The 57671-nt window shown below is 54.4% G+C and carries 52 protein-coding genes, 1 tRNA gene and 3 rRNA genes (2 of these 56 cut by a window edge); 30 read left to right on the forward strand and 26 right to left on the reverse strand.

Annotated features, from left to right (window positions below; all coding sequences use genetic code 11):
- Positions 1–170 carry the 5' portion of a DNA polymerase I gene (gene polA / locus ACMGGX_RS09555; protein ID WP_420298304.1) on the reverse strand. 2623 nt of this gene lie to the left of the window's left edge, so only the first 170 of its 2793 coding nucleotides appear in the window; it begins with the start codon at positions 168–170; the stop codon falls past the left edge of the window.
- A gap of 440 nt (positions 171–610) precedes the next feature.
- Here polA and ACMGGX_RS09560 point away from each other — a divergent pair, with 440 nt between their 5' ends.
- Complete coding sequence (locus ACMGGX_RS09560) at positions 611–1519, forward strand: acyltransferase (protein WP_348562297.1); 909 nt, start codon at positions 611–613, stop codon at positions 1517–1519.
- A gap of 23 nt (positions 1520–1542) precedes the next feature.
- Here the strand turns inward: ACMGGX_RS09560 and dsbA are convergent, their stop codons facing one another.
- From dsbA to ACMGGX_RS09575, 3 genes are all read right to left on the reverse strand, one after another.
- On the reverse strand, positions 1543–2166 hold the full coding sequence (gene dsbA, locus ACMGGX_RS09565; RefSeq protein WP_032662678.1) for a thiol:disulfide interchange protein DsbA: 624 nt from the start codon (positions 2164–2166) through the stop codon (positions 1543–1545).
- Between the two features lie 27 nt (positions 2167–2193).
- Positions 2194–3180 carry a serine/threonine protein kinase gene (locus ACMGGX_RS09570; protein ID WP_181594067.1) on the reverse strand — a complete coding sequence of 329 codons (987 nt, stop codon included), beginning with the start codon at positions 3178–3180 and terminating at the stop codon, positions 2194–2196.
- Positions 3181–3255: 75 nt separating this feature from the next.
- Complete coding sequence (locus ACMGGX_RS09575; RefSeq protein WP_003861904.1) at positions 3256–3525, reverse strand: YihD family protein; 270 nt, start codon at positions 3523–3525, stop codon at positions 3256–3258.
- 68 nt (positions 3526–3593) lie between these two features.
- On the opposite strand from ACMGGX_RS09575, the gene mobA reads away from it, so the two are divergent.
- Positions 3594–4178, forward strand: a complete 585-nt coding sequence (gene mobA, locus ACMGGX_RS09580; RefSeq protein ID WP_420298305.1) for a molybdenum cofactor guanylyltransferase MobA — start codon at positions 3594–3596, stop codon at positions 4176–4178.
- The gene (mobB, locus tag ACMGGX_RS09585) at positions 4175–4678 is read left to right on the forward strand and encodes a molybdopterin-guanine dinucleotide biosynthesis protein MobB (protein WP_420298306.1); all 504 of its coding nucleotides are present in this window, start codon (positions 4175–4177) and stop codon (positions 4676–4678) included. Before mobA ends, mobB begins: the two co-directional genes overlap by 4 nt.
- A 99-nt stretch (positions 4679–4777) precedes the next feature.
- Here the strand turns inward: mobB and rrf are convergent.
- From rrf to ACMGGX_RS09605, 4 genes are all read right to left on the reverse strand, one after another.
- Positions 4778–4893, reverse strand: a 5S ribosomal RNA gene (rrf, locus tag ACMGGX_RS09590).
- Between the two features lie 71 nt (positions 4894–4964).
- Positions 4965–7869 (reverse strand): 23S ribosomal RNA (locus ACMGGX_RS09595).
- Positions 7870–8062: 193 nt separating this feature from the next.
- Positions 8063–8138, reverse strand: a tRNA-Glu gene (locus ACMGGX_RS09600).
- Between the two features lie 84 nt (positions 8139–8222).
- Positions 8223–9762: ribosomal RNA gene (locus tag ACMGGX_RS09605) — 16S ribosomal RNA — on the reverse strand.
- The 16S, 23S and 5S rRNA genes sit together here with 1 tRNA gene alongside, the layout of an rRNA operon.
- Positions 9763–10216: 454 nt before the next feature.
- Between ACMGGX_RS09605 and ACMGGX_RS09610 the strand changes: the two genes are divergently transcribed.
- Complete coding sequence (locus ACMGGX_RS09610; RefSeq protein ID WP_023309775.1) at positions 10217–10924, forward strand: FadR/GntR family transcriptional regulator; 708 nt, start codon at positions 10217–10219, stop codon at positions 10922–10924.
- Entirely contained in the window at positions 10921–12354 is a 1434-nt protein-coding gene (mdtD, locus tag ACMGGX_RS09615; protein ID WP_420298307.1) for a multidrug transporter subunit MdtD, read from the forward strand. The genes ACMGGX_RS09610 and mdtD overlap by 4 nt, the downstream gene beginning before the upstream one ends.
- On the opposite strand, the gene rbsR is transcribed toward mdtD, so the two are convergent.
- The 7 genes from rbsR to kup all read right to left on the reverse strand — a co-directional run bounded on the left by rbsR (position 12320) and on the right by kup (position 20238).
- Complete coding sequence (gene rbsR, locus ACMGGX_RS09620; RefSeq protein WP_072162366.1) at positions 12320–13312, reverse strand: ribose operon transcriptional repressor RbsR; 993 nt, start codon at positions 13310–13312, stop codon at positions 12320–12322. The two genes, mdtD and rbsR, sit on opposite strands and share 35 nt — an antisense overlap.
- Before the next feature lie 3 nt (positions 13313–13315).
- The gene (gene rbsK / locus ACMGGX_RS09625) at positions 13316–14245 is read right to left on the reverse strand and encodes a ribokinase (protein WP_420298752.1); all 930 of its coding nucleotides are present in this window, start codon (positions 14243–14245) and stop codon (positions 13316–13318) included.
- A gap of 106 nt (positions 14246–14351) precedes the next feature.
- Entirely contained in the window at positions 14352–15242 is an 891-nt protein-coding gene (gene rbsB / locus ACMGGX_RS09630) for a ribose ABC transporter substrate-binding protein RbsB (RefSeq protein ID WP_023333911.1), read from the reverse strand.
- A 27-nt stretch (positions 15243–15269) separates the two neighbouring features.
- Positions 15270–16235 (reverse strand): ribose ABC transporter permease, encoded by a 966-nt coding sequence (gene rbsC / locus ACMGGX_RS09635; RefSeq protein WP_006808742.1) that lies wholly within the window; start codon positions 16233–16235, stop codon positions 15270–15272.
- 4 nt (positions 16236–16239) lie between these two features.
- Positions 16240–17745: a ribose ABC transporter ATP-binding protein RbsA gene (rbsA, locus tag ACMGGX_RS09640; protein ID WP_023309779.1), complete on the reverse strand. Its 1506-nt coding sequence runs from the start codon at positions 17743–17745 to the stop codon at positions 16240–16242.
- A 7-nt stretch (positions 17746–17752) separates the two neighbouring features.
- Positions 17753–18172: a D-ribose pyranase gene (gene rbsD, locus ACMGGX_RS09645; protein WP_003862392.1), complete on the reverse strand. Its 420-nt coding sequence runs from the start codon at positions 18170–18172 to the stop codon at positions 17753–17755.
- Positions 18173–18369: 197 nt separating this feature from the next.
- Entirely contained in the window at positions 18370–20238 is a 1869-nt protein-coding gene (gene kup / locus ACMGGX_RS09650; RefSeq protein ID WP_023309781.1) for a low affinity potassium transporter Kup, read from the reverse strand.
- Positions 20239–20460: 222 nt separating this feature from the next.
- Here kup and ravA point away from each other — a divergent pair, with 222 nt between their 5' ends.
- Both ravA and viaA read left to right on the forward strand, forming a co-directional pair.
- Positions 20461–21957: an ATPase RavA gene (gene ravA, locus ACMGGX_RS09655; protein WP_420298308.1), complete on the forward strand. Its 1497-nt coding sequence runs from the start codon at positions 20461–20463 to the stop codon at positions 21955–21957.
- The gene (gene viaA, locus ACMGGX_RS09660) at positions 21951–23402 is read left to right on the forward strand and encodes an ATPase RavA stimulator ViaA (RefSeq protein WP_420298309.1); all 1452 of its coding nucleotides are present in this window, start codon (positions 21951–21953) and stop codon (positions 23400–23402) included. Before ravA ends, viaA begins: the two co-directional genes overlap by 7 nt.
- Here the strand turns inward: viaA and asnA are convergent, their stop codons facing one another.
- On the reverse strand, positions 23403–24395 hold the full coding sequence (gene asnA / locus ACMGGX_RS09665) for an aspartate--ammonia ligase (protein ID WP_420298310.1): 993 nt from the start codon (positions 24393–24395) through the stop codon (positions 23403–23405).
- A gap of 151 nt (positions 24396–24546) precedes the next feature.
- Here asnA and asnC point away from each other — a divergent pair, with 151 nt between their 5' ends.
- The 20 genes from asnC (at position 24547) to phoU (ending at position 44640) form a co-directional block, all read left to right on the forward strand.
- Positions 24547–25005, forward strand: a complete 459-nt coding sequence (gene asnC / locus ACMGGX_RS09670) for a transcriptional regulator AsnC (protein WP_023333916.1) — start codon at positions 24547–24549, stop codon at positions 25003–25005.
- Positions 25006–25095: 90 nt separating this feature from the next.
- On the forward strand, positions 25096–25545 hold the full coding sequence (gene mioC / locus ACMGGX_RS09675) for an FMN-binding protein MioC (RefSeq protein WP_023309786.1): 450 nt from the start codon (positions 25096–25098) through the stop codon (positions 25543–25545).
- Positions 25546–25919: 374 nt separating this feature from the next.
- Positions 25920–27809 (forward strand): tRNA uridine-5-carboxymethylaminomethyl(34) synthesis enzyme MnmG, encoded by a 1890-nt coding sequence (gene mnmG, locus ACMGGX_RS09680; protein WP_014072433.1) that lies wholly within the window; start codon positions 25920–25922, stop codon positions 27807–27809.
- Between the two features lie 107 nt (positions 27810–27916).
- Entirely contained in the window at positions 27917–28540 is a 624-nt protein-coding gene (rsmG, locus tag ACMGGX_RS09685; protein ID WP_029741485.1) for a 16S rRNA (guanine(527)-N(7))-methyltransferase RsmG, read from the forward strand.
- A gap of 616 nt (positions 28541–29156) precedes the next feature.
- On the forward strand, positions 29157–29537 hold the full coding sequence (gene atpI, locus ACMGGX_RS09690) for a F0F1 ATP synthase subunit I (RefSeq protein WP_023333920.1): 381 nt from the start codon (positions 29157–29159) through the stop codon (positions 29535–29537).
- Positions 29538–29545: 8 nt separating this feature from the next.
- Positions 29546–30361, forward strand: a complete 816-nt coding sequence (atpB, locus tag ACMGGX_RS09695; protein WP_023309789.1) for a F0F1 ATP synthase subunit A — start codon at positions 29546–29548, stop codon at positions 30359–30361.
- 49 nt (positions 30362–30410) lie between these two features.
- Positions 30411–30650, forward strand: coding sequence for a F0F1 ATP synthase subunit C (gene atpE, locus ACMGGX_RS09700; protein WP_000429386.1), 240 nt, complete (start codon positions 30411–30413; stop codon positions 30648–30650).
- A 48-nt stretch (positions 30651–30698) separates the two neighbouring features.
- Positions 30699–31169 carry a F0F1 ATP synthase subunit B gene (atpF, locus tag ACMGGX_RS09705; protein ID WP_014072436.1) on the forward strand — a complete coding sequence of 157 codons (471 nt, stop codon included), beginning with the start codon at positions 30699–30701 and terminating at the stop codon, positions 31167–31169.
- A gap of 14 nt (positions 31170–31183) precedes the next feature.
- Positions 31184–31717 (forward strand): F0F1 ATP synthase subunit delta, encoded by a 534-nt coding sequence (gene atpH / locus ACMGGX_RS09710; RefSeq protein WP_023309790.1) that lies wholly within the window; start codon positions 31184–31186, stop codon positions 31715–31717.
- Positions 31718–31729: 12 nt separating this feature from the next.
- Complete coding sequence (atpA, locus tag ACMGGX_RS09715) at positions 31730–33271, forward strand: F0F1 ATP synthase subunit alpha (RefSeq protein WP_006808751.1); 1542 nt, start codon at positions 31730–31732, stop codon at positions 33269–33271.
- 51 nt (positions 33272–33322) lie between these two features.
- Positions 33323–34186, forward strand: a complete 864-nt coding sequence (gene atpG, locus ACMGGX_RS09720) for a F0F1 ATP synthase subunit gamma (protein ID WP_008500191.1) — start codon at positions 33323–33325, stop codon at positions 34184–34186.
- 31 nt (positions 34187–34217) lie between these two features.
- On the forward strand, positions 34218–35600 hold the full coding sequence (gene atpD, locus ACMGGX_RS09725) for a F0F1 ATP synthase subunit beta (RefSeq protein ID WP_006177559.1): 1383 nt from the start codon (positions 34218–34220) through the stop codon (positions 35598–35600).
- Positions 35601–35620: 20 nt separating this feature from the next.
- Entirely contained in the window at positions 35621–36040 is a 420-nt protein-coding gene (locus tag ACMGGX_RS09730) for a F0F1 ATP synthase subunit epsilon (protein WP_006177560.1), read from the forward strand.
- 138 nt (positions 36041–36178) lie between these two features.
- Positions 36179–37549, forward strand: coding sequence for a bifunctional UDP-N-acetylglucosamine diphosphorylase/glucosamine-1-phosphate N-acetyltransferase GlmU (gene glmU / locus ACMGGX_RS09735; RefSeq protein WP_420298311.1), 1371 nt, complete (start codon positions 36179–36181; stop codon positions 37547–37549).
- A 348-nt stretch (positions 37550–37897) separates the two neighbouring features.
- Positions 37898–39727, forward strand: a complete 1830-nt coding sequence (gene glmS, locus ACMGGX_RS09740; protein ID WP_205916095.1) for a glutamine--fructose-6-phosphate transaminase (isomerizing) — start codon at positions 37898–37900, stop codon at positions 39725–39727.
- A gap of 321 nt (positions 39728–40048) precedes the next feature.
- On the forward strand, positions 40049–41089 hold the full coding sequence (gene pstS / locus ACMGGX_RS09745) for a phosphate ABC transporter substrate-binding protein PstS (protein WP_008500186.1): 1041 nt from the start codon (positions 40049–40051) through the stop codon (positions 41087–41089).
- A 128-nt stretch (positions 41090–41217) separates the two neighbouring features.
- Entirely contained in the window at positions 41218–42177 is a 960-nt protein-coding gene (pstC, locus tag ACMGGX_RS09750) for a phosphate ABC transporter permease PstC (RefSeq protein ID WP_023309793.1), read from the forward strand.
- The gene (pstA, locus tag ACMGGX_RS09755) at positions 42177–43067 is read left to right on the forward strand and encodes a phosphate ABC transporter permease PstA (RefSeq protein WP_023309794.1); all 891 of its coding nucleotides are present in this window, start codon (positions 42177–42179) and stop codon (positions 43065–43067) included. The genes pstC and pstA overlap by 1 nt, the downstream gene beginning before the upstream one ends.
- 47 nt (positions 43068–43114) lie before the next feature.
- Entirely contained in the window at positions 43115–43888 is a 774-nt protein-coding gene (pstB, locus tag ACMGGX_RS09760) for a phosphate ABC transporter ATP-binding protein PstB (protein ID WP_420298312.1), read from the forward strand.
- A 26-nt stretch (positions 43889–43914) separates the two neighbouring features.
- Positions 43915–44640 carry a phosphate signaling complex protein PhoU gene (gene phoU, locus ACMGGX_RS09765; RefSeq protein WP_008500182.1) on the forward strand — a complete coding sequence of 242 codons (726 nt, stop codon included), beginning with the start codon at positions 43915–43917 and terminating at the stop codon, positions 44638–44640.
- Between the two features lie 85 nt (positions 44641–44725).
- Here phoU and yieH read toward each other — a convergent pair whose 3' ends face one another.
- Positions 44726–45391 (reverse strand): 6-phosphogluconate phosphatase, encoded by a 666-nt coding sequence (yieH, locus tag ACMGGX_RS09770; protein ID WP_194401461.1) that lies wholly within the window; start codon positions 45389–45391, stop codon positions 44726–44728.
- A gap of 164 nt (positions 45392–45555) precedes the next feature.
- Here yieH and adeP point away from each other — a divergent pair, with 164 nt between their 5' ends.
- Positions 45556–46893, forward strand: a complete 1338-nt coding sequence (adeP, locus tag ACMGGX_RS09775; protein WP_146198332.1) for an adenine permease AdeP — start codon at positions 45556–45558, stop codon at positions 46891–46893.
- A 91-nt stretch (positions 46894–46984) separates the two neighbouring features.
- On the opposite strand, the gene ACMGGX_RS09780 is transcribed toward adeP, so the two are convergent.
- The 9 genes from ACMGGX_RS09780 to rpmH form a co-directional block, all read right to left on the reverse strand.
- On the reverse strand, positions 46985–47551 hold the full coding sequence (locus ACMGGX_RS09780) for an NADPH-dependent FMN reductase (protein ID WP_023309798.1): 567 nt from the start codon (positions 47549–47551) through the stop codon (positions 46985–46987).
- Between the two features lie 36 nt (positions 47552–47587).
- Positions 47588–48334: a 4'-phosphopantetheinyl transferase family protein gene (locus ACMGGX_RS09785; RefSeq protein WP_045888257.1), complete on the reverse strand. Its 747-nt coding sequence runs from the start codon at positions 48332–48334 to the stop codon at positions 47588–47590.
- 122 nt (positions 48335–48456) lie between these two features.
- Positions 48457–49428 (reverse strand): HTH-type transcriptional regulator YidZ, encoded by a 972-nt coding sequence (yidZ, locus tag ACMGGX_RS09790; protein WP_029741480.1) that lies wholly within the window; start codon positions 49426–49428, stop codon positions 48457–48459.
- The gene (locus ACMGGX_RS09795; protein ID WP_420298313.1) at positions 49397–50572 is read right to left on the reverse strand and encodes an MFS transporter; all 1176 of its coding nucleotides are present in this window, start codon (positions 50570–50572) and stop codon (positions 49397–49399) included. The genes yidZ and ACMGGX_RS09795 overlap by 32 nt, the downstream gene beginning before the upstream one ends.
- Positions 50573–50683: 111 nt before the next feature.
- Positions 50684–52048, reverse strand: coding sequence for a tRNA uridine-5-carboxymethylaminomethyl(34) synthesis GTPase MnmE (mnmE, locus tag ACMGGX_RS09800; RefSeq protein ID WP_205916099.1), 1365 nt, complete (start codon positions 52046–52048; stop codon positions 50684–50686).
- 72 nt (positions 52049–52120) lie between these two features.
- Entirely contained in the window at positions 52121–53764 is a 1644-nt protein-coding gene (gene yidC / locus ACMGGX_RS09805; protein ID WP_126797249.1) for a membrane protein insertase YidC, read from the reverse strand.
- A gap of 2 nt (positions 53765–53766) precedes the next feature.
- Positions 53767–54024, reverse strand: coding sequence for a membrane protein insertion efficiency factor YidD (gene yidD / locus ACMGGX_RS09810; protein WP_001307474.1), 258 nt, complete (start codon positions 54022–54024; stop codon positions 53767–53769).
- Positions 53988–54347: a ribonuclease P protein component gene (gene rnpA, locus ACMGGX_RS09815; RefSeq protein ID WP_032640303.1), complete on the reverse strand. Its 360-nt coding sequence runs from the start codon at positions 54345–54347 to the stop codon at positions 53988–53990. The genes yidD and rnpA overlap by 37 nt, the downstream gene beginning before the upstream one ends.
- Positions 54348–54363: 16 nt before the next feature.
- The gene (gene rpmH, locus ACMGGX_RS09820; protein ID WP_000831330.1) at positions 54364–54504 is read right to left on the reverse strand and encodes a 50S ribosomal protein L34; all 141 of its coding nucleotides are present in this window, start codon (positions 54502–54504) and stop codon (positions 54364–54366) included.
- Positions 54505–55228: 724 nt separating this feature from the next.
- Between rpmH and dnaA the strand changes: the two genes are divergently transcribed.
- Both dnaA and dnaN read left to right on the forward strand, forming a co-directional pair.
- The gene (dnaA, locus tag ACMGGX_RS09825) at positions 55229–56623 is read left to right on the forward strand and encodes a chromosomal replication initiator protein DnaA (protein WP_010426558.1); all 1395 of its coding nucleotides are present in this window, start codon (positions 55229–55231) and stop codon (positions 56621–56623) included.
- A gap of 4 nt (positions 56624–56627) precedes the next feature.
- Positions 56628–57671, forward strand: the 5' portion of a protein-coding gene (dnaN, locus tag ACMGGX_RS09830) for a DNA polymerase III subunit beta (protein WP_063440113.1). It continues 57 nt past the right edge of the window; only the first 1044 of its 1101 coding nucleotides appear in the window; it begins with the start codon at positions 56628–56630; the stop codon falls past the right edge of the window.

A 57671-nucleotide genomic window follows, 5' to 3' on the forward strand; every position in this document is an offset into this window, starting at 1 on the left:
TGGGTTGGCTGATACTGAAGGATCAGGCTGCGCAGCATGTTCAGCACGCCGTACATTGCGCCGGTAGGTTCCCCTGCGCTATTGGTCAGAGGAGGAAACGCATGGTATGCCCGATACAGGTAAGAAGAGCCATCGACGAGAATAAGAGGGTTTTCTGGGATCTGAACCATAATGTCCGTGCCTTTAATCAATTTATGGGTAAAGGATGCCACAGAAGGATGAAAACATCAGGTATTAGCGCCAGATACAGGAAAAGATTTTGCGATCGTGAGGATCGCTCGCAAAAATCAAACTGTGGATAAGTTTGTGTATATTTTCACTTCATATGAATAACAGACGTAAAAAATACATATGAGTTAATTTTTAGATCTTAATTATCATACTGTTATCGCATTAGATCTTCTCTATATGGTCACCTGATGGCAATTTAGTCTATGTGGATATAAGCCTTGTTAAGCGTGGAATCACAGAGAAATCTTCTGCGACAGGGTAAAAGCGGCCAAATCATCACGTCAAATCGCCATTAATTTGTCTGTTTTCTGGTAAAATCAGCGCCCGGCGTTGCATAGCCGACCGCTCACTTACAGCTAACCATTTGAAAAAGCTCATTATGTCGAGATTGCTCGCTGCAATAACATTACTGTTAAGCATCATTTTAACTATCCTGGTGACTGTCGCCTGCTCTGTGCCAATCATTATCGCCGGGATCGTTAAACTGCTGCTGCCTGTCCCTGTGGTGTGGCGAGCCGTGTCCGCATTTTGTAACTTCATGATGTACTGCTGGTGCGAAGGACTGGCGATCCTGCTGTGCCTGAACCCGCATCTGAAGTGGGATATCAAAGGGCTGGAGAGTCTTAACAAGAAGAACTGGTATCTGCTGATTTGCAATCACCACAGCTGGGCGGACATCGTGGTGTTATGCGTACTTTTTCGCAAACACATCCCGATGAACAAATACTTTCTGAAACAGCAGCTCGCCTGGGTGCCTTTTATCGGGCTGGCCTGCTGGGCGCTTGATATGCCGTTTATGAAACGCTATTCGCGCAGCTATTTAATTCGTCATCCCGAGCGTCGCGGCAAAGATGTGGAGACCACACGCCGTTCCTGCGAAAAGTTTCGCGCGCATCCTACGACCATCGTGAACTTTGTTGAAGGCTCCCGATTTACGGAGGAGAAGCATCAACAAACCCGCTCTCCGTACCAGCACTTGCTGCCGCCAAAGGCTGCGGGTATTGCGATGGCGCTTAACGTGCTGGGATCGCAGTTCGATAAACTCCTGAACGTCACGCTCTGCTATCCGGAAAACGATAAGACGCCGTTCTACGATATGCTCAGCGGCAAACTGACGCGCATTGTTGTGCGTGTCGATCTGGTCCCGATAGATGCCGGGCTGCACGGTGATTACGTTAACGATAAGAGTTTCAAGCGTCGTTTCCAGCAGTGGCTTAATACGCTCTGGAAAGAGAAAGACGAACAGATAGACAATATTAAATCTTTATACAAAAACGCCGGTCAGTGACCGGCGTTTTTACATCAGCGAAATTACTTCTTCTCAACCAGGTATTTCACGGTATCAGCATACTGCTGTACGAAGATATCCATGCTACTGGTGTCCATGCCCTGCATGTTCAGCTGGTATTTGCCGTTAACAAACATCGCCGGAACGCCCTGAAGCTGGAGATCAGCAGCCGCTTTTTCCTGCTGAGCAACCAGAGATTTCACCACAAAGCTGTTCCATGCAGCGTCATACTCTTCCCCTTTCACGCCGGCATCAACGAACACTTTACGAATATCCGCAGTGGTCTGAACGGTCTGGGTTTTCTGTACGGCTTCAAACATTGGCGCAGTGATCTTATCTTCCACGCCCAGTGCCATCGCAACCGCCCACGCCTGGGTCAGGTCTTTACCCAATGGGCCCAGGAACTCGACGTGGTACTTGGTCATTTTGGTGCCTTCTGGCAGCTTTTTCTTCACGCTATCCGAAACATGCAGCACCTGCTCGAACTGATAGCAGTGTGGGCAGTAGAACGAGAAAAACTCCAGAACCTGTGGCTCGCCAGCGACCGGTTTGTCCAGCGTGGTGTACTGTTTGCCGTCGGTAAACTGCGCAGCAGAAGCGCTAAATGCCAGAATCATACCTGCCAGCGCCAGCCAAATTTTTTTCATGATTAACTCTCTCCTGGGTGTGTCCAATTAATACATCGGCGTTAATTGCAGAGGGGGTTCCTGAAGAACCTTGACCTGCTCAGTAAATGTAGATATCTGGCTACGCCAGTAATCCTCTCCGGTAAGCCACGGGAAATTCCGGGGAAATGCGGGATCGTCCCAACGCCTGATTAACCATGCGAGATAATAAACAAAACGCATCGCACGTAAAGGCTCAATCAGGGCAATTTCGTCTGAATTAAACGGGCTAAATTCTTCATAAGCTTCAATAATGGTTTCAAGCTGCATGCGTTGCTCGGCTTTGTCGCCATTGAGCAGCATCCACAGGTCCTGAACCGCGGGCCCCATACGCGCATCATCGAGATCGACAAACAGCGGGCCATCACGCCAGAGGATATTTCCTGCATGACAATCGCCATGCAGGCGCAGAACGGAAATATCGTCACGCCAGCAGGTTTTAACAGCAGCAATGAGCTTATCGGTGGCGTTGAGGAAATCATCCTTTAACGCAGTGGGGATCATGGCAGACGTTTCGAATATTTCGCGTGGCTCAAGAAGGTATTCCTGAATTCCGATAGTCGGGCGGGCAATAAAGGCTTTTTTGCGTCCCGTCTGGTGTATGCGCCCAAGATAGCGGGCAACCCACTCCATCTGATCGATATTATCCGCTTCAAACTGGCGGCCACCCAGGCTTGGGAATACAGCGTAGTAAAACCCTTCGTGCGTGAGGAGCGTTTGATTATTGAATTTTAGCGGCGCGGCAACGGGAACATCGTCATCCAGCAGATCGTGAGCAAACTGATGCTCTTCCTGAATTTGTTCTGCGGACCAGCGTTCAGGACGATAGAACTTTACGACGAAGCGCTGACGATCCTCGTCCTGAAATTGATAGACGCGGTTTTCGTAGCTGTTTAACGGTGTTAGCCCGGAATCCACCCGAATACCCTGTTCAAACAGGGCATCCATAATGGTGTCCGGGTGTAATGTCTGGAAAGTAAAAGCCTGGTCGTTCATCCGATCATCCGGAAATTATACGAATGATTCAGGATATCATCTTGTGGCGATTTCGGTGCCGCCGCTTACAAGCTTTTACTCTTTAATTACGCCTCGGGCGCGCAGTAATGCGGTCTTAAAATCTTCCTCATAATCCTTCTGGATACCAGGAATAACAGCATCTTTGGCAGAGTCACGCATTTTAAGATGGTAGATCAGGATGTCGTCAGAAAGGTCTGCCAGTTCGCCGTCAAAACCTGACTCTTTCGCCAGTTTCTGTAAAAATTGCATCAGATTTAGCTCTGGCTCTTTTTGCCAGGCGGGCTGGAGGAGTTCAATAACTTCATTCAGACGTTTACATTTCATGGTGGTGCTCCTTTCATTTAGAGTGACACGTTAGCAGGGTCAATCCCACAATAAAAGAGGCGATATTCGTGAATCTTAGGCAGGAAATCATTGGGGTCGTTCTGGCAGGTGGCAGAGCAACGCGTATGGGGGGAAAAGATAAGGGGCTTCAACGCCTGAATGGCAAACCCTTATGGCAATGTGTCGCTGATACGCTCGCAGGCCAGGTGTCGACAATGGTCATCAGTGCTAACCGGCATATCGACACTTACCAGCTCAGCGGGTACGCCGTTTACCAGGATATCCTTGAGGATTACCCGGGACCGCTGGCTGGTATGCTTTCGGTCATGCAACAGTCTCACGGAGAGTGGTTCATCTTCTGTCCCTGCGATACCCCGTTTATTCCGTCCTGTCTTGTCGAACGTTTGTTGCTGCTTCGGGGTACGGCTCCTGTGGTTTGGGTACATGACGGCGAGCGTGATCATCCTGCTATCGCATTGATGCACCGATCCCTGGCGCCATCCCTGCAGTCCTATCTGGCTGCGGGAGAGCGCAGGGTGATGGCTTTTATGCGCGAGTCTGGCGGTCATCCCGTTGATTTTAGCGATTTAAAATCAGCTTTTGTGAATGTGAATACGCCTGACGATTTGCAGATGATGCAGGAGAAAAGATGATACCTGTCGTAGCCATTTCCGCCTGGAGTGGGACCGGAAAAACCACGCTGCTGAAAAAGCTCATTCCTGCGCTTTGTGCCAGAGGTATCCATCCAGGATTGATTAAGCACACCCATCATCATATGGATGTCGATAGACCGGGAAAAGATAGCTATGCATTGCGTAAAGCGGGTGCAGCGCAAACGATGGTGGCAAGTACTCAACGCTGGGCGCTGATGACAGAAACGCCGGATGAGGCGCCGCTGGATCTCGCCTATCTGGTCAGCCGGATGGATCATGCCACGCTGGATCTGGTGCTGGTTGAGGGATTTAAACATGAGGCCGTGCCTAAGATCCTGCTGTTCAGAAGCGATGCCGGGCATGATTTCAGCGAATTAACGCTGGATGAGCATGTGATTGCGGTGGCCAGTGATGTTGTATTGCCGCTTGAAGTTCCGATGCTGGATTTAAATGATGTGGAAGGGATTGCGGAGTTTATAGTGGAGTGGAGTGCGCTCTGACTTACCGGGGGGCGGTTTCGCCCTACCCGGCCTACAAATTTCTGAGGTGCTTAAACGCAAAAAGGCCATCCTTTCGGATGGCCTCTTCACTTATTTGATGCCTGGCAGTTCCCTACTCTCACATGGGGAGACCCCACACTACCATCGGCGCTACGGCGTTTCACTTCTGAGTTCGGCATGGGGTCAGGTGGGACCACCGCGCTAAAGCCGCCAGGCAAATTCTGTTAATCTGTATCAGGCTGAAACTTGATTGTCTGTCTCTTCGCCGAAACAGCTTCGGCGTTGTAAGGTTAAGCCTCACGGTTCATTAGTATCGGTTAGCTCAACGCATCGCTGCGCTTACACACCCGACCTATCAACGTCGTAGTCTTCAACGTTCCTTCAGGACTCTCAGGGAGTCAGGGAGAACTCATCTCGGGGCAAGTTTCGTGCTTAGATGCTTTCAGCACTTATCTTTTCCGCATTTAGCTACCGGGCAGTGCCATTGGCATGACAACCCGAACACCAGTGATGCGTCCACTCCGGTCCTCTCGTACTAGGAGCAGCCCCCCTCAATTCTCCAGCGCCCACGGCAGATAGGGACCGAACTGTCTCACGACGTTCTAAACCCAGCTCGCGTACCACTTTAAATGGCGAACAGCCATACCCTTGGGACCTACTTCAGCCCCAGGATGTGATGAGCCGACATCGAGGTGCCAAACACCGCCGTCGATATGAACTCTTGGGCGGTATCAGCCTGTTATCCCCGGAGTACCTTTTATCCGTTGAGCGATGGCCCTTCCATTCAGAACCACCGGATCACTATGACCTGCTTTCGCACCTGCTCGAGCCGTCACTCTCGCAGTCAAGCTAGCTTATGCCATTGCACTAACCTCCTGATGTCCGACCAGGATTAGCTAACCTTCGTGCTCCTCCGTTACTCTTTGGGAGGAGACCGCCCCAGTCAAACTACCCACCAGACACTGTCCGCAACCCGGATTACGGGTCTACGTTAGAACACCAGCCATTAAAGGGTGGTATTTCAAGGTTGGCTCCACGCAGACTGGCGTCCACGCTTCAAAGCCTCCCACCTATCCTACACATCAAGGACCAGTGTTCAGTGTCAAGCTATAGTAAAGGTTCACGGGGTCTTTCCGTCTTGCCGCGGGTACACTGCATCTTCACAGCGAGTTCAATTTCACTGAGTCTCGGGTGGAGACAGCCTGGCCATCATTACGCCATTCGTGCAGGTCGGAACTTACCCGACAAGGAATTTCGCTACCTTAGGACCGTTATAGTTACGGCCGCCGTTTACCGGGGCTTCGATCAAGAGCTTCGCGTTGCCGCTAACCCCATCAATTAACCTTCCGGCACCGGGCAGGCGTCACACCGTATACGTCCACTTTCGTGTTTGCACAGTGCTGTGTTTTTAATAAACAGTTGCAGCCAGCTGGTATCTTCGACTGATTTCAGCTCCACCCGCAGGGGCTTCACCTACATATCAGCGTGCCTTCTCCCGAAGTTACGGCACCATTTTGCCTAGTTCCTTCACCCGAGTTCTCTCAAGCGCCTTGGTATTCTCTACCTGACCACCTGTGTCGGTTTGGGGTACGATTTCGTGTTACCTGATGCTTAGAGGCTTTTCCTGGAAGCAGGGCATTTGTTACTTCAGCACCGTAGTGCCTCGTCATCACACCTCAGCGTTAAAAGGTACCGGATTTACCTGGAACCTCCGCCTACATGCTTAAACCGGGACAACCGTCGCCCGGCTAACATAGCCTTCTCCGTCCCCCCTTCGCAGTAACACCAAGTACAGGAATATTAACCTGTTTCCCATCGACTACGCCTTTCGGCCTCGCCTTAGGGGTCGACTCACCCTGCCCCGATTAACGTTGGACAGGAACCCTTGGTCTTCCGGCGAGCGGGCTTTTCACCCGCTTTATCGTTACTTATGTCAGCATTCGCACTTCTGATACCTCCAGCATGCCTCACAGCACACCTTCAACGGCTTACAGAACGCTCCCCTACCCAACAACACTTAAGTGTCGCTGCCGCAGCTTCGGTGCATGGTTTAGCCCCGTTACATCTTCCGCGCAGGCCGACTCGACCAGTGAGCTATTACGCTTTCTTTAAATGATGGCTGCTTCTAAGCCAACATCCTGGCTGTCTGTGCCTTCCCACATCGTTTCCCACTTAACCATGACTTTGGGACCTTAGCTGGCGGTCTGGGTTGTTTCCCTCTTCACGACGGACGTTAGCACCCGCCGTGTGTCTCCCGTGATAACATTCTTCGGTATTCGTAGTTTGCATCGGGTTGGTAAGCCGGGATGGCCCCCTAGCCGAAACAGTGCTCTACCCCCGAAGATGAGTTCACGAGGCGCTACCTAAATAGCTTTCGGGGAGAACCAGCTATCTCCCGGTTTGATTGGCCTTTCACCCCCAGCCACAAGTCATCCGCTAATTTTTCAACATTAGTCGGTTCGGTCCTCCAGTTAGTGTTACCCAACCTTCAACCTGCCCATGGCTAGATCACCGGGTTTCGGGTCTATACCCTGCAACTTAACGCCCAGTTAAGACTCGGTTTCCCTTCGGCTCCCCTATACGGTTAACCTTGCTACAGAATATAAGTCGCTGACCCATTATACAAAAGGTACGCAGTCACACCACGAAGGTGCTCCCACTGCTTGTACGTACACGGTTTCAGGTTCTTTTTCACTCCCCTCGCCGGGGTTCTTTTCGCCTTTCCCTCACGGTACTGGTTCACTATCGGTCAGTCAGGAGTATTTAGCCTTGGAGGATGGTCCCCCCATATTCAGACAGGATACCACGTGTCCCGCCCTACTCTTCGAGTTCACAGCCTGTGTGCTTTCGTGTACGGGACTGTCACCCTGTACCGTGCGACTTTCCAGACGCTTCCACTAACACACAAGCTGATTCAGACTCTGGGCTGCTCCCCGTTCGCTCGCCGCTACTGGGGGAATCTCGGTTGATTTCTTTTCCTCGGGGTACTTAGATGTTTCAGTTCCCCCGGTTCGCCTCGTTAACCTATGTATTCAGTTAACGATAGTGTGACGAATCACACTGGGTTTCCCCATTCGGACATCGCCGGGTCAAAGGTTCATATCACCTCGCCGGCGCTTTTCGCAGATTAGCACGTCCTTCATCGCCTCTGACTGCCAGGGCATCCACCGTGTACGCTTAGTCGCTTAACCTCACAACCCGAAGATGTTTCTTTCGATTCATCATCGACTTGCGAAAATTTGAGAGACTCGAACACACCATTTAAGATGTGTCGTTTCAATTTTCAGCTTGATCCAGATTTTTAAAGAGCAAATATCTCAAACGTCACCCGAAGATGAGTTTTGAGATATGACGGCAGGTGACTTTCACTCACGAACCAGCAAGTGGCGTCCCCTAGGGGATTCGAACCCCTGTTACCGCCGTGAAAGGGCGGTGTCCTGGGCCTCTAGACGAAGGGGACGTGAAGTCTCAATCGCAAGACGCCTTGCTATTTACTTTTCATCAGACAATCTGTGTGAGCACTGCAAAGGCAGGTTCTTTAAGGTAAGGAGGTGATCCAACCGCAGGTTCCCCTACGGTTACCTTGTTACGACTTCACCCCAGTCATGAATCACAAAGTGGTAAGCGCCCTCCCGAAGGTTAAGCTACCTACTTCTTTTGCAACCCACTCCCATGGTGTGACGGGCGGTGTGTACAAGGCCCGGGAACGTATTCACCGTAGCATTCTGATCTACGATTACTAGCGATTCCGACTTCATGGAGTCGAGTTGCAGACTCCAATCCGGACTACGACGCACTTTATGAGGTCCGCTTGCTCTCGCGAGGTCGCTTCTCTTTGTATGCGCCATTGTAGCACGTGTGTAGCCCTACTCGTAAGGGCCATGATGACTTGACGTCATCCCCACCTTCCTCCAGTTTATCACTGGCAGTCTCCTTTGAGTTCCCGGCCGGACCGCTGGCAACAAAGGATAAGGGTTGCGCTCGTTGCGGGACTTAACCCAACATTTCACAACACGAGCTGACGACAGCCATGCAGCACCTGTCTCAGAGTTCCCGAAGGCACCAATCCATCTCTGGAAAGTTCTCTGGATGTCAAGAGTAGGTAAGGTTCTTCGCGTTGCATCGAATTAAACCACATGCTCCACCGCTTGTGCGGGCCCCCGTCAATTCATTTGAGTTTTAACCTTGCGGCCGTACTCCCCAGGCGGTCGACTTAACGCGTTAGCTCCGGAAGCCACGCCTCAAGGGCACAACCTCCAAGTCGACATCGTTTACGGCGTGGACTACCAGGGTATCTAATCCTGTTTGCTCCCCACGCTTTCGCACCTGAGCGTCAGTCTTTGTCCAGGGGGCCGCCTTCGCCACCGGTATTCCTCCAGATCTCTACGCATTTCACCGCTACACCTGGAATTCTACCCCCCTCTACAAGACTCTAGCCTGCCAGTTTCGAATGCAGTTCCCAGGTTGAGCCCGGGGATTTCACATCCGACTTGACAGACCGCCTGCGTGCGCTTTACGCCCAGTAATTCCGATTAACGCTTGCACCCTCCGTATTACCGCGGCTGCTGGCACGGAGTTAGCCGGTGCTTCTTCTGCGGGTAACGTCAATTGCTGAGGTTATTAACCTCAACACCTTCCTCCCCGCTGAAAGTACTTTACAACCCGAAGGCCTTCTTCATACACGCGGCATGGCTGCATCAGGCTTGCGCCCATTGTGCAATATTCCCCACTGCTGCCTCCCGTAGGAGTCTGGACCGTGTCTCAGTTCCAGTGTGGCTGGTCATCCTCTCAGACCAGCTAGGGATCGTCGCCTAGGTGAGCCGTTACCCCACCTACTAGCTAATCCCATCTGGGCACATCTGATGGCAAGAGGCCCGAAGGTCCCCCTCTTTGGTCTTGCGACGTTATGCGGTATTAGCTACCGTTTCCAGTAGTTATCCCCCTCCATCAGGCAGTTTCCCAGACATTACTCACCCGTCCGCCGCTCGTCACCCGAGAGCAAGCTCTCTGTGCTACCGCTCGACTTGCATGTGTTAGGCCTGCCGCCAGCGTTCAATCTGAGCCATGATCAAACTCTTCAATTTAAGTTTGATGCTCGTGAATTAAACTTCGTAATGAATTACGTATGTTCACTCAGAGACTTGGTATTCATTTTTCGTCTTGCGACGTTAAGAATCCATGTCACTTTGAGTGCCCACACAGATTGTCTGATAAATTGTTAAAGAGCAGTGCCGCTTCGCTTTTCGCTGCGGCGCGGGGTGTGCATATTACGCTTTCCCGCTTCAGAGTCAAGCGTTTATTTTCGCTTTTCTCTGCTGACCCGGCGGCGTGTGTGCCGTTGTTCCGTGTCAGTGGAGGCGCATTATAGGGAGTTATTCCGACGTGACAAGAGGAAATTTAAAAAAAGTTTCCATCCGCGTTTTTTTTCACCAACAGAGGTGAAATCGAGCTACAAATTGTTCTATTTGATGTATCTGCAACCACAATCACATTCGAGGTGGCATAATTATCAGCATGAATCTTTAAGGAATAAAAGCGATGCCATTAAGCGCACAACAGCTGGCCGCCCAAAAAAACCTGTCGTACGTGCTGGCAGAAAAGCTGGCTCAGCGGATTTTAGCGGGTAAATATGCCCCAGGTAGCATCCTGCCGGGTGAGATGGAGCTGGGTGAGCAGTTTGGGGTGAGCCGTACCGCCGTTCGCGAAGCGGTGAAAACCCTGACGGCAAAAGGCATGGTGCTTCCACGCCCTCGCATTGGCACACGCGTGATGCCACAGAGTAACTGGAATTTTCTCGATCAGGAACTGCTCTCCTGGTGGATGACGGAAGATAACTTTCACCAGGTCGTCGATCACTTTCTGGTGATGCGCAGCAGCCTTGAACCTCAGGCATGTCTGCTTGCCGCCACGCTAGGAACTGCAGAGCAGAAAGCACAGCTTAACGCGCTGATGGAAGAGATGGTGTTCCTGAAAAAGCACTTCAACCGCGAACGCTGGGTTGAGGTTGATATGGCCTGGCATGAACACATCTATATGATGAGCGCCAATCCGTTTCTTACCTCTTTTGCCTCTTTATTTCATTCGGTGTATCACACTTACTTTACCTCTATTACACAAAACGAAGTGGTAAAACTGGATTTGCACCAGGCGATAGTTGATGCCATCCAGGAAAGCGACGGGCAGCGAGCCCTGAGTGCGTGCCAGGCACTGCTGGCCGCGCCAACCCACCAGCAGGTAAATAAATGACAACGAAAAAAGCGCGCAGCATGGCCGGATTGCCGTGGATTGCAGCCATGGCGTTTTTTATGCAGGCACTGGATGCCACGATCCTCAACACAGCGCTTCCCGCTATAGCGCAAAGCCTTAACCGCTCTCCGCTGGCGATGCAGTCCGCCATCATCAGCTACACCCTGACGGTCGCAATGTTAATTCCGGTCAGCGGCTGGCTGGCCGACCGCTTTGGCACCCGCAGAGTTTTCATGCTGGCCGTCACGCTCTTTACGCTCGGGTCGCTAGCCTGTGCGCTCTCCTCATCCTTAACGGAGCTGGTTATCTTCCGCGTATTGCAGGGCATTGGCGGTGCGATGATGATGCCGGTGGCGCGTCTTGCCTTGCTGCGAGCCTACCCCAGGAGCGAACTGCTTCCCGTGCTCAACTTCGTCACCATGCCGGGCCTGGTCGGCCCGATTCTTGGCCCGGTACTCGGTGGCGTGTTTGTCACCTGGGCAAGCTGGCACTGGATCTTCCTGATTAATATTCCAATTGGCGTTGCGGGGCTGCTGTATGCCCGCAAATATATGCCAAACTTCACCACGCCAAGGCGCAGCTTCGACATGGGCGGCTTTTTCCTGTTTGGCCTGAGCCTGGTGTTATTCTCCAGCGGAATGGAGCTGTTTGGCGAGAAGATCGTCGCGACGTGGTTAGCGCTCTCCGTTATCCTCGGCGGTATTCTGTTATTCCTTCTTTATATACGTCACGCGCGCCGTCACCCGACGCCGTTAATTTCCCTGGGGCTCTTTAACACCCGAACGTTTTCCGTTGGGATTGCAGGGAACATTGCGTCTCGTCTGGGGACGGGTTGCGTACCGTTCCTGATGCCATTGATGCTGCAGGTGGGTTTCGGCTACCCGGCCCTGATTGCTGGTTGCATGATGGCGCCCACGGCAATGGGCTCGATTCTGGCAAAATCAACCGTGACACAGGTGCTGCGCTGGTTTGGCTATCGTAAGACGCTGGTTGGCGTGACGGTCTTTATCGGTCTGATGATTGCGCAGTTCTCGCTGCAATCCGCCGCGTTACCCGTCTGGATGCTGATCCTGCCGCTGTTTGTGTTGGGCATGGCGATGTCGACGCAGTTCACGTCGATGAACACCATCACCCTCGCCGACCTGACTGATGAAAACGCCAGCAGCGGCAACAGCGTGCTGGCGGTGACGCAACAGCTGTCGATCAGTTTAGGGGTTGCCGTGAGTGCAGCGGTGCTGCGGTTTTATGAAGGTTTTGAGAGCGCAAATACCGTTGAGCAGTTCCACTATACCTTTATCACCATGGGCGCACTTACCGTGGTATCTGCGCTGGTCTTTATGCTGTTAAAACCGAAAGATGGCCGAAACCTGATTAAAGAGCGTCACAAAGAGAAAGCTAAACCGAACCGCGTTCCATCAGAACAGGAGTAAGCTGCAGGCGTTGCTGTTGCAGCGTGGGCTGCGCCATACGGTGGATCAACACATCGATGGCCAGCTCGCCCAGTTCATCCTTCGGCTGATGGATCGTGGTCAACGGCGGCGTCATGTAGCTGGCCAGTTCGATATCGTCATAGCCAATCACCGCCATATCATCAGGCACGCGTAGCCCCGCCTGATACAACGCCTGGTAGGCACCAAACGCCATCGCGTCGTTACCAATAAACACCGCCTGCGGACGCGGCTTTAGCGCCAGCAGTTTCTGCATCGCCTCGAAACCGCCGTTAAATTCAAAATCACCGGTGATTCGGTAGCCATCAGGAATGGCAAGCCCCGCTCGTTCCATGGCGGAGAGATACCCTTCCAGACGCAAACGCGCCGGAGTTTTATCCAGCGGCCCCGTAATACAGGCAATGCGAGTATGTCCTTTATCAATCAGGTGCTGAGTCGCCATATCGCCGCCCAGCAGGGAGTTATCCTGAATAAGATCGCTGGTTCCGTCGAACGGTGCCCAGTCCATCATCACGGTGGGAATCGAAGGATAGCGCTGGATGATCTCTTTCGAGGGCTGGTGCGTTTCGGTGCAGAGCAGCAATAGTCCGTCGACGCGTTTTTGCATCAGCGTTTCCAGGTTACGATTCATCCGCTGCTCGTCGCCCTCGGTATTGCACAGCACCAGGCTGTAGCCACGCTCGAAGCAGCTACGCTCCACGCCGCGAACCAGTTCTGAATAAAAGGGGTTGGTACTGGCGGTGATCAGCATACCGATGGTGCGCGTCTGGTTGAGCTTAAGGCTGCGCGCCAGCGCAGACGGCGCATAGTTGAGTTCTTTTACCGCAGCTTCAACTTTCTCCCGAATCGCCTCGCTGACGAAGCGATCGTTGTTTATAACGTGGGAGACCGTCGAGGTAGAAACGCCCGCCATGCGGGCGACATCTTTCATTGTGGCCAAGCGTTACCCCTGCTGACTTAAGAATTCATCTATCTCTTTACGCCACGGAACGGAAGGCTGGGCGCCTTTGCGCGTCACCGCAATCGCGGCAGCAGCGTGTGCGAAGCGAATAGCGTCATCCATTCTCTTGCCTTCCAGCAGCGCGGTGACCAGTGCACCGTTAAAGGTATCTCCCGCTGCGATGGTATCAATCGCTTTGACCTTAAAGCCCGGCACGCGACGGCCTTCGCCATTGACGCTTGCCCACACCCCACGGCTACCAAGGGTGATAATCACGGTGCCGATGCCCTTATCATGCAATGCACGCGCGGCTCGCGCGGCATCGTCATCATTTTCTACGCGAATGCCCGTCAGCTTTTCGGCTTCGGTTTCGTTCGGCGTAATGATATCCACCATCGCCAGCAGCTCGTCTGATAATACACGGGCTGGGGCCGGGTTAAGTACGACAGTGGTATGATTTTCATGCGCGATTTTCGCGGCGGCCAGCACGCTTTCAACCGGTGACTCCAGTTGCATGAGCAGGGCTTCTGCTCCGGCGATGATGGCACGTTGCGCTTCCACGCGCTCCGTCGTCAGCGCAGCGTTAGCGCCCGCATGAATACCGATGACATTCTCACCTTCAGCGTTGACGAAAATCAGCGCCACGCCGGTCGATTCCCCTGCAACCACGCTGACCGGTGCGATATCAATGTTGTCGCTCGCCAGCTGTTTGCGTACGCGCTCACCGGTATCGTCATCACCCGTGCAGGCGATAAACGCAATATTCGCCCCGCTACGACCGGCAGCAACGGCCTGGTTGGCGCCTTTACCGCCAAATGCCACCTGATACTGGTTACCCGTGACGGTTTCGCCCGGTGCAGGGAACGATTCAAGGTTAAGAATGTGATCGGCATTGATACTGCCAAGGACGACGAGGTTGCCTGCGGTTTTCATGGTTGGGTTGTCCATCTGAGAGCGCCACCGGTGTTACCCGGTGGCGTATGCCACACTTTTCTTTATTGGTGTCCCTCAGGCAGCCAGCGACTGCCTGATTCGCCTTTTACTGCTTGATGACCAGCTTCAGGTCAACTGGGTATTTAGCCTGAACTTTTTCGCCCTTCAGCACTTTGTCGGCAGTTTCAACGCCAGTGGCGCCAATCTGCTCAGGCAGCTGAGCGATGGTCGCAGCCAGTTTGCCATCGTTTACTGCTTTTTCACCATCCGGCGTGCCGTCAAATCCGACAACCATCACATCAGATTTACCTGCGGTCTGCAGGGCACGCAGCGCGCCGAGCGCCATTTCGTCGTTCTGTGCGAACACGGCCTGCACGTCAGGATGCGCGGTCAGCAGGTTCTGCATAACGTTCAGACCTTTAGTACGGTCGAAGTCTGCCGGCTGGCTGGCCAGCACGTTGAATTTGTGTGCAGCCACAGCCTGCTGGAAGCCTTCACCACGCTCGCGTGCTGCGGAAGTTCCGGCAATCCCCTGCAGTTCGATAACTTTCGCGCCTTCGCCGGCTTTCTTCGCGATGTAATCACCGGCGATTTTACCGCCCAGCACGTTATCAGAGGCAATGTGGCTGACCACTTCACCTTTAGACGCCTGACGGTCCAGGGTGATTACCGGGATCTTCGCCTGGTTTGCCATCTTCACGGCGTTGCCTACGGCATCAGAATCGGTTGGGTTGATCAGCAGAATTTTGGTGCCGCGAACGGTTAAGTCCTGAACGTTAGCCAGCTCTTTCGCCGGGTTGTTCTGTGAATCCAGCACCACCAGGTTGTAGCCCAGTTTGTCCGCTTCTTTCTGCGCACCGTCCTTCAGGGAGACGAAGAACGGGTTGTTCAGGGTAGAGACAACCAGCGCGATGGTGTCTTTCGCCATGGCGTTAGCACTTACGGTTGCGCTCAGCGCGACAGCAGAAACCAGGGTAGCCAGTTTTTTCATGTTCATATCTAAGATGTCCTGTAGTGTCGTCAGTTACTGTTTTTTGTTGTCTACCAGTACCGCCAGCAAAATCACCACTGCCTTAACGATCATCTGGTAATAGGAGGAAACACCTAACAAATTCAAACCATTATTCAGGAAACCAAGAATCAGTGCGCCGATCAATGTCCCAACAATGCGACCTTTACCGCCCGCAAGACTCGTACCGCCCAGAACCACTGCCGCGATAGCATCCAGCTCATAACCCGTCCCTGCCGTTGGCTGCGCGGAGGAGAGGCGCGCCACTTCGATGATACCTGCCAGTGACGCCAGCAGACCGCACAGGGAGTAAACGATAATTTTGACTTTATTAACGCTGATACCGGACAGGCGCGTTGCCGCTTCGTTACCGCCCAGCGCGTAGATATAACGACCCAGACGAGTGTGGTGCAGCATGTACCACGCCGCCAGGAAGACGATAGCCATGATCCAGACCGGGGTCGGAACACCCAGCGGGCGACCGATACCGAACCAGCCAAACAGATCGGCGTTATCGGTAAAGCCGGTATTAACCGGGCTGCCGTTGGTGTACACCATGGTCACGCCGCGCAGCAGCAGCATCATCACCAGCGTAGCGATAAACGCCTGAACGCGGCCTTTTGCTACAATCACGCCGGTTACGGCACCAATCGCCGCGCCTGCCGCCAGGGCAGCGGCCACGGCCACCAGCGCGTTGACTTCAATGCCGACAATCGAAGCGGCGATCGCGCCGGTGAGCGCCAGCAGGGAACCGACGGACAGATCGATACCTGAGGTCAAAATCACCAGCGTCATGCCGACCGCCATAATGGCGTTCACCGATGTTTGCTGCAGAATGTTGAACAGGTTATTAACGGTGAAAAAGTTCGGGCTCATGGTCGATACAATCGCGATCAGCACCAGCAGGGCAATCAGCGATTTTTGTTCCATCAGCCATGCCTTTGTGAAATAGCGGCGACCAGAAACAGCCTGGGTAGTCATCTTCTTACTCCTGATTCACGCGATTAAGCTTGCCCACAGCGGCAGCCATCAGAACTTCCTGGGTGGCCTGCTCGCGAGTGAATTCACCGCCGAGATGCCCTTCATGCATGACGATAATGCGATCGCTCATGCCTAATACTTCTGGCATCTCTGAAGAGACCAGAATGATGCTCAGACCGTCGGCCTTGAACTGGTTAATCAGCTGATAGATCTCTTTCTTCGCGCCCACATCCACGCCGCGGGTTGGCTCGTCGAGGATCAACACTTTCGGGCGCGTCATCAGCCCGCGCGCAATCGCCACTTTTTGCTGATTACCGCCGGATAAGAGGCCAATCGCCTGCTCCATCGACGGGGTTTTAACGTTAAAGAGGCGGATAAAATCGCTGACCGCCTGCTGCTCATCTTTATGCTTCAGGCTACCGCCGCTATGGCTGAAATAGCGCAGCGCGGTCAGGGACATGTTCTCTTTTACCGACATCCCCAGCACCAGGCCGTCGCGTTTGCGGTCTTCAGAGATATAAACGATGCCGTTCGCCAGGCCATCCTGCGGAGAGCGGGTGACCACTTCATGACCGTCGAGGGTGACATAACCGCTGGTGCGCGGCAGTGCGCCGTACAACACTTTCATCAGCTCGGTACGCCCGGCCCCCATCAGGCCCGCCACGCCCAGGATCTCGCCCTGGCGCAGGGTAAAGGTCACGTCGTTCACGCCAGGGCCGCAGAGGTTGTCCACCTTCAGGCGGATCTCACCCGGCGCTTTCTCCAGATGCGGATACTGATCTTCGAGCTTGCGTCCCACCATCATTTCGATGAGCGTATCTTCGGTCAGCGTGGCGACTTCGCGCTCGGCAATAAACTGCCCGTCGCGGAAGACTGTGACGTCATCGCAGATTTCGAAGATCTCTTTCATGCGGTGAGAGATATAGACAATCCCGCGCCCCTGCGACTTCAGCTCGCGGATCACGCGGAACAGGGATTCGGTTTCGGTATCGGTCAGGGCGTCGGTGGGTTCATCCATAATGATGACCTTCGACTCAAAGCTCAGCACCTTGGCAATTTCCACCATCTGCTGATCGCCAATCGAGAGATCGCCCACCAGGCGGTCGCTCTTAAAGCGCAGGTTCAGCTTCGCCAGCAGCTTGTCCGCTTCGGCGTACATGGTTTTCCAGTCGATTTTGCCGAACCGGTTAACAAACTCGCGACCGAGGAAAATGTTCTCCGCAATGGTGAGCTGTGGGATCAGGTTCAGCTCCTGGTGAATAATACCGATCCCGGCTTCCTGAGAGGATTTCGGACCGTTGAAGGTGGTCTCTTTCCCCAGCCAGACGAGTGAACCGGCATCGCGTTGATAGATACCGGTCAGCACTTTCATCATGGTGGATTTGCCGGCACCGTTTTCGCCCACCAGCGCCATCACGCGCCCGGGGTAGACGTTCAGCGCCGCGCCGGAGAGGGCTTTTACGCCCGGGAACGACTTATCGATCCCTTTGAGTTGCAGTAATGCGTCCATGATGGCCTCAGAAGGTGACGCCAGCACAGAGAATGATATTCGCATACGGGGAACACTCCCCGCTGCGAATCACCGCCTGACTGTCTGCGGTTTGTTGTTTGAACTGTTCGTGCGTCGTGTAACGAATTTCTATGGTGTTTCCCTGGTGTTGTTGCAGTTGCTCAATATGGCTGAGCAACGTTTCGTGGAGTTGCGGATTATGTTGTTTGATTTCCGCCGCGAGAATGGCTGCCTCAACCTGCATCTCCGCCGTCACGACTTCCAGTACCTGCATAAACGAGGGTACACCCTGCGTTAACGCCATATCGATACGGGTTGTGCTGCGCGGAACCGGTAAGCCTGCATCGCAAACCACCAGCGTATCGGTATGCCCAAGACGGGAAATAACCGATGAGATTTCTGAGTTGAGTACCGTGCCTTTCTTCATTTTCTTGCTCCACTAGCGAAACGTTTCGCTGACATCAGTTTAATCTCAAGAATGTTCAGAAAACCATCATGACGTAACAGATTTGTGATCGACGTCGAAACGTTTCGCTAAGTGAAATGCAGAGACAATTATTGTGGGTTGGCGGGGGGTTTGGTAGGCCGGGTAAGCGAAGCACCACCCGGCATTTTCAGAAGGGATTAGATCTCGACCTGCGTTCCCAGCTCAATCACGCGGTTAGGCGGGATCTCAAACTGGTCAGGCGCGCGCAGGGCGTTACGCTGCAGGATGAGGTACAGCTTGCCGCGCAGGCGCAGATACCACGGGCGCTTGCCGATGATCAGCGACTCGTGCGACATAAAGAACGACGTCTCCATCATCCGGCAGCTCAGCCCTTCCAGGCCGCAGCGGTGGAACACCTCTTCCACGTTTGGCGTTTCGCGCCAGCCGTAGCTTGCCACCACGCGCCAGAAGGTCGGAGACAGTTGCTCAATCTGCACGCGACGCACGTTGTGAACATACGGCGCATCTTCGGTGCGCAGCGTCAGCAGGATCACGCGCTCGTGCAGCACTTTGTTGTGCTTGAGGTTATGCATCAGCGCGAACGGAATGACGTTCAGCGCACGAGACATATATACCGCAGTACCCGGCACGCGGACCGGCGGGGATTTCTCCAGAGAAGCGATCATCGCCTCAAGAGAGTTCCCGTGCTCGTGCATGCGGCGCAGCAGGCGGAAGCGCTCGCTTTTCCAGGTGGTCATGACAATGAACATCACCAGACCCAGCGTCAGCGGCAGCCAGCCACCGGAGACAATTTTGTCGAGGTTCGCTGAGAACAGCGGCACGTCGATACACAGGAAGCCCACCAGAATCATCGCCACGAGGAATTTATTCCAGTGCCAGTTTCGGTACGCCACCGTGGTGGAGAGAAGTGATGTCAGCACCATCGTACCGGTTACCGCAATACCGTACGCCGCAGCCAGGTTACTGGAGTGCTCGAAGCTGACGATAACAATGACAACAGCGAAATAGAGGAGCCAGTTAACGAACGGGATGTAGATCTGGCCCGACTCCATCTCTGAAGTATGGATGATGCGCATCGGTGAGAGATACCCCAGACGCACGGCCTGGCGCGTCAGAGAAAACACGCCGGAAATCACCGCCTGGGAGGCAATGACGGTCGCCAGCGTCGCCAGGATCAGCATCGGCACCAGCGCCCAGTCGGGCGCCAGCAGGAAGAACGGGTTCTTGATCGCTTCCGGGTTTTTAAGCAACAGCGCGCCCTGACCGAAGTAGTTCAGCACCAGCGACGGCAGCACCACAATAAACCATGCCACGCGGATAGGCAGTTTCCCGAAGTGGCCCATGTCAGCATACAGCGCTTCCACACCGGTGATGGAGAGCACGACGGCCCCCAGCGCCACGAAGGAAACCACTTTGTATTCGAGGAAGAAATGCACCGCCCAGTAAGGGTTCAGCGCATGCAGCACTTCCGGGTTCGCGATAATGCTGCGTAAACCAAGCGCCGCCAGGATCAGGAACCAGGCCAGCATAATCGGCGCGAACAGTTTGCCCACCAGCCCTGTACCGTGCTTCTGGATCATGAACAGCAGCGTCAGGACAATAATGGCCAGCGGAACCACCCATGAATCGAGCTGCGGAGCGATAATCTCCAGCCCCTCAATCGCCGACAGCACCGAGATAGCCGGCGTTATCACCACTTCCCCGTAGAAGAAACTGCCGCCAATCAGGCCGATAATGACCAGCACAGAGGTCATCCTGGCCGAGGTATTACGCCCGGCAAGAGACATCAGGGTCAGGATCCCACCTTCACCTGCGTTATCAGCACGCATAACGAAGGAGAGATATTTAACGGAAACCACCAGGATCAGCAGCCAGAAAATGAGGGACAGGAAGCCAAACACGGCATCGCGTTCAACACCAAAACCAAACTGGCCGGACAGACATTCACGAAGCGTATAAAGCGGGCTGGTGCCGATATCACCGTAGACAACCCCGATCGCCGCAAGCGTTATTGCGGGTAATGATTGCTTATTATCAGTGCTCATAGACTAGTCTTTTCGTTTAAATAACAAATGTGTTCCCGGTCCCTTGGCCCACAAAAAGCGCACAGTATGCACGATTCATTGCAAAATCGTACCCTTAAATGCAACCGCATTAATGTAGCGCAAAGAAAATTGCGCCGCACTTCAGTCTATTACCAGCCCTGACTGAAACGTCTATACTCGCTTCAATTGGCCGCCACGACGGCGAAAGGATGCAAAACTATTATGGCTCACTCACATTTATTAGCAGAAAGAATTTCCCGCCTCAGCAGCGCGCTGGAGAAAGGCCTTTTCGAGCGTAGCCACGCCATCCGCCTCTGCTTACTGGCTGCGTTGAGCGGTGAGAGCGTGTTTTTGCTGGGACCGCCGGGCATTGCCAAAAGCCTGATTGCCCGCAGGCTAAAATTTGCTTTTCAGAACGCCCGCGCCTTCGAATATCTCATGACCCGGTTTTCCACCCCAGAAGAAGTTTTTGGTCCGCTCTCCATTCAGGCATTGAAAGATGAGGGTCGCTATCAGCGTCTGACAGAAGGGTATCTTCCGGAGGCTGAGATTGTTTTTCTCGATGAGATCTGGAAAGCGGGGCCGGCTATTCTTAACACCCTCCTCACGGCGATAAACGAACGTCGATTCCGTAACGGCGCCAGTGAAGAGAAAATCCCGATGCGCCTGCTGGTGGCCGCCTCTAACGAACTGCCTGAAGCCGACAGCAGTCTGGAAGCGCTGTATGACCGTATGCTTATCCGTCTGTGGCTGGACAAAGTGCAGGATAAGTCCAACTTCCGCTCCATGCTGGTCAGCCAGCAGGATGAAAGTGAAAACCCGGTATCCGCTTCGCTGCAGGTGACGGATGAGGAGTATCACCAGTGGCAGCAGGATATCGGCAAAATCAAACTGCCAGACGCCGTCTTCGAGCTGATCTATCTGCTGCGCCAGCAGCTTGATCTCATCCCTTCAGCGCCCTATGTCTCCGATCGCCGGTGGAAAAAAGCGATCCGCCTGCTGCAGGCGAGCGCCCTGTTCAGCGGGCGTGATGCCGTCGCGCCAATCGATCTGATCCTGCTGAAAGATTGTCTCTGGCACGATGCAGAAGGCATGAACCTGATGCAGCAACAGCTTGACGTTTTGATGACCGGACACGCCTGGGGGCAGCAGGCAATGCTTAACCAGCTGGGGGCGATTGCCCAGCGGCGCATCCAGCTCCAGCAGCAGCAAAGTGATAAAACCGCGCTGAAAGTGAATCGCCTTGGGGGCATGTTCGCCCGCAAACCGCACTACGAGCTTCCCGCGGATCTGACCGGCGCAACGCTAACGTTGCTGCTTCAGCAGCCGCTTAAACTGCATGATATGCAGGTGGTGCATATTACGATTGAGCGCGAGGCGCTGGTGCAGTGGCTGGATAAGGGCGGAGAGATCCGAGGAAAACTCAACGGCATTGGTTTCGCGCAGCCGCTGAATATGGAAGTGGACAGTAGCCAGCACCTGGTGATCCGTGACGTCAGCCTCCAGGGATCGCGTCTTGCGCTGCCGGGAACCGCTTCGGATAGCGTGCCGGAAGAGATCAAGCAGCAGCTGGAAGCGCTGGATACCGAATGGCATCAGCAGCACACCCGCTTTAGCGAGCAGCAAAAATGCCTCTTTATTCATAGCGACTGGTTAGGTCGCATCGAAGCCAGCCTGCAGGACGTCAGCGCGCAGATCAAACAGGCGCGTCAATGCTAACGCTGGATACGCTTAACGTCATGCTGGCCGTCAGCGAGGAGGGGTTGATCGAAGAAGTGGTCATTACCCTTCTGGCGTCGCCGCAGCTGGCGGCGTTTTTTGAAAAATTTCCGAAGCTAAAAAAGGCGATGACGGACGATCTGCCCCGCTGGCGGGAAAATTTGCGTCAGCGGTTCAGGGAGACCGAAGTTCCGCCTGAGTTAACGGAAGAGGTGGCCTGCTATCAGCAGTGCCAGCGGCTCTCCACGTCACAGTTTATCGTCCAGCTCCCGCAAACCCTGACGTTGCTCGATAACGTCCACTCTCCGTTTGCCAGCCAGGCCCGGGCGCTGGTCACGGATAACGCCACCTTTACCCCCGCACTGCATACCCTCTTCTTACAGCGCTGGCGCCTCAGCCTGGTGGTTCAGGCCACAACGCTGAACCAGCAGCTGCTGGACGAAGAGCGTGAACAGCTGCTCAGCGAAGTTCAGGAACGGATGACGCTGAGCGGCCAGCTTGAACAGGTGCTGGTGGAGAATGAAAACGCCGCAGGGCGTCTCTGGGATATGAGCGCCGGCCAGCTCCGGCGCGGGGATTATCAGCTGATCGTCAAATACGGCGATTTTCTGGCTCAGCAGCCCGAGCTGATGAAGCTTGCAGAACAGCTGGGTCGCTCAAGGGAGGCAAAATCGGTCCCAAAGAAAGATGCCCCGATGGAAACCTTCCGCACCCTGGTGCGCGAACCGGCTACCGTGCCGGAGCAGGTCGACGGGCTCCAGCAGAGCGACGACATCTTACGCCTGCTGCCGACCGAGCTAAGCACGCTGGGGATGACCGAGCTGGAGTATGAGTTTTATCGTCGGCTGGTTGAAAAACAGCTTCTCACCTACCGACTGCACGGTGAAGCCTGGCGCGAGAAAGTCAGCCAACGGCCGGTCGTCCATCAGGATTTTGATGAACAGCCGCGCGGGCCATTCATTGTTTGCGTGGATACGTCCGGTTCGATGGGCGGGTTTAACGAGCAGTGCGCGAAGGCGTTCTGTCTGGCACTGATGCGCGTGGCGCTGGCCGATCGCCGTCGCTGCTTCATTATGCTCTTCTCCAGCGAGGTGGTGGGCTATGAGCTGACGAACCAGCAGGGGATCGAGCAGGCAATCCGCTTTCTGAGCCAGCGCTTTCGCGGCGGCACGGATCTGGCCAGCTGCTTCCGCAGCATTGTGGAGCGTATGCAGGGAGGTGACTGGTACGACGCTGACGCGGTGGTGATTTCCGATTTTATTGCCCAGCGGCTGCCGGATGACGTGGTGAATAAGGTGAAGGAATTTCAGCGGGTGCACCAGCACCGTTTTCACGCGGTGGCGATGTCAGCTCATGGAAAACCCGGCATCATGCGCATCTTCGATCATATCTGGCGCTTTGATACCGGGCTGCGTAGCCGCCTGCTCAGACGCTGGCAGCGTTAATTACAGAAGAGAACCGACGCTTTCACGTACCTGATGCGGCCAGACGCCACACTGAACCTGACCGATATGAGGTAATTGCAGCAGCAGCATGGTCAGACGGGACTGGCCGATACCGCCGCCTATGGTCTGAGGCATTTCACCGCGCAGCAGCGCCTGGTGCCACTCGAGTTTGAGACGATCTTCATCACCGGTGACCGCCAGCTGGCGCTTCAGCGCGTCCGCATCCACGCGGATCCCCATAGAAGAGAGCTCGAATGCGTCCTCCAGTACCGGGTTCCACACCAGAATATCGCCGTTCAGCCCGGCAAATTCGCCCTCACCCGCAGTGCTCCAGTCATCATAATCCGGCGCTCGAACGTCGTGGCGTTTGCCATCAGATAGTTTGCCGCCGATACCGATCAGGAATACTGCACCTAATTCTTTAGCGATCGCACGCTCACGGCCTTTAGCATCGAGATCCGGGAAGCGGCTCAGCAGCTCCTGGCTGTGGACAAAGTGGATCGTATCCGGCAGGAACGGTGCCAGACCAAACTCTTTGCTCACGGCCGCTTCGGTTGCTTTGATCCCGGCGTAGATCGCCTCAACGGTGGATTTCAGCGTACCGACGTGTCGTTCACCATCCCCCATTACGCGCTCCCAGTCCCACTGGTCAACGTAAACGGAATGAATCGGAGAAAGGCGGTCTTCGTCGGGACGAAGGGCTTTCATGTGCGTGTAGAGCCCTTCGCCCGCGCTGAAGTCGTGTTGTCCCAGGGTTTGACGCTTCCACTTCGCCAGGGAATGAACCACTTCGAACTGGGCGTCTGGCAGTGTTTTCACTTTCACCTGTACCGCTTTTTCGCATCCAGAGAGGTTATCCTGCGTCCCGTCACCCACGCGGCTCAGAATCGGCGCCTGAACTTCAATAAGGCCAAGCTTCTCTTCCAGCTGGCGGGAAAAATGGGATTTTACGAAACTGATCTGGCGTTGTTTTGCGATGTAAGCGGTTTTCATTATTTATACTCCTGCGTCCTGTTGATATTGATTAAGCAACAGAAATGGCATCATATTCAATAACTCATCAACAAAAAGCCACCTTCACTTTTGATTCGATAAAATTAAACGCTAGAATAGGGTGATTCATTAATCTTCATAAGAAAAAGCTATGGAAAATTATCAGATCGACAATCTCGACCGCGGCATCCTGGAGGCGTTAATGGCCAATGCCCGTACCGCCTACGCCGAGCTGGCAAAACAGTTTGGCGTCAGCCCGGGAACCATTCACGTCCGCGTAGAGAAGATGAAGCAGGCGGGGATCATTACCGGCGCACGCATTGACGTCAGTCCTAAACATCTGGGTTACGACGTCTGCTGCTTCATCGGCATCATTCTTAAAAGCGCCAAAGACTACCCTTCCGCCCTGGCGAAGCTGAACGCGCTGGATGAAGTCACCGAGGCGTATTACACCACCGGGCATTACAGCATCTTTATTAAAGTCATGTGCCGATCCATCGACGCCCTCCAGCAGGTACTTATCAACAAGATCCAAACAATCGATGAAATTCAGTCCACCGAGACGCTGATCTCCCTGCAAAACCCGATCATGCGCACCATCCGCCCGTGATCGGGCAAATTCATTCCCACATTTTCCACAGGTAGATCCCAGCTCGTTCACAGCGTACAATGGCCGTCTCTTTATCTGGGCGAGCGATCAATGGCGGACATTACCCTTATCAGCGGCAGCACCCTTGGTGGTGCGGAATACGTAGCGGAACACCTGGCTGAAAAGCTGGAAGATGCGGGCTTTTCCACGGAAACCCTGCACGGTCCGTTGCTTGAAGATCTCCCGACTGACGGGGTCTGGCTGCTGATCACCTCCACGCACGGCGCGGGCGATCTGCCGGATAACCTGCAACCTTTATATGACGAACTGCTGGAACAGCAGCCCGACCTGTCAAACGTCCGTTTTGGCGCGGTGGGGATCGGCAGTCGTGAATATGACACCTTTTGCGGGGCAATAGAGAAAGTTGAAGCCGCTGTAACCTCTTGTGGAGCAAAACAGCTGGGTGAAACGCTCAAGATCAACATCCTCGATCATGACATTCCGGAGGATCCAGCCGAGATCTGGCTCGCGGAATGGAAAAATTTACTCAAAAACGATTAAAGATCGCGCGAACAGATGTGGATAACTCTGGTTAAAAGCTCGTATTAACCCGTAGTTATCCAAAGAACAACTATTGTATCGTTTTTGACCTGTGTATAAAGTCGCGATCTGATCCCAGCTTATACTGCCCAGGATCACCGATCATTCACAGCAAACGATCCTTTCTAACTGCATGATCTTCTTTATGAGATCGGACTTATCCACACAGGTTCGCGATCCTAATAAGAGATCACAATAGAACAGATCTCTAAATAAAAAGATCTTCTTTTTAATAGCCCAGGATCCCAATGCTTTCTCGAAAGACTAAAGTTGAGTAGAATCCACGGCCCGGGCTTCAATCCATTTTCATACCGCTTTACGCGAGGCAGACCACCATGTTTTATCAGGATCCTTTTGACGTCATCATCATTGGCGGGGGTCATGCAGGCACTGAGGCCGCAATGGCCGCAGCGCGTATGGGTCAGCAGACCCTGCTTTTGACACACAATATCGACACGCTGGGACAAATGTCCTGTAATCCGGCGATTGGCGGCATTGGGAAAGGACACCTGGTAAAAGAAGTGGATGCACTTGGCGGCCTGATGGCGAAAGCGATCGATCATGCTGGCATCCAGTTTAGGATACTAAACGCGAGTAAAGGTCCCGCCGTGCGTGCGACCCGTGCCCAGGCAGACCGCGTGCTTTACCGCCAGGCGGTGCGTACCGCCCTGGAGAACCAGCCGAACCTGATGATCTTCCAGCAGGCGGTTGAAGATCTTATCGTTGAGAACGATCGCGTCGTAGGTGCCGTGACCCAGATGGGTCTCAAATTCCGTGCGAAAGCCGTGGTGCTGACCGTGGGCACATTCCTGGACGGTAAAATTCATATCGGTCTGGATAACTACAGCGGTGGCCGTGCCGGCGATCCGCCGTCTATTCCACTGTCTCGCCGTCTGCGTGAACTGCCGCTGCGCGTCAGCCGCCTGAAAACCGGTACGCCGCCGCGTATTGATGCGCGCACCATTGATTTCAGCGTGCTGGCGCAACAGCACGGTGATAATCCGATGCCGGTGTTCTCGTTCATGGGCAATGCGGCTCAGCATCCGCAGCAGGTACCGTGCTACATCACGCATACCAACGAGAAAACCCATGACGTGATCCGCAACAACCTCGATCGCAGCCCCATGTATGCCGGCGTGATCGAGGGGATCGGCCCACGCTACTGTCCGTCGATCGAAGACAAAGTGATGCGCTTCGCCGATCGTAACCAGCACCAGATCTTCCTGGAGCCGGAAGGGCTGACCTCTAATGAAATTTATCCGAACGGCATCTCCACCAGCCTGCCGTTCGATGTACAGATGCAAATTGTTCGCTCAATGCAGGGGATGGAGAATGCGAAAATCGTTCGTCCCGGCTACGCTATTGAGTACGATTTCTTCGATCCGCGCGACCTGAAGCCAACCCTGGAAAGCAAATTCATCCACGGTCTGTTCTTCGCGGGGCAGATTAACGGCACCACCGGCTACGAAGAAGCGGCTGCACAGGGCCTGCTTGCCGGTCTGAACGCCGCGCGCTTCTCCGCTGAGAAAGAGGGCTGGGCACCAGGCCGTTCTCAGGCGTATCTGGGCGTGCTGGTTGACGATCTCTGCACGCTGGGTACCAAAGAACCGTACCGTATGTTTACCTCTCGCGCGGAATATCGCCTGATGCTGCGTGAAGATAACGCCGACCTGCGTCTGACCGAAATGGGCCGCGAGCTGGGTCTGGTCGATGACGAACGCTGGGCGCGCTTCAACGAAAAGCTGGAGCGCATTGAACAGGAACGTCAGCGCCTGAAAACCACCTGGGTGAATCCGCAGGCGGAAACCGCTGCCGAAGTAAACGCTCACTTAACCGCGCCGCTGTCGCGTGAAGCCAGCGGGGAAGATCTGCTGCGCCGTCCTGAAGTCACCTACGAGAACCTGGTCAAACTGACCGCCTTCGCGCCGGGGCTGGAAGACGCTGAAGCGGCAGAGCAGGTTGAGATCCAGGTGAAGTACGAAGGTTACATCGCGCGTCAGCAGGATGAGATCGAAAAACAGCAGCGTAACGAAAACACGCTGCTGCCGGAAATGCTGGACTACCGCCAGGTGACGGGCCTTTCCAACGAAGTGATCGCCAAACTGAACGATCACAAACCGGTATCGATCGGCCAGGCATCCCGTATCTCGGGTGTTACCCCTGCGGCGATTTCGATCCTGCTGGTCTGGCTGAAAAAGCAGGGCATGCTGCGCCGCAGCGCGTAATGCCCAGAACATTGCCCGGTGGCGCTGCGCTTACCGGGCCTGATGAACCCGTAGGGCGGGTAAGCGAAGCGCCACCCGCCACCTAAGTTTTCCAACAGGTATTCACCGTGCTCAACAAACTCTCTCGTCTGCTGGATCAGGCAGGTATTTCGCTCACCGATCACCAGAAAAATCAGCTGGTGGCCTATGTCGATATGCTGAACAAATGGAACAAAGCGTACAACCTGACCTCAGTACGTGACCCCAACGAGATGCTGGTACGCCATATTCTCGATAGCATCGTTGTTGCCCCGTGGCTGAAAGGTGAGCGTTTTATCGACGTGGGTACGGGACCTGGTTTACCGGGCGTTCCGCTGTCGATTGTTCGCCCTGAGTGCCACTTCACGCTGCTGGACAGCCTTGGCAAGCGCGTGCGCTTTTTACGTCAGGTACAGCATGAGCTGAAGCTTGAAAACATCACGCCCGTGCAGAGCAGGGTAGAGGAGTTCCCGGCAGAGCCGCCGTTTGACGGTGTTATCAGCCGCGCGTTTGCTTCGCTCAATGATATGGTGAGCTGGTGTAAGCACTTGCCGGCAGAGAATGGCCGCTTTTATGCGCTGAAAGGGCAGTTGCCAGGCGATGAGATTGAACAGCTCCCGGACGGTTTTGCTGTTGAATCCATCGAGAAATTACACATTCCTCAGCTCGATGGGGAGCGTCATCTGGTGATAATTAAGCCAAACAATTTTTAAAAAATTAATAAAAAATGTGGAATTTGTGCTGTTCTTCGCATGTTAAAAAACAGCACAACTACCGGGGATTTACCGGTGAGCCTTTAACCTCTTTTTCACTAAGGTTTTTCTTCTGGTTAACCTTGCCACTTTTATTCACCGAGAAGATAGTCATCTGTGAAAATATAAGTCTGCTAAAAGTGGAAGGCAGTAACCAGAACGCAATGTTAATTGTTTATTAAGAATGTCAATAAAACGTTTTTATTGTGTACTGGGCTGTTTTGAAAATAGTTACGACGTTTTGCTTTTAATTTCATAAAGATAAATTTATGCGATTTGCGCCTTTGATAAATACAACCTTATCGCAAATGTGTGTTTTGTGATCTCGTGCACGCTTTATCGCCAACGTTTTCGCGCTGTTTGCAGTTTTGGTCGAAGGTTGACGCTTTCAGCGAAAGTTAAAAAATAGCGGTGGGGAAAAATATTTAAACATTTATTCACCTTTTCGCTACTTAATGTTTGAAATCACGGGTGCGCACCGTATAATTTGACCGCTTTTTGATGCTTGACTCTGAGCCTTAAAGGACGTTTTATACGACACGCGGCATACCTCGAAGGGAGCAGGAGTAAAAACGTGATGTCTGTGTCGCTCTTGAGTAGAAACGTTGCTCGTAAGCTTCTGTTCGTTCAGTTTCTGGCTGTGATAGCAAGTGGACTGCTGTTTAGCCTCAAAGACCCCTTCTGGGGCATCTCCGCCGTGTGCGGGGGTTTGGCGGTTGTGCTGCCAAACGTGTTGTTTATGATTTTTGCCTGGCGTCATCAGGCGCATACACCCGCCAAAGGCCGCGTGGCCTGGTCCTTCGCCCTCGGCGAAGTGTGTAAGGTGTTGCTGACCTTTGCTCTACTGGTGATGGCGCTGGCGGTTTTGAAAGTGGTCTTTATGCCGCTGATAGCAACGTGGGTTTTGGTGCTGGTGGTACAAGTTCTGGCTCCAGCTGTAATCAATAACAAAGGGTAAAAGGCATCATGGCTTCAGAAAATATGACGCCGCAGGATTACATAGGTCACCATCTGAATAACCTTCAGCTGGACCTGCGTACATTCTCGCTGGTGGATCCACATAACCCCCCGGCCACCTTCTGGACGATCAACATCGACTCCATGTTCTTCTCGGTGGTTTTGGGTCTTCTGTTCCTGGCCATGTTCCGCGGTGTTGCTAAACGAGCGACCAGCGGTGTACCAGGGAAATTCCAGACCTTCATCGAAATGATCATCGGCTTCGTCCATGGCAGCGTCAAAGACATGTACCATGGTAAGAGCAAGCTGATTGCTCCGCTGGCCCTGACCGTGTTCGTTTGGGTCTTCCTGATGAACCTGATGGACCTGCTGCCAATCGATCTGCTGCCGTTCATCGGTGAGCACATCTTCGGCCTGCCTGCGCTGCGTGTTGTACCGTCTGCGGACGTGAACATCACCCTGTCGATGGCGTTGGGCGTATTTATCCTGATTCTTTTCTACAGCATCAAAATGAAAGGCGTAAGCGGCTTTGTGAAAGAGCTTACCTTGCAGCCGTTCAACCACTGGGCGTTTATTCCGGTCAACCTGATCCTGGAAGGCGTTAGCCTGCTGTCCAAACCTGTTTCACTGGGTCTGCGACTGTTCGGCAACATGTATGCGGGTGAGCTGATTTTCATTCTGATCGCGGGTCTTCTGCCGTGGTGGTCACAGTGGATTCTGAATGTGCCATGGGCCATTTTCCACATCCTGATCATTACGCTGCAAGCCTTTATCTTCATGGTTCTGACGATCGTCTATCTGTCGATGGCGTCTGAAGAGCACTGATTTTTTACCAACACTACTACGTTTTAATTGAAACAAACTGGAGACTGTCATGGAAAACCTGAATATGGATCTGCTGTACATGGCTGCCGCTGTGATGATGGGTCTGGCGGCTATCGGTGCTGCGATCGGTATCGGCATCCTCGGGGGCAAATTCCTGGAAGGCGCAGCGCGTCAACCTGATCTGATTCCTCTGCTGCGTACTCAGTTCTTTATCGTTATGGGTCTGGTGGATGCTATCCCAATGATCGCTGTAGGTCTGGGTCTGTACGTGATGTTTGCTGTCGCGTAGTAGTAGTTTTAAAACCCTAAGCCACAGAAATTAAAGAGGTATTGTGCTGTGAACATGAACGCAACAATCCTCGGCCAGGCCATCGCGTTTATTCTCTTTGTCTGGTTCTGCATGAAGTATGTATGGCCGCCTTTAATGGCTGCCATCGAAAAACGTCAGAAAGAAATTGCTGACGGTCTGGCTTCCGCAGAACGCGCTAAGAAAGATTTGGACCTTGCACAGGCCAACGCGACAGACCAGCTGAAAAAAGCGAAAGCTGAAGCTCAGGTAATCATTGAACAGGCTAACAAACGCCGTTCTCAGATCCTGGACGAAGCCAAAGCTGAAGCAGAACAGGAACGTACTAAGATCGTGACACAGGCTCAGGCAGAAATTGATGCTGAGCGTAAACGTGCTCGTGAAGAACTGCGTAAGCAGGTTGCGATTCTGGCTGTTGCTGGCGCCGAGAAGATCATCGAACGTTCCGTGGATGAAGCTGCTAACAGCGACATCGTGGACAAACTTGTCGCTGAACTGTAAGGAGGGAGGGGCTGATGTCTGAATTTGTTACGGTAGCTCGCCCCTACGCCAAAGCAGCTTTTGACTTTGCTGTCGAACACCAAAATGTCGATCGCTGGCAGGATATGCTGGCGTTTGCCGCTGAGGTGACGAAAAACGAACAAATGGCTGAGTTGCTTTCCGGTGCGTTAGCACCTGAAACTCTCGCCGCGTCGTTTATCGCCGTGTGCGGAGAGCAACTGGATGCCAACGGCCAGAACCTGATTAAGGTGATGGCAGAAAATGGTCGTCTCCGTGTGCTCCCGGATGTTCTCGAGCAGTTTGAGCACTTACGTGCCCTCAGTGAAGCAACCGCTGAAGTCGAAGTGACTTCTGCGACTGAACTGAGTAATGAACAGCTTGCGAAAATCACCGCCGCGATGGAAAAACGTCTGTCACGCAAAGTTAAGCTGAATTGCAAAATCGATAAGTCTGTAATGGCAGGCGTAATCATCCGTTCGGGTGATATGGTCATTGATGGCAGCGTACGCGGCCGTCTTGAACGCCTTGCAGACGTCTTGCAGTCTTAAGGGGACTGGAGCATGCAACTGAATTCCACCGAAATCAGCGAACTGATCAAGCAGCGCATTGCTCAGTTCAGTGTTGTGAGTGAAGCTCACAACGAAGGTACTATTGTTTCTGTAAGTGACGGTGTTATCCGCATCCACGGCCTGGCCGATTGTATGCAGGGTGAGATGATTTCCCTGCCGGGTAACCGTTACGCTATCGCACTGAACCTGGAGCGCGACTCCGTAGGTGCAGTTGTGATGGGTCCATACGCTGACCTCGCCGAAGGCATGAAGGTTAAGTGTACTGGCCGTATTCTGGAAGTGCCGGTTGGCCGTGGCCTGCTGGGTCGCGTTGTTAACACCCTGGGTGCGCCAATCGACGGTAAAGGTCCGGTTGAGCACGATGGCTTCTCCCCAATCGAAGTTATCGCACCAGGCGTTATCGACCGTCAGTCCGTAGATCAGCCTGTTCAGACAGGTTATAAGTCCGTTGATGCCATGATCCCAATCGGTCGTGGTCAGCGTGAACTGATCATCGGTGACCGTCAGACCGGTAAAACCGCGATGGCTATCGACGCCATCATCAACCAGCGTGACTCCGGCATCAAATGTGTGTACGTGGCTATCGGCCAGAAAGCGTCCACCATTTCTAACGTGGTTCGTAAACTGGAAGAGCACGGCGCACTGTCTAACACCATCGTTGTGGTAGCAACCGCGTCTGAATCTGCTGCACTGCAATACCTGGCGCCATATGCCGGTTGCGCAATGGGCGAATACTTCCGTGACCGCGGTGAAGATGCGCTGATCGTATACGATGACCTGTCTAAACAGGCTGTTGCTTATCGTCAGGTTTCCCTGCTGCTCCGTCGTCCACCTGGACGTGAAGCGTTCCCTGGCGACGTATTCTACCTCCACTCTCGTCTGCTGGAGCGTGCTTCCCGCGTTAACGCGGAATACGTCGAGAACTTCACCAAAGGTGAAGTGAAGGGTAAAACGGGCTCTCTGACCGCTCTGCCGATCATTGAAACCCAGGCGGGTGACGTTTCTGCGTTCGTTCCGACCAACGTAATCTCCATTACCGATGGTCAGATCTTCCTGGAAACCAACCTGTTTAACTCCGGTATTCGTCCGGCGGTTAACCCGGGTATCTCCGTATCCCGTGTTGGTGGTGCTGCTCAGACCAAGATCATCAAGAAACTGTCCGGTGGTATCCGTACCGCGCTGGCACAGTATCGTGAACTGGCTGCGTTCTCTCAGTTCGCATCCGATCTGGACGAAGCAACCCGTAAACAGCTGAGCCACGGTCAGAAAGTGACCGAACTGCTGAAGCAGAAACAGTACGCACCAATGTCTGTTGCTCAGCAGGGCCTGGTACTGTTCGCGGCTGAACGCGGTTACCTCGAAGATGTGGAACTGGCGAAAATCGGTAGCTTCGAAGCCGCTCTGCTGGCTTACGTCGACCGTGATCACGCTCCGCTGATGCAAGAGATCAACCAGACCGGTGGCTATAACGACGAAATCGAAGGCAAGCTGAAAGCTATCCTCGATTCCTTCAAAGCAACCCAATCCTGGTAATCGTCCGGCGGCTTGTCTCAGGACAAGCCGCCTGGCATTGAGGAGAAGCTCATGGCCGGCGCAAAAGAGATACGTAGTAAGATCGCAAGCGTCCAGAACACGCAAAAGATCACTAAAGCGATGGAGATGGTCGCCGCTTCCAAAATGCGTAAATCGCAGGATCGCATGGCGGCCAGCCGTCCTTATGCAGAAACCATGCGCAAAGTGATTGGTCACCTTGCAAACGGTAATCTGGAATATAAGCACCCTTACCTGGAAGAACGCGACGTTAAGCGCGTGGGCTACCTGGTGGTGTCGACCGACCGTGGTCTGTGTGGCGGCTTGAACATTAACCTGTTCAAAAAACTGCTGGCGGATATGAAAGCATGGTCTGAAAAAGGCGTTCAGTGCGATATCGCAATGATCGGCTCTAAAGGCGTCTCTTTCTTTAACTCCGTTGGTGGGAACATTGTCGCTCAGGTGACCGGTATGGGGGATAACCCGTCCCTGTCCGAACTGATCGGCCCGGTTAAAGTGATGTTGCAGGCTTATGATGAAGGCCGTCTGGACAGACTGTACGTTGTCAGCAACAAATTCATTAACACCATGTCTCAGGTTCCAACGCTCACTCAGATGCTGCCGTTACCGGCATCAGAAGATGACGAGCTGAAGCAAAAAGCCTGGGATTACCTGTATGAACCCGATCCGAAACCGCTGCTGGATACCCTGCTGCGTCGTTACGTTGAATCTCAGGTTTATCAGGGCGTTGTAGAAAACCTGGCCAGCGAGCAGGCCGCACGAATGGTGGCGATGAAAGCCGCGACCGATAATGGCGGCAGCCTGATTAAAGAGCTGCAGTTGGTTTACAACAAAGCTCGTCAGGCCAGCATTACTCAGGAACTCACCGAGATCGTCTCGGGGGCCGCCGCGGTTTAACCAGGTTTACGAATTACGTAGAGGATTCAAGATGGCTACTGGAAAGATTGTCCAGGTAATCGGCGCCGTGGTGGACGTCGAGTTCCCTCAGGACGCCGTACCACGCGTGTACGACGCGCTTGAGGTACAGAATGGTAACGAGAGCCTGGTGCTGGAAGTTCAGCAGCAGCTCGGCGGCGGTATCGTGCGTACCATCGCGATGGGTTCTTCCGACGGTCTGCGTCGTGGTCTGGAAGTCAAAGACCTCGAGCACCCGATCGAAGTCCCGGTAGGTAAAGCAACACTGGGTCGTATCATGAACGTATTGGGTCAGCCAATCGACATGAAAGGCGACATCGGTGAAGAAGAGCGTTGGGCTATCCACCGCGCAGCACCTTCCTACGAAGAGCTGTCAAGCTCTCAGGAACTGCTGGAAACCGGTATCAAAGTTATCGACCTGATGTGTCCGTTCGCGAAGGGCGGTAAAGTCGGTCTGTTCGGTGGTGCGGGTGTTGGTAAAACCGTAAACATGATGGAGCTGATCCGTAACATCGCGATCGAGCACTCCGGTTACTCCGTGTTTGCGGGCGTAGGTGAACGTACTCGTGAGGGTAACGACTTCTACCACGAAATGACCGACTCCAACGTTCTGGACAAAGTATCCCTGGTTTACGGCCAGATGAACGAGCCACCAGGAAACCGTCTGCGCGTTGCGCTGACCGGTCTGACGATGGCTGAGAAGTTCCGTGACGAAGGCCGTGACGTTCTGCTGTTCGTAGATAACATCTATCGTTACACCCTGGCCGGTACGGAAGTATCTGCACTGCTGGGTCGTATGCCTTCAGCGGTAGGTTATCAGCCTACGCTGGCGGAAGAGATGGGTGTTCTTCAGGAACGTATCACCTCTACCAAAACCGGTTCTATCACCTCCGTTCAGGCGGTATACGTACCTGCGGATGACTTGACTGACCCATCTCCAGCAACCACCTTTGCGCACTTAGATGCAACCGTGGTACTGAGCCGTCAGATCGCGTCTCTGGGTATCTACCCGGCCGTTGACCCGCTGGATTCCACCAGCCGTCAGCTGGATCCACTGGTTGTTGGTCAGGAACACTACGACACCGCGCGTGGCGTACAGTCCCTGCTGCAGCGTTACCAGGAACTGAAAGACATCATCGCCATCCTGGGTATGGATGAACTGTCTGAAGAAGACAAACTGGTGGTAGCACGTGCGCGTAAGATCCAGCGCTTCCTGTCCCAGCCGTTCTTCGTTGCGGAAGTATTCACCGGTTCTCCGGGTAAATACGTTTCCCTGAAAGACACCATCCGTGGCTTTAAAGGCATCATGGAAGGCGAATACGATCACCTGCCAGAGCAGGCGTTCTACATGGTTGGTTCCATCGACGAAGCCGTGGAAAAAGCCAAAAAACTTTAACGCCTTAATCGGAGGGTGATATGGCAATGACTTACCACCTGGACGTCGTCAGCGCAGAGCAACAAATGTTCTCTGGTCTGGTCGAGAAAATCCAGGTAACGGGTAGTGAAGGTGAACTGGGTATTTTCCCGGGTCACGCACCGCTGCTCACCGCCATTAAGCCTGGTATGATCCGCATCGTTAAACAGTTCGGTCACGAAGAGTTTATCTATCTGTCCGGCGGCATTCTTGAAGTGCAGCCTGGCAGTGTGACCGTTCTGGCCGATACCGCTATCCGTGGCCAGGATCTCGACGAAGCGCGAGCCCTGGAATCGAAGCGTAAGGCTGAAGAGCACATTAGCAGCTCTCATGGTGACGTGGATTACGCTCAGGCGTCTGCGGAGCTGGCCAAAGCGATCGCGAAACTGCGCGTTATCGAGTTGACCAAAAAAGCGATGTAACACCGGCTTGAAAAGCACAAAAGCCAGTCTGGATATCAGGCTGGCTTTTTTTTTCGGCCTTAATTCATGATGAAAAAAATGTAGAATTTTAAGCATCAAACGTTTTTACTTCACACTCAAACTACCGTCAGGATGCGTATGTCAAACAGTGCGATGAGCGTGGTGATCCTTGCCGCTGGCAAAGGGACCCGCATGTATTCCGATCTGCCTAAGGTGCTCCACACGCTTGCAGGAAAGCCAATGGTGCAGCATGTCATTGATGCAGCGAACGAGCTGGGTGCCAGTCAGGTCCACCTGGTCTACGGCCACGGCGGCGATCTGCTTAAAAAGACGCTGAGCGATGACAAGCTCAACTGGGTGCTTCAGGCCGAACAGCTGGGCACAGGCCATGCGATGCAGCAGGCTGCGCCTTTCTTTGCGGATGACGAAGACATTTTGATGCTCTACGGCGATGTCCCGCTGATCTCCGTTGAAACCCTGACTCGCCTGCGTGAAGCCAAACCGCAGGGCGGCATCGGTTTGTTGACCGTCGTGCTGGACGATCCAAGCGGTTATGGTCGCATCACCCGTGAAAACGGCAACGTCACGGGTATTGTTGAGCACAAAGATGCCAGCGACGAACAGCGCCAGATTCAGGAGATCAACACCGGTATCCTGATTGCCAACGGCGCGGATATGAAGCGCTGGCTGTCCAGACTCGACAACAACAACACGCAGGGTGAATACTACATCACCGACATCATTGCGATGGCGTACCACGAAGGGCGTGAAATTGCCGCCGTTCATCCGGCGCGCATCAGCGAAACGGACGGCGTGAACAACCGCCTGCAGCTCTCCCGTCTTGAGCGTATTTATCAGTCCGAGCAGGCCGAAAAACTGCTGCTGGCGGGCGTGATGCTGCGCGATCCTGCTCGTTTCGATCTGCGTGGTTCGTTATCTCACGGCCGTGACGTTGAAATTGATACGAACGTTATCCTCGAAGGTCACGTCACACTGGGCAATCGCGTCAAAATTGGCGCCGGCTGCGTGATTAAAAACAGCGTCATCGGTGACGACTGCGAAATCAGCCCATACAGCGTGGTGGAAGATGCCCGTCTGGATACGGCGTGTACCATCGGCCCGTTTGCGCGTCTGCGCCCGGGCGCTGAGCTGCTGGAAGGCGCTCACGTGGGTAACTTCGTGGAGATGAAAAAAGCGCGTCTAGGCAAAGGCTCGAAAGCCGGTCATCTGACCTATCTGGGCGACGCGGAAATCGGCAATAACGTGAATATTGGTGCAGGGACTATTACCTGTAACTATGACGGCGCGAATAAGTTTAAAACCATCATCGGTGACGACGTGTTTGTTGGATCCGATACGCAGCTGGTGGCGCCTGTTACCGTGGGTAACGGGGTGACCATTGCCGCCGGAACAACCGTTACGCGCGATGTGGCCGAGAACGAGTTGGTGTTAAGCCGCGTTCCGCAGGTCAGCAAGCAGGGCTGGAAACGTCCGGTGAAGAAAAAGTAACAACAAGGCGGGTGGCGCTACGCTTACCCGCCCTACGATTGAGTAGGCCTGATAGGCGTAGCCGTCATCAGGCAAACCCGGGAGAGGAGATAAATATATATTTCCCCCCATAAGCAGTACCCATAAAAATAACCCCACTCTCTACAAGGCTCGGGGTGCCCGGAAAGGGCGTTACCCAAAGGATTTCGCGTTGTGGCAAGGCGGCAAGCGTATGAGTCCATGGGAGCTTACTTAAGTAAGTGACCGTGGCGAGTACGAGAAGCCAACACAGCCGCAGCGTGAAAGACGCAGGGAAAATACAGGTCAGCGACAACGCAGGCATAATGCCTAAATTCGGAATCTAAAATTATGTGTGGAATTGTTGGCGCAGTTGCGCAGCGTGATATTGCTGAAATCCTTCTCGAAGGTTTACGTCGTCTGGAATACCGTGGTTACGACTCAGCCGGTCTGGCTGTCGTCGATGCAGAAGGTCATATGACCCGTCTGCGTCGTCTCGGTAAAGTGCAGATGCTGGCCCAGGCCGCGGAAGAACATCCGCTGCACGGTGGGACCGGTATTGCTCACACCCGCTGGGCGACGCACGGCGAACCCTCTGAAGGTAACGCGCACCCGCATGTGTCTGAACACATCGTGGTCGTGCACAACGGCATTATCGAAAACCACGAACCGCTGCGCGAAGAACTGAAAGCGCGCGGCTACACCTTCGTCTCTGAAACTGACACCGAAGTGATTGCTCACCTGGTGCACTGGGAGCTGGAGCAGGGCGGCACGCTGCGTGATGCGGTGCTGCGCGCTATCCCTCAGCTGCGCGGTGCGTACGGTACGGTGATCATGGATTCCCGCGATCCGTCCACATTGCTGGCCGCGCGTTCCGGTAGCCCGATGGTTATCGGTCTGGGCATGGGTGAAAACTTCATCGCTTCTGACCAGCTGGCGCTCCTGCCGGTTACCCGTCGCTTTATCTTTCTCGAAGAGGGTGATATCGCGGAAGTGACCCGTCGCAGCGTGACCGTCTTTGATACCAAAGGCGAGCAGGTGAAACGTCAGGAGATTGAATCGAATCTGCAGTACGACGCGGGCGACAAAGGCGCTTACCGTCACTACATGCAGAAAGAGATTTACGAGCAGCCAAACGCCATCAAAAACACGCTGACTGGGCGCATCAGCCACGGTGAAGTGGATCTGAGCGAGCTGGGCGCAAACGCGAACGAACTGCTCGGCAAGGTCGAGCATATTCAGATCGTGGCATGCGGCACCTCCTACAACTCCGGTATGGTCTCTCGCTACTGGTTTGAATCCCTGGCGGGCGTGCCGTGCGATGTGGAAATCGCGTCTGAATTCCGCTATCGCAAATCCGCGGTGCGTCGTAACAGCCTGATGATCACCCTTTCCCAGTCTGGTGAAACGGCGGATACGCTGGCAGCGCTGCGTCTGTCTAAAGAGCTGGGTTACCTGGGCTCGCTGGCCATCTGTAACGTCCCTGGATCATCGCTGGTGCGTGAGTCCGATCTGGCGCTGATGACCAAAGCGGGCACCGAAATCGGTGTGGCCTCCACCAAAGCGTTTACCACTCAGCTGACCGTTCTGCTGATGCTGGTGGCGAAGCTGGCGCGTCTGAAAGGTGAAGATGCGTCCGTTGAGCACGACATCGTTCACGGCCTGCAGGCGCTGCCGAGCCGTATTGAGCAGATGCTGTCTCAGGACAAACGCATAGAAGCGCTGGCGGAAGATTTCTCTGACAAACATCACGCCCTGTTCCTGGGTCGTGGCGATCAGTATCCGATTGCGCTGGAAGGCGCGCTGAAGCTGAAAGAAATCTCCTACATTCACGCTGAAGCCTATGCGGCTGGCGAGCTGAAGCACGGCCCGCTGGCGCTGATTGACGCGGATATGCCGGTCATCGTTGTGGCACCAAACAACGAACTGCTGGAAAAACTGAAGTCTAACATCGAAGAAGTGCGCGCCCGCGGCGGTGTTCTGTACGTCTTCGCCGACAAAGATGCCGGTTTTGTCAGCAACGACAACATGCACATCATCGAGATGCCGCATGTGGAAGAGGTTATCGCACCAATCTTCTACACCGTTCCGCTGCAGCTGCTGTCCTATCACGTTGCGCTGATCAAAGGCACCGACGTTGACCAGCCGCGTAACCTGGCGAAATCGGTTACCGTAGAATAATCCCTTCAGGCTCCACCTTCGGGTGGAGCTTTTTTATCCTTCCCGGCTTGTTTTTAATCAATCCTTTCTCGTTTTTAATAATGACAATTTGTCATCTTCAGCTACTTTTTTCAGTGTCACATAAAGAAAATATTTCTGAAAACGTCTTGTCATAAAAGCGGCTAACGCGATGAAAATTAAGCTTTCTTTTGCTGGTTTTTAAGTGAAATTAACGTTGTCATAAAACTGTCATAATTCGTACATTTATCTGTCACCTGTTTGTCCTATTTTGCTCATCGTAGCCACTAAACAACGATTTACGAAAATCTTGCAGGAGACATTATGAAAGTTATGCGTACCACTGTCGCAACTGTTGTCGCCGCGACCTTATCTCTGAGCGCGTTCTCTGTATTTGCAGAAGCAAGCCTGACTGGCGCTGGTGCAACCTTCCCTGCGCCGGTGTATGCCAAATGGGCGGATACCTACCAGAAAGAAACCGGTAACAAGGTTAACTATCAGGGTATCGGCTCCTCCGGTGGCGTTAAACAAATTACCGCGAACACTGTTGATTTCGGCGCATCAGACGCTCCGCTGTCTGATGACAAACTGGCTCAGGAAGGCTTGTTCCAGTTCCCTACCGTGATCGGTGGTGTGGTTCTGGCCATCAACCTGCCGGGCGTGAAGTCGGGTGAGCTGGTGCTGGACGGCAAAACGCTGGGTGACATCTACCTGGGTAAAATCAAAAAATGGGATGACGAAGCGATCGCTAAACTCAACCCAGGCTTGAAGCTGCCTTCTCAGAACATCGCCGTGGTTCGCCGCGCGGATGGTTCCGGTACCTCTTTCGTGTTCACCAGCTACCTGGCAAAAGTGAACGAAGAGTGGAAATCTAAAGTCGGCTCCGGCTCTACCGTTAACTGGCCAACCGGTCTGGGCGGTAAAGGTAACGACGGTATCGCCGCGTTTGTACAGCGTCTGCCTGGCTCAATTGGTTACGTAGAGTATGCGTACGCTAAGCAGAACAACCTGTCCTACACCAAACTGGTTTCAGCCGACGGCAAACCGGTTAGCCCGACCGAAGAGAACTTTGCTAACGCGGCGAAAGGCGCTGACTGGAGCAAATCCTTCGCGCAGGATCTGACTAACCAGAAAGGCGAAGGTGCGTGGCCAATCACCTCTACCACCTTCATCCTGGTTCACAAAGAGCAGAAAAAACCTGAGCAGGGCGCCGAAGTGCTGAAGTTCTTCGACTGGGCGTACAAAAACGGCGGCAAACAGGCTAACGCCCTGGATTACGCTACCCTGCCGGACAACGTGGTTGAGCAGATTCGTGCTGCATGGAAAACCAACGTGAAAGACAGCAGCGGTAAAGCGCTGTACTAACAGGATATATTTAACGAAGATGGCGGGTGGCGCTGCGCTTACCCGCCCTACGGTTTAAGCTGTAGGCCCGGTAAGCGTCAGCGCCACCGGGCATATTCGTAAAAACGTCTCAAACAGAAGAGTAATTTATGGCTGCAACCAAGCCTGCATTTAACCCTCCGGGTAAAAAAGGTGACATGATTTTCAGCGCGCTGGTGAAACTGGCTGCGCTGATTGTGCTATTGCTGCTGGGCGGCATTATCGTGTCTCTGATTTTCTCCTCATGGCCGAGCATCCAGAAATTCGGTTTTTCCTTCCTGTGGACCAAAGAGTGGGACGCGCCGAACGATATCTACGGTGCCCTTGTGCCGATTTACGGCACGCTGGTGACCTCGTTCATCGCCCTGCTGATTGCGGTTCCGGTGAGCTTTGGTATTGCCCTGTTCCTGACGGAGCTGGCGCCGGGCTGGCTGCGACGCCCGCTGGGTATTGCCATCGAACTGCTGGCGGCTATTCCAAGTATCGTTTACGGCATGTGGGGCTTGTTCATCTTTGCTCCGCTGTTCGCCACGTACTTCCAGGAACCGGTCGGTAACGTGCTTTCCGCTATTCCGTTTGTGGGTGCCCTGTTCTCTGGCCCGGCTTTCGGTATAGGCATTCTGGCGGCAGGTGTGATCCTCGCCATCATGATTATTCCGTACATTGCGGCGGTCATGCGCGATGTCTTCGAACAAACGCCGGTGATGATGAAAGAGTCGGCCTACGGCATCGGCTGCACCACCTGGGAAGTTATCTGGCGCATTGTCCTTCCGTTCACCAAAAATGGGGTGATCGGGGGAGTGATGCTGGGCTTAGGTCGTGCGCTGGGTGAAACCATGGCGGTGACCTTTATCATCGGTAACACCTACCAGCTCGACAGCGCGTCGCTCTACATGCCGGGTAACAGTATTACCTCGGCGCTGGCGAATGAATTTGCGGAAGCGGAATCCGGGCTGCACGTGGCGGCGCTGATGGAGCTGGGTCTGATTCTGTTCGTTATCACCTTCATTGTTCTGGCGATTTCCAAGCTGATGATTATGCGCCTCGCTAAAAATGAGGGAGCACGCTAATGGCAACTCTCGAAATGCAAGCTACCGCTGAACTGGCGGAATCCCGCCGCAAAATGCAGGCCAGACGCCGCATGAAAAACCGTATTGCCCTGTCGCTCTCTATGGCGACGATGGCATTCGGCCTGTTCTGGCTGGTCTGGATCCTCTTCTCGACGGTCGTTCGCGGGATTGACGGGATGTCACTGTCGCTGTTCACCGAAATGACGCCGCCGCCGAACACGGCGGGTGGTGGCCTGGCGAATGCCCTGGCGGGCAGCGGCCTGCTGATCCTCTGGGCGACGGTCTTCGGCACGCCGCTGGGTATCATGGCGGGCATCTACCTGGCAGAATACGGTCGTAAATCCTGGCTGGCGGAAGTGATTCGCTTCATCAACGACATTCTGCTGTCTGCACCTTCTATCGTCGTGGGTCTGTTTGTTTACACCGTGGTGGTGGCGCAGATGGAACACTTCTCCGGCTGGGCGGGCGTAATTGCCCTGGCGCTGCTGCAGGTGCCGATTGTTATTCGTACCACCGAAAACATGCTGAAACTTGTGCCGGACAGCCTGCGCGAAGCGGCTTATGCGCTGGGTACGCCGAAATGGAAGATGATCTCTGCGATTACGCTGAAGGCGTCTGTCTCCGGCATCATGACCGGTATCCTGCTGGCGGTTGCGCGTATCGCGGGTGAAACGGCGCCGCTGCTGTTTACGTCTCTCTCCAATCAGTTCTGGAGCACGGACATGATGCAGCCGATCGCCAACCTGCCGGTGACGATCTTTAAATTTGCGATGAGCCCATTCGCGGAATGGCAGCAGCTGGCCTGGGCCGGGGTGCTGATCATTACCCTTTGCGTACTGTTGCTGAACATTCTGGCGCGCGTCATTTTCGCGAAGAAGAAACACGGTTAATTTTTTACGGCGCGGCAGCTCGCGGCGCCGAATGAGGAAATGAGTCAATGAGTATGGTTGATACTGCCCCGGGTAAGATTCAGGTTCGTGATTTGAACTTCTACTACGGCAAATTCCATGCCCTGAAGAACATCAACCTGGATATCGCGAAGAACCAGGTCACGGCATTTATCGGTCCGTCCGGCTGTGGAAAATCCACGCTGCTGCGTACCTTTAACAAAATGTATTCGCTCTATCCGGAGCAGCGTGCTGAAGGTGAAATCATCCTGGACGGTGAAAACATTCTGACCCAGGCTCAGGATATCGCCCTGCTGCGCGCCAAAGTGGGGATGGTGTTCCAGAAACCAACGCCGTTCCCGATGTCCATTTACGACAACATCGCGTTTGGCGTTCGCCTGTTTGAAAAACTCTCCCGTGCTGATATGGACGAGCGCGTGCAGTGTGCTTTGACCAAGGCCGCATTATGGAACGAAACCAAAGATAAGTTGCACCAGAGCGGTTACTCTCTCTCCGGTGGTCAGCAGCAGCGTCTGTGCATTGCGCGCGGTATTGCTATTCGCCCGGAAGTGTTGCTGCTGGATGAGCCGTGTTCAGCGCTGGACCCGATCTCAACCGGCCGTATTGAAGAGCTGATCACCGAGCTGAAGCAGGATTACACCGTGGTTATCGTGACCCATAACATGCAGCAGGCTGCACGTTGTTCCGATCACACGGCGTTTATGTACCTGGGCGAGTTGATTGAGTTCAGCGATACGGACGCGCTGTTCACCAGGCCCGCGAAGAAACAAACCGAAGATTATATTACTGGCCGCTACGGTTGATTTGCCTTAGTGCATGTGGAGAAACCATGGACAACCTCAATCTTAATAAACACATTTCCGGCCAGTTCAACGCAGAGCTGGAAAGCATTCGCACCCAGGTAATGACCATGGGCGGCATGGTCGAGCAGCAGCTTTCTGATGCGATTACGGCAATGCACAACCAGGACAGCGAGCTGGCGAAGCGCGTCATTGAAGGCGACAAAAACGTCAACATGATGGAAGTCGCTATCGACGAGGCCTGCGTGCGCATTATCGCGAAACGTCAGCCGACGGCGAGCGACCTGCGTCTGGTGATGGCGATCATCAAGACCATCGCCGAGCTGGAGCGTATTGGTGACGTTGCGGATAAAATCTGCCGCACCGCGCTGGAGAAATTCTCTCAGCAGCACCAGCCCCTGCTGGTGAGCCTGGAGTCGCTGGGCCGCCACACCGTGCAGATGCTGCACGACGTGCTGGATGCCTTTGCGCGTATGGACCTGGACGAAGCGGTGCGTATCTACCGTGAAGACAAGAAGGTCGACCAGGAGTATGAAGGCATCGTGCGTCAGCTGATGACCTACATGATGGAAGATTCACGTACGATCCCAAGCGTACTGACCGCCCTGTTCTGCGCGCGCTCTATTGAGCGTATTGGCGACCGCTGCCAGAACATTTGCGAATACATCTTCTACTTCGTGAAAGGTCAGGACTTCCGTCACGTGGGCGGCGACGAACTGGACAAGCTGCTGGCGGGTAAAGATCCGAAAGAGTGATTTTTGTGGCGGATGGCGCTAGTGCTTACCCGCCCTACGAGCCCTGTAGGCCGGATAAGCGTTAGCGCCATCCGGCTTTGTTTTTTCAGCGTGTAATATCCCACCCGCGCGCTTTCCACAATTCAGGCAATTGCGCCAGATCGGTAAAGGTCGTCACGTTGGGATGATCGATCGGCTTGTTGTGCGGATCGGCGCAGAAGTAAAACACCTCCATCCCCGCATCAATCCCCGACTGCGCGCCTGCAGACGAGTCATCCACCAGAATGCAGTTCTCTACGTTGACGTTCATCGCTTTTGCCGCATGGAACATCAGCGCCGGGTCTGGCTTCCAGCGCTGGATATCGTAGCCGCTGAACAGTTTTTCCGGGAAATGGTGCAGCATCTCAAGCTTGCCCAGCGAGTGCTGCATTTTGCTGACCGGGCCGTTAGAGACGACGCAGACTGGCACCGTCATCGCATCCAGCAGCGCGTTAGCCCCGGAGATAACTTCCAGCTCGGAGTCGAACAGGCGTGCGACCTCGGCGCGGTACACCGGTTCCAGATCCGCTTTCGCCAGATCCACGCCGTGTTCTTCGTTAATGATGTCGATGATCTCGTAGAGCTTCACGCCCTTAAAGCGTTTAAACACCTCTTCAAGTTCCAGCGTAATGCCAAATTCCTGGAACATGGTGACATACGCGCGGGAACAAATGACCTCACTGTCGACCAGCGTACCGTCGCAGTCGAAAAATACCGCTTCAATTCCGGACATGCCTTTCCCTTTTAACAAGTTTAACGTTTACGTTCGGCAGTTCGCCGGGACGCAATCGTTGCCGTATAAGCAAAATCAATGAAAAAAGTATCACGTAACCGCCACTATTGTCGCATTTTGGTATAGGATAGCGACGAATTTTCCCTCCTTGTTCGGAATTGATGATGAGTCAACAACACACTACCCAGACATCTGGTCAGGGTCTGCTTGAGCGCGTTTTTAAACTGCGCGAGCACGGCACAACGGCACGCACCGAAGTGATCGCTGGTTTCACCACCTTCCTGACGATGGTCTATATCGTTTTTGTGAACCCTCAAATTCTGGGCGTTGCTGGCATGGATACCAGCGCCGTCTTTGTAACCACCTGCCTGATTGCGGCCCTTGGCAGCATTCTGATGGGTGTGTTCGCTAACCTGCCGGTTGCGCTGGCACCGGCGATGGGCCTGAATGCGTTCTTCGCGTTCGTGGTGGTTCAGGCGATGGGTCTGCCGTGGCAGGTTGGCATGGGCGCCATCTTCTGGGGCGCGGTTGGCCTGCTGCTGCTGACCATTTTCCGCGTGCGTTACTGGATGATTGCAAACATTCCCGTGAGTCTGCGCGTGGGCATCACCAGCGGTATCGGTCTGTTCATCGGTATGATGGGGCTGAAAAACGCCGGCGTTATCGTGGCGAACCCGGAAACGCTGGTGAGCATTGGTCACCTGACCTCTCATAACGTGCTGCTGGGCGTGCTGGGCTTCTTTATCATCGCGATCCTGGCTTCCCGTAATATTCACGCGGCGGTGCTGGTCTCCATCGTGGTCACCACCCTGCTGGGCTGGATGCTGGGCGACGTTCACTATAATGGTATCGTCTCCGCGCCACCGAGCGTTTCTACCGTGATTGGTCACGTCGATCTGGCGGGTTCCCTGAACCTGGGCCTGGCGGGCGTGATTTTCTCCTTCATGCTGGTCAACCTGTTTGACTCCTCCGGCACGCTGATTGGCGTGACCGACAAAGCGGGTCTGGCGGATGAAAAAGGCAAGTTCCCGCGCATGAAGCAGGCGCTGTTTGTGGACAGCGTCTCCTCTGTGACCGGTGCTTTTATCGGAACCTCGTCCGTTACCGCGTACATTGAATCGTCTTCCGGCGTGTCCGTGGGCGGCCGTACCGGCCTGACGGCGGTGGTTGTGGGTATTCTGTTCCTGCTGGTAATCTTCCTCTCTCCGCTGGCGGGTATGGTTCCTCCGTATGCGGCAGCCGGCGCGCTGATCTATGTGGGGGTGCTGATGACCTCCAGCCTGTCACGCGTGAAGTGGGATGATTTAACCGAAGCGGTGCCGGCGTTTATTACCGCCGTGATGATGCCGTTTAGCTTCTCGATTACCGAAGGTATCGCGCTGGGCTTTATCTCTTACTGCGTAATGAAGATCGGTACCGGCCGCTTCCGCGACCTCAGCCCGTGCGTCATCGTTGTGGCGCTGCTGTTTGTGCTGAAGATTGTGTTTATTGATGCCAAATAAACAGCAAGCCCTTTTCGAAGAAAAGGGCTTTAGTGTTTGCGCCCTCTCCCGTGGGAGAGGGCTGGGGTGAGGGCATCAGGCCGCAATAAGCTTACGCCTTCACCCGCTTAATATAATCCCCAAACGCCGTCAGCTGGCCAGACAGATGATCGCGCGTGCTCTGATCCACCACTTCACCCGTTTGCGGGTCGACCTTGTTCTGAATCACACCACCCATAAATTCCGGCTTGTTCATGACCATCGCATCCAGGAACACCAGGATCTGGCGCAGATGATACTGGCAGCGCGCGCCGCCAATCGCGCCCATTGAGCTGGTCTGGATCAGCACCGGTTTGCCTGCCAGCGGCTGCTCAGGTAAACGGGACAGCCAGTCGATGGCATTCTTCAGACCACCCGGAACCGAGTAGTTATACTCCGGCGTGACGATGACCACGCCGTCAGCCTGGCGGATCTGCTCTGCCAGCGCCTCAACGCTCTGCGGAAAACCCTCTTCCTGCTGTACGTCAGCGTCATACAGCGGAATATCGCCAATAGACGGCAGGGCGCTAATTTCCATTCCTGCCGGTGCCAGCTGTGGCAGCGTGCGGGCAACCATCCCGTTAAATGAACCTTTGCGCAGGCTTCCCAGTAACGTAACTACTTTCAACGTATCAGACATGATTACTCCTGTTTCATCATGATGACCCTGATCGGATCAGCTAAGGGTGAATGCTTTTTCTGCCGGTAAACTGGTTAAACGCATCAGGCGTGCGGCGGGCTCGTTGGCACGCTCGGGCACATCAGGAAGGCTACGCCATCCCTGTTGGCTGTCAAATTCCCAGATTTTCATGCGTTCGATGGCGGGGGTAACCGCAATGGACCAAATGAGCACATCCTCTGCGTCGCTGAGCGCCTCTACCAGCGTGGCCTGAGCGGCACGCAGACGTCCGGAGCCTGGAAGCAGTTGCAGCAGGCTGGCGTCGTCTGAGGCGCATCCACAGAGCTTGCGAATGCTCTGGCGCAGGGTAATGAGCTGGGCTCGGGCTTCGACAGGATCGTTCTGGTTGCGTACCCACAGCTTCTCATTGCTGGAGAGCGGATAGTCTTCATGCGCATTACCGCCATGGAAGCTGCGCGTCGCGCGCTGGAGTTCCATATCCAGCCCACAATCCCCTTCGGTGGTCAGCGCGACGCCAATGATATTGCCCGCGTAGGCAATCGAAAAACGAGGGAGGTCCGGGTCGGCAAAGACCGGGCGGCCTTCGGGTTGGGTAATGATGTCCGGCAGCTCGCTGGTGCCGTACAGCATAAACAGCAGTTCTGCGAGAAGCGCTCTGGACGCTAAAAACCGCGTTCTGCGGTGTTCCGGGAGAGTGAGTGCTTCACTGTGACAGGCTGAAGAAATTCTTGCCGATACGAGACGTCCTTCCGTAAGTATCCCTCTTGCAAAGTGCGTAGCCATTTTTCGCTCCTTGATAATGGTCGTAATCGGTTAAACGGTTACATGATTATCGCTTAACTTGACTCCTGTTTTAATCAGTAAATGGGAGTAAGAGAAGCCTTAGGACCGAACTTTACATTTTCTTAGGCAAAAATTGGATCGCTGGCACCGTACAGTGCCTTGATGGTTTCCCGCAGCCAGAGGATTTTCGGATTATGGCTGTTCCGTTTATGCCAGATCAGCGTGAAGGGAACGGTAAGCTTTTCAGCCTGCGCTTCATCAATGGGAATAGGAAGCGCGATCAGCTTCCGCTGGTGGAGTTGATTGTAGTGATGGCAGTAGTGCGGAGCCGTGGCGATATAGTTGTGACCGGGCTGGGCTGCCATAAACATCGACTGCTCAAAGCCCGGCACGCTCATGGCAATGTTTCTCTCCCGACCCATCTCCTTTAGCACTTCGTCCAGTGCCCAGGTGTCGCTGCGTTCCCAGAAGATGCTGATGTGCGGGTAGCGCAGGAAGGTTTCGAGGTTCCATTCGTCCTGTAGCGCGGGGTGATCCTCACGCAGATACACGCACGGACGGTCGCTGAACAGGATCTCATAGTCGATGAACCACGGCATTAGCTTCAGCAATTCACGCGAGCGCGGGTGCGTTTCGCGTCCGGTGAATCCCAGATCCACCTCTCCACGCGTAATGGCGTCCAGCGAGTCATAATCCCAGTGACGCATCTTCACCGTAGCCTGCGGATAGCGCTGGTTCACCTGCTCCAGCAGGGCATTAAAGCGGATCAGCATCAACGGCGTTTCGGCGGCCAGCACAAACGTTAGCCCGCCCGGGGAATCATGGTGGAATTTATCGAGGATCTGGTTGCCGATTTGCATCCAGTCAGCCAGATCCTGCTCGAGGCTTACCGTCAGCGGGGTCGGCAGCAGCCCCAGCGGCGTTTTGACAAACAGCGGGTCGTCAAACCAGTCGCGCAGCTTGGCCAGCGATTTACTCACCGCAGACGGCGTCACGTTCATCCGCTTCGCCGCTTTGGTGACGCTGCGCTCCTGCAGCAAAAGCTGCAGGCACAGCAACAGGTTAAGATCGAGACTGCTGATGGGCTTCTTCATATTGCGCCGCGGGCTGGATGACCATAAGTAAGGTGATGCACAGTATGCTACAGCCAATCAGAACCCCGATCAGCATATTCAGCGCGTTAAGCCCGATGACCGCCGCCAGCCAAATCCACAGCGACGAGCCGCAGACCTGCGCAATTCCCAGCACCGAGCTTGCCACGCCTGCCCGCAGCGAGAAGGGGCCAAGCGCCTGGCTCATCGCCACGCCAAAGCCAACCGAGAACCCGGCACAAATAAGGGTAATACCCGCCAGCATCACCGCATGCGAGCTGGTGGTTGCCAGGATCGCGCCAGCCGTGAGGAATAAAACCTGTGAGGTCAGCATCAGCGTGCGCTGGCTAAAAACATTTAGCGCAAACGGGGTGGAGAACGAGACCGCCATACTGACCATGGCGGTTAATGCCATCACCGTCGAATACTCACCCCGATCGAAGCCCATGGTCTCCATCAGTAAAACCGGGGAAACGTTTACATAGGTCAGGATCACCGCCACGCTTAACGTGGTCACGGCCAGACGACTGAGGAAAAAGCGGTTAAGCAGCTTCTCGGCTGGGTGAATGGTTGCGGTATGACCGGTATTCTGCGAGCCTGGGTGGGTCTCTTTCAGCACGGCGATGGACAGGATAAACACCAGCGCGCCCATCGCCGCCATGGTCCAGAACAGGCTCTGCCACGGGAATTTCAGCATGATCAGATATCCCACGACCGGCGCCAGCACCGGGATGATGCAGGTAATACCGTTCAGCATCGAAAGCACCTTAGCGCGACGCTGGGCGCTTAAGGTATCGCGCAAAATGGCAAACGCGACGACGTAGCTGCCACCGGCGCCAATGCCCTGGATAAACCGTCCGGCCAGGAACAAGGTGCTGCTTTGCGCCTGTGAGCAGAGAAGAGAAGCCAGGGCAAAAATGATGGCGCCCGTTATGGCGACAGGCTGACGGCCTGCTTTATCCGCGATTTTCCCGGCAAACACCATCGACGACGCCATCCCCGCGAGGTAGGCCGAAAACGCGATGTGCAGCTGCGCCTCGCTGGCGCCCAGATCGCGGGCGATGTGCGGTAATCCCACCAGATACATATCAATGCCTGACGGATAAAGCAGAACTAATGCGAAACTACAAAACAGAAAACGCGCCATAAACCCCCCATAGATGCAGGCATGCAGGATAGGGGGTGAAAAGGGATTAGGCGAGTTGCCATTTGGACAATGGTGATTTCCCGGGAGGAAATCACCATCAATAAGCGGGCCTTACTTACCGATACAGAAGCTCGAGAAGATCCGTCCCAGCAGATCGTCCGACGTAAACTCCCCGGTGATCTCGCTCAGATTCTGCTGCGCCAGGCGCAGCTCTTCCGCCAGCAGTTCACCCGCCCATGCGCCGATCAGCTGCGCTTTACCCTGAACAAGGTGGTTTGCCGCCTCTTCCAGCGCCTGCAGGTGACGACGACGCGCCAGGAAGCCGCCTTCCATGCTGGTATCAAAGCCCATGCTCTGCTTGAGATGGTTGCGCAGGTCGTTAACGCCTTCACCGGTACGCGCCGACAGGCGAATCAGTGAGTGACCGTTCACATCGCTGATGCCCAGCGTTTCGCCGGTAACGTCCGCTTTGTTACGCACCACGGTGATGGGCAGTTTCGCCGGCAGACGGGCGATAAAGTCTGGCCAGATTTCTGCCGGGTCAACGGCGTCGGTCGTGGTGCCGTCCACCATAAACAGCACGCGGTCAGCCTGCTCGATCTCCTGCCAGGCGCGTTCGATACCGATGCGCTCAACCTCGTCGCTGGCATCGCGCAGGCCGGCGGTATCAATGATATGCAGCGGCATCCCGTCGATGTGGATATGCTCGCGCAGCACGTCGCGGGTGGTGCCGGCAATATCGGTGACGATCGCCGCTTCACGGCCCGCCAGGGCGTTCAGCAGGCTCGATTTCCCGGCGTTAGGGCGTCCGGCAATCACCACCTTCATCCCTTCGCGCAGCAGGCTTCCCTGGCGCGCTTCGGCGCGAACGGCGTCGAGATCGGCCATCACCTGGTTGAGCTGCGCTTCGATTTTACCGTCAGAGAGGAAGTCAATCTCCTCGTCCGGGAAGTCGATAGCCGCTTCCACGTAGATCCGCAGGTGAGTAAGTGCTTCCACAAGGTGATTTACGCGCGCGGAGAATGCCCCCTGCAGCGAGTTCAGGGCGGAGCGGGCCGCCTGTTCCGAGCTGGCGTCGATCAGGTCTGCAATCGCTTCTGCCTGCGCCAGGTCGAGCTTGTCGTTGAGGAAGGCACGCTCGGAGAACTCGCCCGGCTTCGCAATGCGCAGGCCAGGCAGGGTCAGGATACGTTTTAACAGCAGATCGAGGATAACCGGGCCGCCGTGGCCCTGCAGCTCCAGCACGTCTTCGCCGGTGAAAGAGTTAGGGCCGGGGAACCACAGCGCAATGCCCTGGTCCAGCGGCGTGCCGTCGGTATCTTTAAACGGCAGGTAATCAGCGTAGCGCGGCTTTGGCAGTTTACCCAGCACCGCTTCGGCCACCTCGCGCGCCTTCAGGCCGGAGATACGCAGAATGCCTACACCACCGCGTCCCGGTGGGGTTGCCTGGGCGACGATAGTGTCGTTATGGCTCATGGTTGGTCTCGTTCAATACAAATAAAAAAGGCGGTCAATTGACCGCCCTTATTTTAGCGTTAACTTACCGAATCAGGACTTTTTCTTTTCGCGGCTATGCAGGCCACGTTTTTCCAGACCACGGTAAATCAGCTGCTGCTGGATGATGGTCACCAGGTTGCTGACGATATAGTACAGCACCAGACCTGACGGGAACCACAGGAAGAACACGGTGAAGATGACCGGCATAAAGGTCATGATCTTCTGCTGCATCGGGTCGGTCACGGTGGTCGGCGACATCTTCTGGATGAAGAACATCGTCACGCCCATCAGGATCGGCAGGATGTAGTACGGGTCCTGTGCGGACAGGTCATGGATCCACAGTGCGAACGGCGCGTGGCGCAGCTCAACGGAACCCATCAGCATGTAGTACAGCGCAAGGAAGATTGGCATCTGAATCAGCAGCGGGAAGCAACCACCCAGTGGGTTTACTTTCTCTGCTTTATACAGGGCCATCATTTCCTGGCTCTGACGCTGTTTGTCATCGCCCAGACGCTCACGCATAGCCTGAATCTTCGGCTGCAGCATGCGCATCTTCGCCATGGAGGTGTACTGCGCTTTAGTCAGCGGGTACATGATGCCACGAACGATGAAGGTGATAACGATGATGGAGAAGCCCCAGTTACCCAGGAAGCTGTGGATGAACTTCAGCAGCTTAAACAGCGGCTGAGAGATGAACCACAACCAGCCGTAATCAACGGTCAGATCCAGGTGCGGCGCCACAGCGGCCATTTTGTCCTGAATTTCCGGGCCGACCCAAAGGGTGCTTGCCATCTTACCGGTTTGACCCGGCTGAACCAGAACAGGCTGAGATTTGTAGCCGATGGCTGCAAGACCGTTACCCAGGTTCGCGGTATAGAAGTTATTCGTACCGTCGTTGTTTGGGATCCAGGCCGTTGCGAAATACTGTTGCAGCATCGCAACCCAACCGCCTTTGGAACTAACGTTCAGGTTTTCGTTATCCGCAATGGTGTCGAATTTGTATTTCTCATACTTCGCGTCTGGCGTGGAGTATGCCGCGCCACGGAAGGTATGCAGCGCAAAGTTGCTGCTTCCGGTGTCACGGTGAGACGGCAGATTGATGGACTGCTTCAGCTGGCCAAAGGTCGACAGCTCCAGCGGTTTCGCACTGGCGTTCTGTACGCTGTAGCCCACATTCACCGCATATTCACCGCGCTTCAGGGTGAAGGTTTTAGTGAAGGTGTTGCCTGCGGCGTCGGTGTACGTCATCGGGATCGCGAGTTCGTTCTGGCCATCAGCCAGCACAAAGGTGTCGCTATCGACGGTATACAGTGGACGCGCACCGTTAGCCGGGTTATCCGGGCCATCACGACCGGTCAGGCCGCTCTGCGCCTGGTAGATAAACTCAGGCGTGGTTTCCAGTAACTGGAACGGTTCGTTAGACTTCAGCTCTTTCGGGTAGGTCAACAGCAGCGCCTGCTCAACATCACCACCACGGGTGTTGATTGTCAGCTCAAGCACATCGGTCTTAACCGTAATCTGTTTCCCCTGGCCACTGGCCGGTACGCCCTGGTCGGCGGCGCTACCCGCTGCGGTGGTCGTAGTCTGCGTGGTCTGCTGCTGGGGTTGAGGATTTTTATCCTGCTCCCATGCCTGCCAGATCATGAAAGACACGAACAACAAAGCGATGATAAGAAGATTGCGTTGCGAATCCATCGTTAGTGTTCTCTGGTATCAAAGGGTCCTGGAGGGACGGGATCGTCTCCACCGGGGTGTAAAGGGTGGCATTTTAATACGCGTTTCACCGTCAACCAACTGCCTTTTATCACTCCAAACCTGCGCAATGCCTCAATTCCGTAGCTTGAGCATGTTGGTGTGAAACGGCAGTGCGGCCCGAGTAGCGGACTAATCAGGCGTTGATAGACCCGAATGAGGGCTATCAGGACCCGTGAGCCAGGCGACAGTGGCGGCGCCATAATTTTTCCAACGCTTCCGAGAGAGCACGGTTATCGAGGTCGGCAACCCCTTTCTTCGCCACCACCACGAAATCCATTGAAGGCAGTTCGTGCTGACGTAAACGGAAGCTTTCACGCGTCAGACGTTTAATCCGATTGCGTTCATGCGCACGCTTAACATTTTTCTTGGCGACTGTGAGACCGATGCGGGGATGCCCCAGCGAATTTTGGCGGCCGAGGATGGTGATTTGCGGCGTGCCAGCCCGTAGTGGCTGCTGGAAGACGAAAGTGAAATGAGCGGGAGTTAACAAACGTAACTCCCTGGGAAATGCTAGCTTAACCACTCAGGGGTTAGCTTTATTACTTGGAAACGGTCAGACGAGCGCGGCCTTTAGCACGACGACGTGCCAGAACCTGACGACCATTTTTAGTAGCCATACGAGCACGGAAGCCGTGAGAACGGTTGCGCTTCAGTACAGACGGTTGAAAAGTGCGTTTCATGGCGATTTCTACCTAAACTTGAATAAATTCACTGACTTTTGCGTATACCCGAACGAGTTTCGAACGACTAACGCCTCAGCGTGGGTGATTAAAGAGGCCGGATTGTAATAATTGTACACTCCGGAGTCAATTCTCTTTCCTTATTTCCCGCGTATTTCCGCACGTTTTCGCGTGGAAAATGAGCAACGGACGACGCAGGAAGATGAGCATCACGCGCCGGGTCGAGGATTATACGGCCTCGCCAACAAAGCGCAAGGATCGTCCCGGATCTTCGTTAGATCATTTAAGCAATAAATTGTCTGTGCTCATTAATTTTTCCAATATGCGGACTAAATCGTGGGGCACTGGCGCCAGGATCGTTTACACTTATCCGGTTCCGGATCTTCCTGTGGATAAATCGGGAAGAATCTGTGAGAAACAGAAGATCTCTGGCTCAGTTTAGGCTATGATCCGCGGTCCCGATCGGGATCCAGCGATCCTGGCCGGGTATGACACAAAATCGTTCACGCTGTATCAAGGCGGCAAAGGAGCGAGTCCTCTGGAGCGTACACAAGTACGTGACTGGGGCGAGCAAGTGCAGCCAACGCAGAGACGGCTTGAACGATGAAGTGTATAACCGCAGATAGCGGTTCGCACATCACCCTTTTGCACAGGGTCATGTCGATGTGCGCCAACAATCATGAATATTCAATAGTTTTCTTTTATTGTTCGAGTGGAGTCCGCCGTGTCACTTTCGCTTTGGCAGCAGTGTCTTGCCCGATTGCAGGATGAGTTACCAGCCACAGAATTTAGTATGTGGATCCGCCCGTTGCAGGCGGAACTGAGCGATAACACGCTGGCTTTGTATGCGCCAAACCGTTTTGTGCTCGATTGGGTAAGGGACAAGTACCTTAATAACATCAATGGACTGCTGAACGATTTCTGCGGGTCAGATGCCCCGCAGCTGCGCTTTGAAGTGGGCACAAAGCCGGTCACCCAAACCGTCCGTGAAACCGTGAACGTAGCAGCGCCTGCTCAGGCCGCACCTGCTCCGGCCCCTCGCGTCGCACCCGCTCGTCAGGGCTGGGATAATGTCCCCGCACCGGCTGAGCCAACCTACCGCTCTAACGTTAACGTGAAACATACGTTCGATAACTTCGTTGAAGGTAAGTCGAACCAGCTGGCGCGCGCGGCGGCTCGTCAGGTTGCTGATAACCCCGGTGGGGCCTACAACCCGCTGTTCCTTTATGGCGGCACGGGTCTGGGTAAAACGCACCTGCTGCATGCGGTGGGTAACGGCATTATGGCGCGCAAGCCCAATGCCAAAGTGGTGTATATGCACTCCGAACGCTTCGTTCAGGACATGGTAAAAGCCCTGCAAAACAATGCGATCGAAGAGTTTAAACGCTACTATCGTTCTGTTGACGCGCTGCTCATCGATGACATCCAGTTCTTTGCCAATAAAGAACGATCGCAGGAAGAGTTTTTCCACACCTTTAATGCCCTGCTGGAAGGCAATCAGCAGATCATTTTGACCTCGGATCGTTACCCAAAAGAGATCAACGGCGTTGAAGATCGTCTGAAATCCCGCTTCGGCTGGGGCCTGACCGTGGCGATCGAGCCACCGGAGCTGGAAACCCGCGTCGCGATCCTGATGAAGAAAGCCGATGAAAACGACATTCGCCTGCCGGGCGAAGTGGCGTTCTTCATTGCCAAGCGTCTGCGCTCCAACGTGCGTGAGCTGGAAGGGGCGCTGAACCGCGTTATCGCCAATGCCAACTTCACCGGTCGTGCGATCACCATCGATTTTGTGCGTGAAGCGCTGCGAGATTTGCTGGCATTGCAGGAAAAACTGGTCACTATCGACAATATTCAAAAGACGGTGGCTGAGTACTACAAGATCAAAGTGGCAGATTTACTGTCTAAACGTCGTTCCCGCTCGGTGGCGCGTCCGCGTCAGATGGCGATGGCGCTGGCAAAGGAGTTAACCAACCACAGTCTGCCGGAAATCGGGGATGCGTTTGGTGGCCGTGACCATACGACCGTGCTGCACGCTTGTCGCAAGATTGAGCAGTTACGCGAAGAAAGCCACGACATAAAAGAAGATTTTTCCAATCTAATCAGAACATTATCATCGTGACGCTATGAAATTTACCGTTGAACGTGAACATTTATTAAAACCGCTGCAACAGGTGAGTGGCCCATTAGGTGGCCGCCCAACGCTGCCTATTCTCGGAAACCTGCTGCTTCAGGTCGCGGACGGTACGCTGTCGCTGACCGGTACAGATCTGGAAATGGAAATGATCGCGCGCGTTACGCTGACGCAGCCGCACGACGCGGGCGCGACCACGGTTCCGGCACGTAAATTCTTTGATATCTGCCGCGGGCTGCCGGAAGGCGCTGAAATCGCCGTGCAGCTGGAAGGCGACCGTATGCTGGTGCGCTCTGGCCGCAGCCGTTTCTCGCTCTCCACGCTGCCTGCTGCGGACTTCCCGAACCTGGACGACTGGCAGAGCGAAGTTGAATTCACCCTGCCGCAGGCGACGATGAAGCGTCTGATTGAAGCCACGCAGTTCTCCATGGCGCATCAGGACGTCCGTTACTACTTAAACGGCATGCTGTTCGAAACCGAAGGTGAAGAGCTGCGTACCGTAGCCACCGACGGCCACCGTCTGGCGGTCTGTTCTATGCCGGTTGGCAACGCGCTGCCAAACCATTCGGTGATCGTGCCGCGTAAAGGGGTGATTGAGCTGATGCGTATGCTCGACGGTGGCGATACGCCGCTGCGCGTGCAGATCGGCAGTAATAACATCCGCGCACACGTGGGCGATTTTGTCTTCACGTCTAAGCTGGTTGACGGTCGCTTCCCGGATTATCGCCGCGTATTGCCGAAGAATCCGGACAAAACGCTGGAAGCAGGCTGCGACAGCCTCAAGCAGGCCTTTGCCCGTGCGGCCATTCTCTCCAACGAGAAATTCCGCGGCGTGCGCCTGTACGTGAGTGAAAACCAGATCAAAATCACCGCTAACAACCCGGAGCAGGAAGAGGCAGAAGAAATTCTGGACGTCACCTACGCCGGAACCGAGATGGAAATCGGCTTTAACGTCAGCTACGTGCTGGATGTGCTGAATGCGCTGAAATGTGAAAACGTGCGCATTCTGCTGACCGACTCCGTTTCAAGCGTACAG

This window comes from Enterobacter sp. BNK-29 (genome assembly GCF_048684785.1).
Lineage (GTDB): Bacteria > Pseudomonadota > Gammaproteobacteria > Enterobacterales > Enterobacteriaceae > Enterobacter > Enterobacter cloacae_M.

Bases quoted from the DNA above. Each gene is read 5' to 3' on its own strand.
- yidD (WP_001307474.1), bottom strand. From the start codon at position 54,024: ATGGCGCCGCCACTGTCGCCTGGCTCACGGGTCCTGATAGCCCTCATT.
- atpD (WP_006177559.1), top strand. From the start codon at position 34,218: ATGGCTACTGGAAAGATTGTCCAGGTAATCGGCGCCGTGGTGGACGTC.
- dsbA (WP_032662678.1), bottom strand. From the start codon at position 2,166: ATGAAAAAAATTTGGCTGGCGCTGGCAGGTATGATTCTGGCATTTAGC.
- rbsD (WP_003862392.1), bottom strand. From the start codon at position 18,172: ATGAAGAAAGGCACGGTACTCAACTCAGAAATCTCATCGGTTATTTCC.
- mioC (WP_023309786.1), top strand. From the start codon at position 25,096: ATGGCGGACATTACCCTTATCAGCGGCAGCACCCTTGGTGGTGCGGAA.
- pstB (WP_420298312.1), top strand. From the start codon at position 43,115: ATGAGTATGGTTGATACTGCCCCGGGTAAGATTCAGGTTCGTGATTTG.
- mnmE (WP_205916099.1), bottom strand. From the start codon at position 52,048: ATGAGCCATAACGACACTATCGTCGCCCAGGCAACCCCACCGGGACGC.
- atpB (WP_023309789.1), top strand. From the start codon at position 29,546: ATGGCTTCAGAAAATATGACGCCGCAGGATTACATAGGTCACCATCTG.
- asnA (WP_420298310.1), bottom strand. From the start codon at position 24,395: ATGAAAACCGCTTACATCGCAAAACAACGCCAGATCAGTTTCGTAAAA.
- kup (WP_023309781.1), bottom strand. From the start codon at position 20,238: ATGAGCACTGATAATAAGCAATCATTACCCGCAATAACGCTTGCGGCG.
- atpG (WP_008500191.1), top strand. From the start codon at position 33,323: ATGGCCGGCGCAAAAGAGATACGTAGTAAGATCGCAAGCGTCCAGAAC.
- asnC (WP_023333916.1), top strand. From the start codon at position 24,547: ATGGAAAATTATCAGATCGACAATCTCGACCGCGGCATCCTGGAGGCG.
- pstS (WP_008500186.1), top strand. From the start codon at position 40,049: ATGAAAGTTATGCGTACCACTGTCGCAACTGTTGTCGCCGCGACCTTA.
- pstC (WP_023309793.1), top strand. From the start codon at position 41,218: ATGGCTGCAACCAAGCCTGCATTTAACCCTCCGGGTAAAAAAGGTGAC.
- glmS (WP_205916095.1), top strand. From the start codon at position 37,898: ATGTGTGGAATTGTTGGCGCAGTTGCGCAGCGTGATATTGCTGAAATC.
- ravA (WP_420298308.1), top strand. From the start codon at position 20,461: ATGGCTCACTCACATTTATTAGCAGAAAGAATTTCCCGCCTCAGCAGC.
- atpE (WP_000429386.1), top strand. From the start codon at position 30,411: ATGGAAAACCTGAATATGGATCTGCTGTACATGGCTGCCGCTGTGATG.
- ACMGGX_RS09785 (WP_045888257.1), bottom strand. From the start codon at position 48,334: ATGGCTACGCACTTTGCAAGAGGGATACTTACGGAAGGACGTCTCGTA.
- rbsC (WP_006808742.1), bottom strand. From the start codon at position 16,235: ATGACTACCCAGGCTGTTTCTGGTCGCCGCTATTTCACAAAGGCATGG.
- mobB (WP_420298306.1), top strand. From the start codon at position 4,175: ATGATACCTGTCGTAGCCATTTCCGCCTGGAGTGGGACCGGAAAAACC.
- ACMGGX_RS09780 (WP_023309798.1), bottom strand. From the start codon at position 47,551: ATGTCTGATACGTTGAAAGTAGTTACGTTACTGGGAAGCCTGCGCAAA.
- atpA (WP_006808751.1), top strand. From the start codon at position 31,730: ATGCAACTGAATTCCACCGAAATCAGCGAACTGATCAAGCAGCGCATT.
- rbsK (WP_420298752.1), bottom strand. From the start codon at position 14,245: ATGAAAACCGCAGGCAACCTCGTCGTCCTTGGCAGTATCAATGCCGAT.
- ACMGGX_RS09570 (WP_181594067.1), bottom strand. From the start codon at position 3,180: ATGAACGACCAGGCTTTTACTTTCCAGACATTACACCCGGACACCATT.
- atpI (WP_023333920.1), top strand. From the start codon at position 29,157: ATGTCTGTGTCGCTCTTGAGTAGAAACGTTGCTCGTAAGCTTCTGTTC.
- atpH (WP_023309790.1), top strand. From the start codon at position 31,184: ATGTCTGAATTTGTTACGGTAGCTCGCCCCTACGCCAAAGCAGCTTTT.
- ACMGGX_RS09610 (WP_023309775.1), top strand. From the start codon at position 10,217: ATGCCATTAAGCGCACAACAGCTGGCCGCCCAAAAAAACCTGTCGTAC.
- yidZ (WP_029741480.1), bottom strand. From the start codon at position 49,428: ATGAAGAAGCCCATCAGCAGTCTCGATCTTAACCTGTTGCTGTGCCTG.
- ACMGGX_RS09730 (WP_006177560.1), top strand. From the start codon at position 35,621: ATGGCAATGACTTACCACCTGGACGTCGTCAGCGCAGAGCAACAAATG.
- ACMGGX_RS09560 (WP_348562297.1), top strand. From the start codon at position 611: ATGTCGAGATTGCTCGCTGCAATAACATTACTGTTAAGCATCATTTTA.
- viaA (WP_420298309.1), top strand. From the start codon at position 21,951: ATGCTAACGCTGGATACGCTTAACGTCATGCTGGCCGTCAGCGAGGAG.
- phoU (WP_008500182.1), top strand. From the start codon at position 43,915: ATGGACAACCTCAATCTTAATAAACACATTTCCGGCCAGTTCAACGCA.
- rbsB (WP_023333911.1), bottom strand. From the start codon at position 15,242: ATGAACATGAAAAAACTGGCTACCCTGGTTTCTGCTGTCGCGCTGAGC.
- ACMGGX_RS09795 (WP_420298313.1), bottom strand. From the start codon at position 50,572: ATGGCGCGTTTTCTGTTTTGTAGTTTCGCATTAGTTCTGCTTTATCCG.
- pstA (WP_023309794.1), top strand. From the start codon at position 42,177: ATGGCAACTCTCGAAATGCAAGCTACCGCTGAACTGGCGGAATCCCGC.
- ACMGGX_RS09575 (WP_003861904.1), bottom strand. From the start codon at position 3,525: ATGAAATGTAAACGTCTGAATGAAGTTATTGAACTCCTCCAGCCCGCC.
- rpmH (WP_000831330.1), bottom strand. From the start codon at position 54,504: ATGAAACGCACTTTTCAACCGTCTGTACTGAAGCGCAACCGTTCTCAC.
- adeP (WP_146198332.1), top strand. From the start codon at position 45,556: ATGAGTCAACAACACACTACCCAGACATCTGGTCAGGGTCTGCTTGAG.
- yidC (WP_126797249.1), bottom strand. From the start codon at position 53,764: ATGGATTCGCAACGCAATCTTCTTATCATCGCTTTGTTGTTCGTGTCT.
- glmU (WP_420298311.1), top strand. From the start codon at position 36,179: ATGTCAAACAGTGCGATGAGCGTGGTGATCCTTGCCGCTGGCAAAGGG.
- rbsA (WP_023309779.1), bottom strand. From the start codon at position 17,745: ATGGACGCATTACTGCAACTCAAAGGGATCGATAAGTCGTTCCCGGGC.
- yieH (WP_194401461.1), bottom strand. From the start codon at position 45,391: ATGTCCGGAATTGAAGCGGTATTTTTCGACTGCGACGGTACGCTGGTC.
- mnmG (WP_014072433.1), top strand. From the start codon at position 25,920: ATGTTTTATCAGGATCCTTTTGACGTCATCATCATTGGCGGGGGTCAT.
- mdtD (WP_420298307.1), top strand. From the start codon at position 10,921: ATGACAACGAAAAAAGCGCGCAGCATGGCCGGATTGCCGTGGATTGCA.